The sequence below is a fragment of the Mesorhizobium sp. WSM4307 genome, from assembly GCF_007003945.1.
Lineage (GTDB): Bacteria > Pseudomonadota > Alphaproteobacteria > Rhizobiales > Rhizobiaceae > Mesorhizobium.
The window spans coordinates 502834-558523 of the sequence record NZ_VFTB01000002.1 but is presented as its reverse complement, the minus strand read 5'-3'; the positions used below and the strand labels follow the sequence as shown (position 1 = coordinate 558523).

Below are 55690 nucleotides of genomic sequence, written 5' to 3'. Positions count from 1 at the left end.
CACCGGCGGCATTGGCGGCGTGCACAAGGGCGCGGAGAAGAGTTTTGACATCTCCGCCGATCTCGACGAATTGGCACGCACGCCGGTGATCGTCGTCTCGGCCGGCGCCAAGGCCATCCTCGACATCGAAAAGACGCTGGAAGTGCTGGAGACGCGCGGCGTGCCTGTCGTCGGCCATGGCTGCGAGACGATGCCCGCCTTCTGGTCGCGGCAGTCGCCATTCCGCGCGCCGCTGACCTTGCACGGACCGGAAGAGATCGCGCATTTCTACCAGACCAGGGTTGCGCTGGGGCTCTGCGGCGGCATGCTGGTCGCCAATCCGGTGCCGGAAAACCAGGAAATCCCGGCCGAGGAGATGGCCGGCTACATCGAAGCCGCGCAAAAGGCCGCCGAGGCGCTCAACGTGACCGGCAAGGCGGTGACGCCGTTCCTGCTGGGAAAAATCCTGGAGTTGACCGGCGGCCGCAGCCTCAAGACCAACATCGCGCTGGTCGAAAACAATGCGCGGCTGGCGGCAGGGATTGCGAAGGCCCTGTAGGTTCAAGCGGCAAATGCCCCCTCACCCGGATTGCCAAGACCGAATTGCAAAAGAGCAATTCGGGGCAATCCGACCTCTCCCCGAGGGGAGAGGAGCTTGCAGCGCCGGCGCTTTCCTCTTCTCCCCAGCGGGAGAACGTGGCCGCGCAGCGGCCGGATGAGGGGCCTCGCGCTTGCGGGGATCTACTTGCCTGCGCGCCGCCCTGCCTCATAGGCGCGGCGTGCCCACACCGCCATCTCGTCGGGATCGTCAAAGGCGCTGTCGGGAATGCTCCAATAGGGCATGGCGACCAGCTTGCCGTGGCGCTTGCCGGTATAGGTCCATTGCTTGCAGCCCGCGGCTTCGAAATCGGGCGCGCTTTGCTCGTCGGCCTTGAGCAGCAATTCGCCGCGCAGCACGATGGCGACGATGACGCCGTCGAAATAGATGCCCTTGCCGCCGAACAGCCGGCGGATGCTGACCGGGCCTAGCCCTGAGAACAGTTCGGCGATGCGTTCATTGTCCATGCCGCGATCATGTCACCGGCATTTGACATTGTCATCGCGCAACCAGAACCATGCTGACAAGTTAAGCCCATTCCATCGGAGTTCTTGTCATGCCGCTTCTGCTCAAGGGGTCCTGCCGCTGCAACGCCGTGCGTTTCGAGGTGGAGAGCCACACGCCCGTGCCGTTCATGCTGTGCTACTGCTCGATCTGCCGCAAGCAGCAGGGTGGTGGCGGCTTCGCCATCAATCTCGGCGCCGATTACCAAACGCTGAACATCCGGGGCAAGAGAAGCCTTGGCGTCTACCGCGCCGAGATCGAGGACGACGAGCATCCCAATTGCGAGGTCTCGACCGGCGAGCGCAATTTCTGCCGCAAATGCGGCTCGGCGCTCTGGCTTTACGACCCGACCTGGCCGGACCTTGTGCATCCCTTCGCCTCGGCGATCGACAGCGACCTGCCGAAGCCGCCTGAAAAGGTGCATCTGATGCTGAAATACAAGGCGAACTGGGTCGAGCCCGATATCGGCAAGGGCGACAAGACGTTCGATGTCTATCCCGAGGAATCAATCGCCGACTGGCACAAGCGGACGGGGATGTGGGTGGAGTAAGGTCCTTCTCCCGTTTACGGGGAGAAGATGCCGGCAGGCAGATGAGGGGCGGCGCAGACTTTGGAAAGTGTGGTGCGAACCCGGATACGCTGGCGCTGCCCCTCATCCGTCACTTCGTGACACCTTCTCCCCGTGAACGGGGCGAAGGAGAGATCAGGCCGAGGCGCGTGCTTCCGCCAATGCCTTGAGATCGGCCGGCTTCAGTTCGACGGATTCGCCGCAGCCGCAGGCCGAACTCTGGTTCGGGTTGTGGAAGGTGAAACCGGTGCGCAGCGTCGTCTGCTCGAAATCCATCTCGGTGCCGAACAGGAAAAGCGCGGCCTCAGGCGCCACATAGACATGGGCGCCATCGCGCTCGATGTGGTCGTCCTTGGTGTTGGGCTCGGTCACCAGGTCGACCGTGTATTCCATGCCGGCGCAGCCGCCCTTCTTGATGCCCAAGCGAATGCCGTGCGCGTTGTCGCGCGTGGCGACGATCTCGCGCACCCGGTCGGCGGCCTTTTCGGTCATCGTGATGACGGCAAAGCGTCCCATTGTCTTTCCTTCTCCATTCCATGCAGGTTCAAGGCCTGCCGAATGATTCCTCACCTAAAATGGTGAAGTTTTACCCCTGGCGCAAGTGTACCAAGCTCGACGCTAGTACCAGCCCACCGCCACCTGCGCCTCTTCCGACATGCGGTCGGGCGACCAGGGCGGGTCGAAGGTCATGTTGACCTCGACGCCGGAGACGCCTTCGACGGCGCCGACGGCGTTTTCGACCCAGCCGGGCATTTCGCCGGCCACCGGGCAGCCCGGCGCGGTCAGCGTCATGTCGATCTTGACCGAGCGGTCGTCCTCGATGTCGATCTTGTAGACGAGGCCGAGCTCGTAGATGTCGGCCGGGATTTCCGGATCGTAGACGGTCTTCAGCGCCGAGACGATGTCGTCGGTCAGCCGCGCCAGTTCGTCGGCGGGAATGGCCGTGGCGGAAACGACGCTGTTGGCGGCGGGTTCCGGAGTGGTCTCGGCAGTGATGCTCGCATCATCCATGATCGTCACCCAAAGAATTTGCGCGCTTTTTCAAGCGCCTCGGCCAAGGCGTCGACTTCGGCCCTGGTATTATACATGCCGAACGATGCCCTGCATGTGGAGGTTACGCCAAAGCGTTTCAACAGCGGCTGGGCGCAATGAGTGCCCGCACGGACTGCCACGCCCTGCCTGTCTATCACCATCGACACGTCATGGGCATGAATGCCCTGCAGTTCGAAGGAGATGATCGCGCCCTTGCCGGGCGCATCGCCGAAGATGCGCAGCGAATTGATGGCGCGCAGCCGCTCATGCGCGTAGGTCTTGAGGTCTTCCTCATGCGCCGCGATGCGCTCGCGGCCGATCTTTTCCATGTAGTCGAGGGCCGCACCCAGCCCGATTGCCTGGACGATCGGCGGCGTGCCGGCCTCGAAGCGATGCGGCGGCTCGTTGTAGGTGACGATGTCTTCCGTCACCTCCTCGATCATCTCGCCACCGCCCATGAAGGGCCGCATGCCCTGGAGAATGTCCTTCTTGCCGTAGAGCACGCCGATGCCGGAGGGCCCGTAGACCTTGTGGCCGGTGAAGACGAAGAAGTCGCAGTCAAGATCCTGCACGTCGATCGGCATGTGCACGGCGCTCTGGCTGCCGTCGACCAGCACGGGAATTCCACGCGCATGCGCGATGCGCACGATCTCCTTGATCGGCGTCACCGTGCCCAGCGCATTCGACATCTGCGTGATGGCGACGAGCTTGGTGCGATCGGTCAGCCGCTTCTCGAATTCCTCGATGTGGAAGGCGCCGAGATCGTCGACCGGCACCCAGACCAGTTTGGCGCCCTGCCGCTCGCGGATGAAATGCCAGGGAACGATGTTGGAGTGGTGCTCCATGATCGACAGCACGATCTCGTCGCCCTCGCCGATATTGGGCATGCCATAGCCATAGGCGACGGTGTTGATCGCGGAGGTGGTGTTCGAGGTGAAGACGATGTTGTCGGTGCTTGGCGCATTGAGGAAGCGGCGCACTGTCTCTCGCGCCTTTTCATAGGCGTCGGTCGCCGCGTTGGACAGGAAATGCAGGCCGCGATGGACGTTGGCGTATTCCTGGGAATAGGCATGCTGGATCGTGTCCAGCACCACCTGCGGCTTCTGCGCCGAGGCGCCGTTGTCGAGATAGACCAGCTTCTTGCCGTAGACTTCACGCGACAGGATCGGGAAGTCGCGGCGGATCGCCTCGACGTCGTAGAAATCTCCGATCTTGCCTGGAGCGTTCATCATCTCACCCGTGCGTTACGAACCATTCGTCGAGCCTGGCTTCCAGCGCCTCGACGATCGTCTCGTCGTCCAGTTCCTCGATCACCTCAGCGACGAAGGCCTTGACCAGCAGGCCACGGGCGCTCTTCTCGTCAACGCCGCGCGCCATCAGGTAGAACAGATGGTCGTGGTCGATCTCGGTCACCGTCGCGCCATGGCCGCAGACGACGTCGTCAGCGAAGATTTCGAGCTCAGGCTTGGTCGAGAACTCGCCATCATCCGACAACAGCAGCGTGTTGCAGGCCATCTTGGCGTTGGTCTTCTGCGCATATTGATGGACATTGATGCGGCCCTGGAAGACGCCGCGCGCCTTGCCCGTCACCACGTTGCGGATGATCTCGGTCGAGGTCGTGTGCGGCACGGTGTGGTCTAGCACCATTGTCACGTCGCTATGGGTATCGCCGGCCAGAAGGTTGATGCCGCGCAGTTTGAAATCGCCGCCTTCGCCAGTCGTCTTGACCATGACCTCCTGGCGCACGAGCTTGCCGCCGGCGTTCATGACGAAAAGCGTCAGCTTCGCGTTCTTGCCAATATGGGCCTTGAACTGCGCCAGATGGGTCGCCGTCTCTGGCTGCTCCTGGACGATCAGCCATGTCACCTCGGCGCCCTCGCCGAGCACGAGTTGGCTGACCGAACTGACCAGCGCCGCGCCATCACCCGCCTGACGCTCGACGATGACGGCCTTGGCGCCGGCGCCGACGCGAACGGCCAAGCGCACATGGGTCTGGCCGCCGGCCTGCACATTCTGCAGTTCGATCGGCTTTTCAAGTTCCGTGCCATCGGCGATGTCGACAAAATAACCGTCGGCGACGAAAGCGGTGTTCAGCGCGCCTATGGCATCGTCGCTGCCATAGGGATCGAGCCCCGGCGCGATGCTGCCATCAACCAGCTTTTCCGACAGGCTTTGCACGGTGACACCGTCAAGGACCGGTACCTTCACATGGGATTTGCCGTTCAGGACCGGCAGGACGGCGGAGCCTTCGACGATCGGCGCGAAAACCTTGGCCATGGCGGTCGGGTCGAAATCCGGCACCACGCTCAACAGTCGGCGCAGATCGGTATAGTGCCAGGATTCGATGCGCCGCGTCGGCAGGCCGTGCTTGATCGCCTCGATCGCGTCGTCGCGCTTCAGCATCACCGCGCCGTCGCCCGGCAGCAGCGACAGCCGGTCGCCGAACGCGTCGATCAACGCTGTCTCGGCCGGTGTCCGCTGCGGTTGTGTGTGGATATTCATCAGTTTGACCTTGCCTTCTGGCATCTCACGCGGCTTCGCCGATCACGCCGGCATAGCCATTGGCCTCGAGGTCGAGCGCCAGCGACTTGTCGCCGGATTTGATGACCTGGCCCTTGTAGAGCACATGCACGCTATCGGGCACGATGTGTTCAAGCAGCCGCTGGTAATGGGTGATGACCAGGAACGCCCGGTCGGGCGCGCGCAGCGCGTTGACGCCGTCGGAAACGATCTTCAGCGCATCGATGTCGAGGCCGGAATCGGTCTCGTCGAGCACGCAAAGTTTCGGCTCCAATAGCTTCATCTGCAGGATCTCGGCGCGCTTCTTCTCGCCGCCGGAGAAGCCGACATTGAGCGGCCGCTTCAGCATCGCCATGTCCATGCTGAGCGAGGCGGCGGCTTCCTTCACCCGCTTCAGGAATTCCGGGATCTTCAGCGGCTCCTCGCCGCGCGCCTTGCGCTGCTCGTTCATCGCCACCTTCAGGAATTCCATGGTCGCCACGCCCGGTATCTCCATCGGATACTGGAAGGCGAGGAAAATGCCCGACGTGGCGCGCTCGGCCGGATCCATCTCCAGGATCGACTGGCCGTTGTAGAGGATGTCGCCCTCGGTCACCTCGTAGTCCTCGCGGCCGGCGAGGATATAGGACAGCGTCGACTTGCCCGAGCCGTTCGGGCCCATTATCGCGGCGACCTCGCCGGCCTTCACCGTCAGGTTCAGGCCGCGGATGATTTCGGTGCCGTCATCGACGATGCGGGCGTGCAGGTTCTTGATCTCAAGCATTCTTTTGTTTCCTGAATATCTGTCCGGTCAGCCGACCGAGCCCTCAAGCGAGATACCGATCAGCTTCTGCGCCTCGACGGCAAACTCCATCGGCAGCTGCTGGATGACGTCCTTGACGAAGCCGTTGACGATCAGCGCGATGGCTTCCTCCTCGGGAATGCCGCGCTGCATGACGTAGAACTTCTGGTCCTCGGAAATCTTGGACGTCGTCGCCTCATGCTCGAACTGCGCCGTCGAGTTCTTGGCTTCCATGTAAGGCACGGTGTGGGCGCCGCACTGGTCGCCGATCAGCAAACTGTCGCAATTGGTGAAGTTGCGGGCGTTGGTCGCCTTGCGGTGCGCCGAGACCTGGCCGCGATAGGTGTTCTGCGAGAAGCCGGCGGCGATGCCCTTGGAGATGATGCGGCTCGACGTGTTCTTGCCGAGATGGATCATCTTGGTGCCGCTATCGACCTGCTGATAGCCGTTGGACACGGCGATCGAATAGAATTCGCCTGAGGAATCGTCGCCGCGCAGGATGCAGCTCGGATATTTCCAGGTAATCGCCGAGCCGGTCTCGACCTGCGTCCACGAGATCTTCGAACGGTCGCCACGGCAGTCGCCGCGCTTGGTGACGAAATTGTAGATGCCGCCCTTGCCCTCGGCGTCGCCGGGGTACCAGTTCTGCACCGTCGAATATTTGATCTCGGCATCGTCGAGCGCCACCAGTTCGACGACCGCCGCATGCAGCTGGTTCTCGTCACGCTGCGGCGCCGTGCAGCCCTCGAGATAGGAGACGTAAGCCCCCTCCTCGGCGATGATCAGCGTGCGCTCGAACTGGCCGGTGTTCTTCTCGTTCATGCGGAAATAGGTCGACAGCTCCATCGGGCAGCGCACGCCTTTGGGCACGAAGACGAAGGAGCCGTCGGTGAACACGGCCGAATTCAGCGTGGCGTAGAAATTATCCGATGTCGGCACGACCGAGCCGAGATATTTCCGCACCAGTTCCGGATGCTCGCGGATGGCTTCCGAGATCGAGCAGAAGATGACGCCGGCCTGCGCCAACTCCTTCTTGAAGGTGGTGACGACGGATACGGAATCGAACACCGCGTCGACGGCGACGCGGCCGGATTTGTAGACGTTGTCGCTGGGCTCCTCGAGATCGGAAGCATCGGTCTTCTGGACGCCGGCCAGGATTTCCTGCTCGCGCAGCGGAATGCCGAGCTTTTCGTAGACCTTCAAGAGTTCGGGATCGACATCGCTGAGCGAGGACGGGCCGGGCGTGCTCTTGGGCGCCGCATAATAGTAGATGTCCTGGAAATCGATCTTCGGATAGTGGACGCGCGCCCAGGTCGGCTCGTCCAGCGTCAGCCAGCGCCGATAGGCTTCCAGACGCCATTCCAGCATCCAGGATGGCTCGTCCTTCTTGGCCGAAATGAAACGGATGATGTCTTCGCTCAGGCCCTTGGGAGCCTTGTCGACAGCGATTTCAGTCTGGAATCCATATTTGTATTGGTCGACGTCGATCTTTCGGACCCGATCGATCGTGTCCTGCACAGCAGGCATATGCGTTCTCCATCCACGCCGGGGTCAAGGCCCGGCAGTTTTCAAACTATGGCACCGCCAACGGCAGCCCCTGGAGGCGCCGGAAGTGGCGTAAGTTCCATATAGTGCGTTTCGACCGGAAATTCACCCGGCCACTTGCAAACGCACGGCTCTACCAGGCTGCGAAGCCTGAATTCCTTTTTCACCGCGTTCAGGCGGCCTGTTCCCTGCCCGCCCGGCGCTGGGCAATTCCCGACAGCGCGGTGCGGAACAATTCAATGTCCTCGGCGCCCGTCGCAGCACCGATCGACACGCGCAAGGCGCCAAGACTGTCGCCATAGCCCATGGCCTTCAGCACGTGGCTCGGCCCGACCTTGCCCGACGAACAGGCGGAGCCGGCCGACAGCGCCACACCGGCGAGATCAAAGGCGATCTGCGCGGTTTCGGCCTTGATGCCCGCAATAGCGAAGAATGTCGTGTTGGCAAGCCTTGGCGCGTCGGTTCCAAAGATTTCCGCCTCCGGCACCAGCATTTTCACGATCGCTTCGATCTCGTCGCGTCGCTGGCGCACCGCATCGATCGCCGGCAGTCCGGCCAGCGCTTCGCGCGCGGCGGCACCAAAGCCTGATATGGCGGCGAGATTTTCGGTTCCGCCGCGATGGCCCTTTTCCTGGCCGCCGCCATTGATCAGGGGCTTCGGCATCATCAGATCGGCGGCGGCGGCGATGGCACCAACACCCTTGGGACCGCCGATCTTGTGCGAAGACAGAATCAAATAATCGGCGTAACCCGCTGACATGTCGATGGAAACGCGGCCGGCGGCCTGAACGGCGTCGACGACAAGAATGCCGCCCGCGGCCTTGACGATTTCGGCGATGCGAGCGATCGGCTGGATCACGCCGGTCTCGTTGTTGGCGGCGTGGATCGCGACCAGCGGCAGACCATCGGCCTTGTCATGACCTGCAAGTGCGGCGGCCAAGGCGGCAAGGTCGGCAATGCCGTTGGCATCGACGCCGATGCGCGTCACTTGGCCCGCCGGGAAGCGTCCGCCATTCAGCAGGCAGGGATGATCGGCCTCGCAGACGTAGAGCCGGCTCATGCGCACGCTGCCGCGCCCCATCTGCCAATCGGGGGTCAGCAGCGTCGAGGCAGCTTCGGTCGCACCGGAGGTGAACACGACATGTTCGGGCCTCGCATTCACCAGAGCCGCGACCTCGCGCCTTGCCGTCTCGATCAGGCGCCGCGCGGCGCGGCCTTCGGTATGGACCGATGACGGGTTGGCCGCCACGTCAAGCGCCGCGACCATAGCCTCGCGCGCCGCTGGGAGCAGCGGCGCACTGGCATTGTAGTCGAGATAGGCGCGTTTTGCGGCCATTTTCGTCCAGTTGATCCCGTCAGAAGCCATTCGGTCGTCGTATGGCGTTATTTCCTTGAAATTCCAAGGCGAGCCGTCCTATTTACGCGGCTTGCGGCGCGGGTGGCCGGGCTCGACGTCTGGCCACCCAGTTTTGAATAGTTCTAAACTAGCTTCTAAGAAGACGCTCGCCCTGCGTCAAGGCCAGAGGAAGGTCCGTTCCGGGCGCCGCGCATTCGTATTACCCAAGTGGAGTATTTTATGCCTGAGGTCATTTTCACCGGTCCGGCCGGCCGTCTGGAGGGACGCTACCAGCCCTCCAAGGAAAAGAGCGCGCCGATCGCCATCGTCTTGCATCCGCATCCGCAATTCGGCGGCACGATGAACAACAAGATCGTCTACGACCTCTTCTATATGTTCCAGAAGCGCGATTTCACCACGCTGCGCTTCAATTTCCGCGGCATCGGCCGCAGCCAGGGCGAATTCGACCACGGCACCGGCGAGTTGTCGGATGCCGCCGCCGCACTCGACTGGGTCCAGTCGCTGCACCCGGATTCCAAGAGCTGCTGGGTCGCCGGCTATTCGTTCGGCTCGTGGATCGGCATGCAGCTCTTGATGCGCCGGCCCGAGATCGAGGGCTTCATCTCGATCGCGCCGCAACCCAACACCTATGACTTCTCGTTCCTGGCGCCCTGCCCGTCGTCGGGCCTGATCATCCATGGCGATGCCGACAAGGTGGCGCCGCCGAAGGACGTGCAAGGCCTGGTCGACAAGCTGCACACGCAGAAGGGCATCACCATCACGCAGAAGACCCTGCCCGGCGCCAACCACTTCTTCGCCAACCACGCCGATCTTTTGATCGAGGAATGCGCCGACTATCTCGATCGCCGGCTGGCGGGCGAATTGTCCGATCCACGGCCCAAGCGGCTGAGATAAGCAGGAAAGGCGCCAGCGCCGATGTACGAGCCTCCCCATTTCCAGGAAACGCGGCCCGACGTGCTGCATGGACTGATCAGGGCGCATCCGCTCGGCATGCTGATCTCGAACGGGCCTGACGGCCCGGTCGCCAACGCCATTCCCTTCCTGCTCGACGCCGCAGCGGCGCCGAACGGCAGAATGCGGGCTCACCTGGCCAAGGCAAACCCACACTGGCGCCTCATTGCCGACAATCCGGCATCGCCCGTGCTGATCGTCTTCCAGGGCGCCGACGCCTATGTGACGCCCTCCTGGTACGAGACCAAGCGCGAGACCGGCAAGGTGGTGCCGACCTGGAATTATGCCATCGTGCAGGTGCGCGGCACCGCAAAGGTGATCGACGACCAGGCGTGGCTGGCGCAGCAGATTGGCGATCTGACCAATTCCCAGGAAGGTGCCCGCGAGGCACCCTGGGCAGTGACCGATGCGCCGCCGCCCTTCATCCAGTCGCAGATCAAGGGCATTATCGGGCTGGAGATCGAGATCAGCGAGATCCACGGCAAGTGGAAGGTCAGCCAGAACCGCCCCGTCGCCGATCGCACCGGCGTGGCGCAGGGACTGGAAAGCGAAGTCGCCGACGCATCCGACATGGTTCGCCTGGTAAGATCCTACGGCGGCCTGGACAACATTTAATCCGGCAAAGACTTATCTGTCCGGTGCAATCAGCCGGAAGGATGCCTTGCGGACCGGCAACCCTGACGGCGTCGGACGGAAGATGAAGCCGAGCCGGGCAAAGACCAGCCCGCAAGCCAACGCGAAGGCGCAGCCAAGGCCGAAGCCGGCCACCGTGTCGCTCGGATAGTGCGCGCCGACGAAAACCCTGGTCGAGGCGAGACAGGCGGTGATCACCAGCGCGATGTACCAACGCCGCGGAAACAAAAGCAGGAGAACGCCGAACACCGCCCCCATTGTCGTGGCATGGCCGGATGGAAAACCGGCGAAGCGCGCGTCAAAGGCGAAGGGGTGCAGGGCGAGCACGCCAAAATCCTGGAAGTAGAGCGGGCGGGCCCGGCCGATCGCATATTTCAGGACATTGACCAGCAGGCCCGACAGGCCGACAGCGCTCAGCACCAGAAAAGCTAGGCAAGTCCAGTTGTAGACGAGCATCAGCGATCGCCGTGAAAGGCTGCGCCAATCGGTCAGATTGGCCCCAACGAGCAGAAGCGCCGACGGGATCAGGTACCAGCCACCGAGAGCGAACTGGGTGAGGAATTCAGCCACCCCGGCTCCCGGCCATTGGCCATGGACCAACCCTGCCGGTGTATCGAGGCGAACAAAGGCCGCCGCCGTCAGCAACACCCAAACGACGACGCAGACCGGCCATGCGATGTTGGGGTAACGCGCGGGACGAGTGGCAAAGCGCCCTCTCACGATCCGCATGGTGTCGCGAAAATTGCTCAGGGACCGTCGCCCTACCCCAAGGAGCCGACCGGAAACTGAAGGGCGCGATTCTACGAGCATTGGGAATTCGACCCCATTGTTGCCGTCATGGGCATCGACGAGCCGTCATGGGACCACACGGTAGAGGCCGAGCGACAATTTGTCTCCCGACGAATAGTTGAGGCCGTCGATCTCCGCGACCCGTTTCACCGATTTGCCTGGCACCGACAGCATGCCATTCAGTTTCTGCTCGTCCTCGATCGGCGCCAGCCCTAGCGCGCAGGCAGGATCGGCAAGCAGATGCTGCGCCACGCCGCCGACATCGGTCAGCACCGTTTTCGTGCCGACCAGGAACACCAGGCTCGGCTCCTGATACCGCGCCGAGGCCAGCACCGTCGTGTCGCAAGGCTTGTTGGCAAGCACCGCCTGCTTGATCGCCGGGCTCAGCCAGATCGGTTTCAGCGATGGGGCGATGACGCCGAACAGCAAGGCATAGGTGATGCCGGCACAGGCCGCGGTGGCTCCGATGCGGGGCAACGGCACCTGCAGCTGCCGCGAAAACGCGAAATAGCCCGTACCCAATGCGGCGGCCGCCGCCGGTATGCTCCACCAGGAGAAGCTGTGGGTGAGATAGATCGGCGCCCCGATGCAAACCGCCGCCAGTCCAAGGCTGACCACGACCAAGCCGAAGGCGGTCGACCACCACAGCCACTGCTGCCAGCGCTTCAGCGGCGCATTGGCGTCCTCGGGCTGCAATGTCAGCAGCCAGCCGATCAGCAGCGCCATGCCGGGATAGGCCGGGAGCACATAATGCGGCAGCTTGGTCGGGATCAGCTCGAACACCAGCCAGAACGGGATGTACCAGGCGAGGCAGAAGCGCAGCCTGACATCGTCGCGCAGGCGGTTGAGGGCCTGGAGGCCGGCGCCGACCGCGATCAGCCCGAACGGCCACATGAACAGCGAATAGGTCAGCATGTAGAAGCCCGGCGGCAGGCCGTGTGATTCCTCGCCCGACGCGACCTTGCCGAGCATGTCCTTGCCGACGGCTTGCTGCAGGAAAGCGCCATGGCTTTTCCAGGTGATCGCGGCAAGCCAGGGCAGCGCGACCACCACGACGAGCAACAGGCCGCGTCCGATCCTGAGCTTCGACAGCCAGCGCCCGTCACGTTCGAAGGCGAACAGCACCGCGATGGTCAGCGCCGACAGCAGCGGCGCGATCGGCCCCTTGATGAGGATCGCCGCGCCTTGCGCGATCCAGAAAATCCACCAGAGATGGCCGGCGACCGGTTCTTTGCGGCGCGATGCGAGATAGATCTGCGCCAGCGCACCTTGCGCCGCCACGCAGCAGGCCAGCAGCATCGCATCGGTCTTGGCGTCGCGCCCTTCGAAGGCCGTGGCGAAGATCGCGGCCATCACCAGGCCGGCGGCAATACCGGCATTGGCGCCGAAAAGATTGGTCCCCGTCCAAACGATCGCCAGCACCGCAATGGCAATGCCCAGTGCCGAGATCGTGCGATAGACCCAGATCGGCGCCTCGGCGCCTTTGCCGCTCAGCGTCACCGCCGCCGACTGCAGCCAGTAGATGCCGATCGGCTTCTGGTAGCGCGAGGCCTCCTGGAAGCGGATGTCGACATAGTCGCCGCTCTCGGCCATCTGCTTGGTCGCCTGGACGAAGCGCGACTCGTCCCGGTCGATCGGCGGCAGCGATGCCAGCCCCGAAAGCGTCATCACCAGGCTGAACAGGAAAAGGAGAAGGTAGTTCCTGTTCAACGCCATGCATCAGCCTCTCTAACCATTTTTCGACGTGACGGGCCGCTCAATCGACCTTGGTCATCGCCGCCTTGCGCTCATTGGCGATCAGCCAGAGATTTCTGATGTAGATAAACATGCCCATGGCCTGGCCAGCGATGAACACCGGATCCTGGCGCTGGATGGCATAGATCAGAAGCAGACCGCCGCCAAACAGGGAGAAGAACCAGAAGGCCACCGGCACGACGCTGCGCTTGGCCTTTTCCGAGGCGAGCCATTGCACGACGAAGCGCATGGTGAAGAAGAACTGCGCAACGAAGCCGAGCAGGATCCACGCATCGAATTGCTTGATGAAAACCTGGTGAAGCCAGGTCCCCAGTTCCTGAAGCACGTTAAACACGCTTGATTTCCTCTACTTTTGGCATCCTGCGGCGTCGGCGGCGCAGCCACCAGACACCGCCGAGATCGAGCGCGCCCTGCAGGCCACGGTCGAAAATGCCGTAGTTCGACTTGCCGTGACGGCGCGAGCGGTCGACGACATCGCAATGCACGACGCGATAGCCTTCCTGGATGACCAGGGCTGGGACGAAGCGGTGCGTGCCGTCGAAGAAGGGCAGTTTGCGCAGGATATCGGTGTGGACAGCCTTCAGGCCGCAGCCCGTATCACGCGTCTCGTCATGCAGGATGGCGTTTCTCAGCCAGTTGGCGAAGCGCGACGCCAGCTGCTTGACCTTGCTGTCGCGGCGCTTGAGGCGCTGCCCCTGGGCGGCGCCGAAATCAGGACCGGCCTGCCGCAAGGCATCGACCAGCACCGGAATGTATTGCGGATCGTTCTGGCCGTCGCCGTCGATGGTGGCGACGATGCCGCCGCGCGCCGCCCAGGCGCCCGAACGCACCGAAAGGCTCTGGCCGGCGGATTTCTGATGCCGCAACTCCCGCACCGGAAAAGAGCGAAGCGCCGCCTGTTCGGCAAGCACGGCAGCCGTCTCGTCGGTCGAGCCGTCATTGACGATGATCAGTTCGAAGTCGCGCCCGGCCATCGCCGCCTCGATCTCGTCGATCAAGAGCGGCAGGTTTGCCGCCTCGTTCCTGCAAGGAATGACAATGGATATCAATGCGTCCGGCATGTCGCGTCGGGCTCTGTCGTCGAATGTGGCATTGATGGATGCCGTGCGGTGCCGCTCGAGGTCGTGGGCTGCAAGAACCTTTGGCGCGGCGCCTCATTACGCCAGCCGAAACGATGAAGCAAGCATGACGGCATTATCCGCGCGGGCCGCAAAACCGGATTCCACTTTTGCTGATCGCGACCTCATGGTTGGCGCGCGATCTGACGCAAAACCGGATTCCACTTTTGCTGATCGCGCTTGGATGCTAAACGCGCCCGTTCACATATGCCCGGGCCGGACCGGGCGGACCCTTTCGGGAAAGAAAACATGCCTGCCTTCAAATCCGATTTCCTGCGCACGATGAGCGAGCGCGGCTTCATCCACCAGATTTCGGATGAGACCGGCCTCGACCAGCTTTTCGCCAAGGAAACGGTCACCGCCTATGTCGGCTATGACGCCACCGCCACCAGCCTGCATATCGGCAATCTGATCTCGGCGACCATGCTTTACTGGCTGCAGGAAACCGGACACCGGCCGATCGCCCTGATGGGCGGCGGCACGTCGATGATCGGCGACCCGTCCTTCCGCGACGACCAGCGCAGCCTTCTGACGCCGGAAGCGATCGCCACCAACATCGAGGGCATCAAGCGCATCTTCGGCCGCATCCTGCGCTTCGGCGACGGCCCGAACGACGCCATCATGGTCAACAATGCCGACTGGCTGATGAAGCTCAATTATGTCGAGTTCCTGCGCGATGTCGGCCGGCATTTCTCCGTCAACCGCATGCTGACCTTCGACAGCGTCAAGCTCAGGCTCGACCGCGAGCAATCGCTGTCGTTCCTCGAATTCAACTACATGATCCTGCAGGGCTATGATTTCGTCGAGCTCGCCCGGCGCCAGAACTGCCGCCTGCAGATGGGCGGATCGGACCAGTGGGGCAACATCATCAACGGTGTCGATCTCGGCCATCGCATGGGCACGCCGCAGCTTTACGCGCTGACCACGCCGCTGCTGACGACATCGTCGGGCGCCAAGATGGGCAAGTCGGCGAAGGGTGCGGTATGGCTCAACGGCGACCTCTTCTCGCCCTATGATTTCTGGCAGTACTGGCGCAACACCGAGGACGCCGATGTCGAGCGCTTCCTGAAGATATTCACCCGCCTGCCGCTCGACGAAATCGCGCGCCTGGCCGCCCTCGGCGGCTCCGAGATCAACGAGGCCAAGAAGATCCTGGCCACCGAGACGACGGCAATCGTCCACGGCCGCGAAGCGGCGAACCAGGCCGAGGAAACCGCGCGCAAGACCTTCGAGGAGGGGGCGCTCGCCGAGACATTGCCGACCGTCGGGGCCGACAAGGCGGCACTCGAAGCCGGCGTCGGCATCCTGTCGCTGCTGGTCACGGCCGGGCTGGCATCGTCCAATGGCGAGGCGCGGCGCCACATACAGGGCGGCGCGGTTCGCATCAACGACCAGTCGGTCAATGACGACCGCCGCATGGTCACGCTTCAGGATCTGAGTCCGGAAAACGTCGTAAAGCTTTCACTCGGCAAGAAAAAACACGTTCTGGTGCGGCCGGCCTGAGGCCGTTCACCGGTACTCGAAAATCGACCGGAAGATGCCCGGCGCGATCACCGAGAGCGGGTTGACGTCAAGCACCGGCTTGTTGGCATTGCCCCTGAGCCGATAAGTGACACCGATCAGGCCGCGGTCGCGGCCGTTGCCCAGCAGCGCGCCGACGATGGGCAATTCGCCGAAGATGCGGTTGAGGCCATAGACCGGCATGAAGGTGCCGGTCATGTCCATATTGTTGTTCTGGTCGTAGAGGATGCCCTGGAACGTCGTGCCGATGCGCGGACCGCGCAGCACGCCATTGGCCAGCTTCAGATAGCCGCTGCCTTTCTCGATCTCGGCATAGCCGCGTTCGAACTTGACCCGCGATGTGTCGAGATTGCCCTTGACCGCCTGGTTGAGACTGCGGTTGTCGCCGGCCGGCGTGGTCGAGACAATGGAGGCGAGCTTCGGTTCGTTGACGATGAAGAAGTTGCTGGTGTCGACCTTGCCCGTCATCGGCCCGTCGCCGGCTCCCGTCAGCGCCAGCATGATCGAGCCGCCTTCCATGTGCTCGTAGACGTTCAGGAACCTCAATATCGCGCCGGCGTCCGCCGACTTCACGTTGAGCGAGCGCCGGCCGTCGCCGGTAGTGTTGCTGATGGTGATAGCCGCGCCCGAACTTGCCGTGGCGCTGACCTTCAGCCCGTTCACCCTTGAGCCGGCCGCGCTGTAGTCGAGCTTCAAATTGGACAGTTGCTCGTCATGGAAGCCGGTGAGTTGGTCGACGTCGGCGCTGACGGAAATGTTGTCCGTTCCGGTCGTCTTGGTCGCGGTGTCCACATCGGAGGTGAACTGCTTGATGAGCGAACGGGCGTCGAGCGCGTTGCCGTTTATGTCGACGGCGTAGCCCTTGCCCGAGCGCTTCACCGAAATCGCGACGTCATCACCCCGGTTCAAGGTGACCTTGCCGAACTTGGCCAACGACAGGGCGCCGTTGACCAGCACGATGCTGCCGTCGATGGAGAATGTTTTGCCGTCGAGGTTGAAATCGGACAGTGTCGTGGTGTCGCCGGCCTTGGTCATGACGAAGGTGACGTTGGCGGGAACCCCTGCCCCCTTGCTCCAGCCGGCCCAGGGAATGTCCAGCCTGGCATTGGTCAGGTCGGCCGAGACGTTCTGGTTGCCGCTGCCGCTCTTGTCGATCGCGACCTTCACCGTTCCGCCAAGCAGCGGCGTCAGGCCGGGCATGGCCGCGGCACGGACCTTGTCGTCGAGCACCAGGGCCACCTTGCGGCTGCGCGCCGGCCCGTTGTCCGCCAACGGCTCGATAAGGTCGAGTTCGGCCGGAATGCCGTTGAGCGCTGCCTTGGCGGAGATCACCGCCTTTTCCGGGTCGACGGTGATCGAGCCGTCGGCATCCGTCACGGTCTGTCCCTCGAACGGCTTGGCTAGCGACAGGCCGGTGTAGTCGAGCGACACCAGCCAGTCGAGCTTCGACGTATCGACGCCGGACTGCAGGGGAATATCCGCCCGGACATGGCCAGTGACGCTGCCGGACAGATCCTCCGGCAGGAAGCCGACATGGCGCATGGCGTTGATCGGCTCGTAGGAGGCGAGTTCGGCGACAGCCGGCGCCTCGCCTTCCACATCGATGTCGAGTGCACCGATGACCGGCGGGCGGTTCGCCGCCTTGACCGCCAGCGTACCGTTGCTGGCCGCCACGGTGCGGCCGCTGGGCATGAAGACGGTGCCCGAGGAGAGCGAAATGTCGACGTCATTGCCATGGAAGGCGACGACGCCGACCGCGTCGCGTATCGGCGGGATGCGGCCGGCCGTGTCAAAACGCGAGCCTTCGATCTGGAAGCGGCCGAACACCTCGTCGGCCGAAAGCGGCACGCCGTTGCCGAGGCGATCCGGCACGACCTGGAACTGGAGGTTGGCATCGACGACGCGGCCGCCGAATAGATTGTCCAGCACCCAGAGCCGCGCATTGCGCGCCGAAAACCACGGCCACAGCTGCTTGACGTGCGAGACCGGCATGTCATGCACGTTGAGCGCCAGATTGATCCCGGGGGCCTTGCCGTCAACGAAAGCCACGGCCGCGGTGCCGAGTACCTCGCCGGCAGCGGCGGACCGAACCGCGATCTGCTCGGCCACCAATTTATGGCTCCTGGTCTGATAGACGCCGGCGATGCGGGCGAGGAAGGTCAGCGCTGGCTCGGGCGATTCCGATGGCGCCAGGGTCGAACCGTCGCTGGTCAGGTCATAGCGGTAGGACGGTTCCTCGCCCGCCGCCCCTGTCGCCGGCTTTGGCCCTATCGAGCCGCCGAAATTGAAAGAGGACCGGCCGGATTTCAGCAACAGCCTGTCGACTTGGATCTTGTTGCTGCCATGGACAAGCGTCGCATCGACATCGACATCGGCAGGCAGCAAGCCGCGCGTGCCAAAATCGAGCACCGACCCGGCGGACGACAGAGAGGCCGTCAGCCGTGATTCATTGGTGCCGGATCCTTCCGCTCCCGTCAGCTTCAACGCGATCGCGCCCAGCTTCCCGGCGCCGGTGGCGTCGGCAGATGACAGATCGACGCTCGCAGTCAGCGCCGTGACGCGATGGGCGGCGACATCTCGGGTGGCGGAGGCGGCAACCGTGACCTTCCTGCCGTCGACATCCGCCTCTGAGGAAAACTCCACGGCGCCCGGCCCCGATTGTACGACGGTGGCGTCGGCGATCTTGACCAGCTTGATCGCCCCTGCGTCTGGCAGCACGAATTCGACATTGCTGAGATCGATCCGGCGCATCGAATCTTCCCGCACGGCGTCGAGCGCGCGATGTATGTTGCCGAACAGCGCGTCGGACAGTCTCTCCGGATCGACGAGGCCGTCCTCATTGCGCAATTGCGCTGTCCAGTCGCCGCCGGACGGCATCGCCGCCACAACGATGTGAGCATCCGATATCCTGGCGCTGGTCAGCCGCACCTCTCCCCAAAGAAGCGGGATTAGGCGCATGCCGAAGCGGACGCGGCCAGCATCCGCCATCGGTTTGTCGTCTGATGTCTTCAGGCTGACGTCGCTGACCTGAAGCGCGACGAAGCTCGAACTGTCGAGCGTGACGCGCGCCGGCCCGACCGCCACGTTGACATCGACACCGGCGAGTTTCTCGATCGCGGTCTCCGCTTCCGCCCGAAGCCGCTCGGAGCCGATCCCGGAAGCTCCGACCAGATAGACAACGACCGCGGCCAGCAACACGAACGCGACCATGCCGGCGAACACGCGCGAAAGGATGCGGAAGCCGCGGCCGATCGACGCCTGGCCGAGTGGTGGAACGCGGCACGCGGATGGCAAAGCCCCCAGGTCGGTGATCTCGTCACGCCTGAACCGGATCTTCTCGTGCTGCGGTTGCTCCTGATCCACGCAATCTTCCGTTGTACAAATTCGCTCGTGGACGAATCCCCGGTCGACACTATATCGGTGTTGCGTCGCGCGTAACCTCAAACAAGGGCATCGATATGGCTGACCTCGACGTGGGCGATCTTGCGCCGCAATTCGATTTGCCGCGGGATGGCGGCGGCTCGCTCAGCCTGGCCGCATCTGCCGGCAAACCCGTGGTGCTCTACTTCTATCCACAGGACGACACAACAAGCTGCACCCAGGAAGCGATCAGCTTTTCACAGTTGAAACCGCAATTCGAGAAGGCAGGCGCTGTGGTGATCGGTCTGTCGCCAGACAACGTCAAGAAGCACGACAAGTTCAAATCGAAATACAACCTCACCGTCGACCTCGCCGCCGACGAGGAGCGCAAGGTGATCGAGGCCTACCATCTGTGGGTCGAGAAATCGATGTATGGCCGCAAATATATGGGCGTCGAGCGAGCGACGTTCCTGATCGGCCGTGACGGTCGGATCGCCAGGATTTGGCGCAAGGTCCGGGTCAAGGGCCATGCCGAGGAAGTGCTGGAAGCCGTTCGCGCGCTTTGAGCGTGGCCAAGGCCCATACGAGCCGTCCTTACTCGTCGGGCGTTTGCGCCCTCGGCTGCCGCTGTGCCCGCCAGGATTTCGTGACATGGACCGCACGATCGGCCAGCGCGGCGAGATGGCCGCGCAGACCGCGCGCGCCGATCATCGACGACAGCCTGACTGATTGCGTGGCGAAGCGCCGCTTGAAATCCTCGCCGCCGCAGAGAAAATCGACTTTGGCAAGGCCACGGTCGAGCGACCACTGGATATAATCCATCATCAGCACCATGCCCGGCGAGGCTCGCTCATATTCGGGATCATAGGTGGTGACGAAAGCCATCATCGTGCCGTGCTGCTCGAAATTGATCGAGACGGCGATGATCGTGTTGTCGAGTTCCAGCACGAAGATGCGCAACAGCCCGAGTTCGGCCAGCACCGAAACCAGCGCGGCGAGAACGGGCGAGCCCTCGTCGAACAGGTCCGAGGCGCGGCCATGCCGGGCGAGCCAGAGGCGCTTCAGCACCGCGACGCGTGCGAGCACCGGCTCGCGTGGGTCATCCGCATCGAGCAGGCGCAAACGCAGTGCACCGGCTTCTTCCATGAACTTGCGGCCACGACGGTAGTTCTGTCGGGCTTTCTTGGACAGCGCCTCGAACCATTCCGCCCCACTTTGCCAGGGGCCGACGACACGGTAGCTGATTTCACTGCGGTGGTTGGGCCGAAGCGCCTTGCCATGGCGCGAGGCCGGATCCAGCAGCGCCCGGACACTGGCATTCGGCAGCAGGCGGTTGAGATAGACGAGGTCGAAGCCGCCCTGGTCAAAAACATGCTGCCAGAGGCGGGAGATCACCTGCGGATCGCTTTCGGGCGCAACCAGCGCGTCGCCATAGTCGCTGTGATCCTTCGCCGCCCATTCGAGCATGCGGATGCCGGAGCGCTTGAACGTGGCGAGCGCGATCACGCCGTCGAGCCGCTCGCCATTCCAGGCAAGCCCGATCCTGAGCGTGCGCCGCTCCTGATGCGGGGTGGTGCGCCACCAGGCTGCGATCCAGTCCGGGTGCTGGAAGACAAGCCCGCCGGCTCGCTGCCAGAGCGCGGTCCAGGCCGGTGCGATCTCGGCCAGCCGCGCCGCCGATGTCACGACTTCGAAGGTGCGTGTCCGCGGGATCGCCAGCACGAAGGGACCGTTCATGGCCGTGTCCCTTCCGATGATCGCGAGGTCCTTGGCTTTGCGGGCCGGATGCGCCTGGCAATATGCCCCCACATCCGCTTCAACGGCATCACATAAAGGCCGGCGAGGGACTGGTAGTCGCGCACATTGCGGTCAACCAGTCCGAACTTGAAGTCCTCATCGGGTTTCGGCACGCACAATGTTCCGAAGAGTCGGTCCCAGAACGAGAAGAGCAGCCCGAAATTCTTGTCGTAGTGGCGCGGATCGGTGCTGTGATGCAGCTGGTGCCAATGCGGACACAGGACCACATTGTTGAGCGGGCCGAACGAAATCTTGAAATGCGTGTGCCTGACGAAATCCATCATCAGGATGTTGCGCATGACATAGACGTTGACGCCAAAGACGGTCAGTTCGGCAAGGTTCAGTGAAATCAGCGACCAGATGCCGAAGCAGATACCGACGACGAGGCCATCCCAGGCACGATTCATCAACTCGTCGAGCGGGTGGACCCGGTCCTTCGTGATCCCGACCATCACCTCGGCCGAGTGATGCACCTTGTGCAATTCCCAGAGCACCGGATAGCGGTGCTGGGCGACGTGATAGAGATAATAGGAAATATCGTAGGCGAGCAGCATGGTGATGGTGAAGATCAGCACCGTCACCGGGCCTGCCGGTCCCTCGACCAGCGGCGGCTGGAACTGGAAGAGTGTCGAAAACAGCCAGTTGGTTGCGTAGCCCACCGCCGAGACGAAGACTATTCCAGCGGGTAGCATCAGGAAGGGCATCAGGGCCTTCTTCGTGACCCAGAACAGCAGGTCGGCCCTCGCCGAGGGATGGGTAATGACCTCGTGCGGGATGACGAATTCGAAGAACTCCTTCCAGCTCTTCTCCTCGACCGTGCGCCAATAGGCGACGAGCGCACTGACAAAAGCAGTCAGCAGCAAAAGCCCGGTCGCCAGCAAACTGGTGCCCGAGATCTTGTCGAGGATCTTGCCAGCCAGATCGCCCAGCATTCCTGCCGCCATAGTGTGTCCCAAACCCCGGTACCGCTTCTAGTCGAAAACCGTCAATTAAAAGCAATCGAAGACAGTTAAGGAAACCTAGACCTTGATCGCGACCGACAGGCCGCTCGGCTGGCAGCGAATTGGCGCTCATCGCCAATGATTTCACGGCATTACGCGCGCTTCCTTGGCCATTTTCATACAACCCTGTGCGCGCGCCGCGTGCTTTCGGCGTCGGGCGATCGATCCGGCAAGCCTTTGTTAACCCTAATAATGTGTAATCCAAGTTGTCGTGGTGTCGTAAACGAAAGCTTGGTCCCGTGAACGCAACCGGTCAGTCCGCAGTCTTCGGCAGGCGCAAGGAACCCCACACGGTCATCATCGCCCGCGGCAACGAGATCAGGCATTTCACGATCCGGCCTTGGCTCGCGGCATTCATCGGCTCAGCACTCGCCGCCATTGCCATCGGCTACCTCCTGGCCACCTCCTATCTCGTGCTGCGCGACGACCTGATCGGCGCCACCACCGCGCGCCAGGCGCGCATGCAGCAGGCCTACGAAGATCGCATCTCGGCGCTCCGCGCCCAGGTCGACCGCATCACCAGCCGCCAGTTGCTCGACCAGCAGTTGATGGAAAACAAGGTCAGCGAACTGATTGAACGCCAGACACAGCTCAGCCAGCGCCATGGCCGTCTCGGACCATTGCTCGAGCGCGCCGAGAACGAGGTGGGAGCAGCGCCCGCCGAGGATCCCGCGGCCGCCAAACCGGACAAGCACGCCGAGGTGACTGGCAGCATCAGCCAGCCCGCGCGGAATTACGCGGTCGCGAGCCTTGGCGCCGACCTGGGTGCTGCCGATACCAGGCCGTTCTCCTTGTGGTCGACCCGCACCGATCCGCTGCCCAGCGATACAGCCGCCGATCGTGCCGACAAGCTGTTCGTCTCGATCAACCAGTCGCTGAAATCCATCGAGAACGAGCAACTCACCCGCATCAGCACGCTTGCCGACAATGCCTACAAGAGCGCCGATGCCATCCAGCAGGCGCTGCAGGCGGCCGGACTGCCGGTCGACAGCGATTTCGGCAAGAACGAAAGCGATGTCGGCGGCCCGCTGATCCCACTCGACAGTTCGATGATCTTCGACAGCAAGGTCAAGGAACTGGACGAAGCCCTGGACACGCTCGACCAGTTGAAGAAGGAAGCGCGCCAGCTGCCGCTTGCCAACCCCGCCCCCGGCCACTCCGTCACCAGCCCGTTCGGTGTGCGCACCGATCCCATCCTCGGCACCGCAGCATTGCATTCGGGCATGGATTTCAGGGCGCCCATCGGCACGTCGGCCAAGGTCACGGCGCCCGGCATCGTCACCAAGGCCGGCTGGAACGGTGGCTATGGCCGCATGGTGGAGGTCGACCACGGCAATGGCTTTGCGACCCGCTACGGGCATCTCAGCGAAATCGACGTGACCGTGGGCGAGAAGCTGGACGCCGGCGCCATCATCGGCAAGACCGGCAGCAGCGGCCGCTCGACGGGTCCGCATCTGCACTATGAAGTGCGCCACAATGGCGAAGCGATCGATCCCTTGCGCTTCCTCACCGTCGGCAAGAAGGTGGCCCAGTACCTCTGAGGCGCGCCAGTCCTGACCTGATTGATTGGCACCCAATAGCTCTCGAATAGATCTTCCTGCTTTGATTTCGAGGTGAGCGATCGCCATCCGTGCGGGGCTTTCGGACGCCTGTTTCGCCTTTTTTGCCTCCCAGCAGACGCATCATCCCCACGCGCCGGTAAGGCGACTGGTCCACGGCCTTAGGCCAGTCTAAGCCCGGTGCAGCTTGCAGCCTTCCCGGGCGTGATGTTGTTCTCGAATTATTTTTGAATTCCATTTGACTGAATAAATCTTTGGTGCGAACCTTGCGTCAATCGGGAGCGCAAGGCATGGCATTGCGGGGGACCAATCAGGAGTTCGGGCGGCCATACAACCGGCGCATCGTGCTCGAATCCATCCGCCTGCATGGGCCGATCGCCCGCGGCGAAATCGCCAGCCGCGTCGGGCTGACCGTCCAGACCGTATCGACCATCGTTCGCGAACTGGAAGAACAGGGCTACATCCTCTCCCTGCGCGAGGAGCCCAGGGGGCGCGGCCTGCCGCCGGCGACGCTGCGCATCAATCCCGAGGGCGGCTATGCCGTCGGCATCCATATCACCCCACTCGGTATCGATGCCGCTTTGATCAATCTGAGCGGCGACGTGATCGAGAGCATTTACCGCAAGGCCCCGAGCGCGACGCCCGACCATGCCTTCGAGCTGATCGGTGCGATGGTGATTGAATTGACCGGATTACGGGCCGGCGGACGGGTGCTTGGGGTCGGCCTGGCCCTGCCGGGACCGTTCGGCGTCGAATCCATGAGCTTCGTAGGCCCGACGACCATGACCGGCTGGAAGGATGTAGCGCTGCGCGAGCGGCTGGCAGCCTCGACCGGACTGCCGGCCTTCTTCGAAACCGATATGGTTGCGGCGGCCATGGGCGAGCGGCTCTACGGCCTCGGCGCTCAATTCTCCGACTATTACTATCTCTATTTCGGTGTTGGCCTCGGCGGCGTGATGGTTCATGACGGTTCCGTGCAGCGCGGCGCCTGGGGCAATGCCGGCGAGGTCGGACACATCCCTGTCGTTCCGGGCGGCGAGGCATGTCCCTGCGGCAACCGGGGTTGCCTCGAAAGATACCTCTCGCTCGAGGCGCTTCGGCGCTGGAACGGCACGGAGACCGACTGGGTCGCGGAAGTCGCGCCGATCTTTCACAATGCCGTCGCCGTCATCGAGAACCTCTTCGACCCCGAAACGGTCATCCTCGGCGGGCTGGCGTCCACCGACCTGCTCGAACGGCTGGCCGGTTCGACCGGCGGCCTGCACAACTCCGTCTCGGCGCGCAAGGACCGCATCGCGCCCCGGTTGATGGTCGCACGCGGCGGGCAGCATTCGGTGTTGCGCGGCGCCGCCGCGCTTGCGGTCTCGGGAGTGCTGTCGCCACGCTTCGGCCAGATGTTCGCCGCCGAGCGCGAGCGCGGCCGCGATCCTCTGACGGCCAAGGAGGTTGCCTGATGAGCGAACCGCTGCTGGTGCTCGACAACGTCACCAAGAACTATGGCGCGATCGAAGCGCTGAAGGGGATCAGCTTCTCCATCGGCAAGGGCGAGGTCGTGGCGTTGCTGGGTGACAACGGCGCCGGCAAATCCACGCTGGTCAAGATCATATCAGGCGGACTGGACCCGACCTCGGGCCGCATGCTGTTCGAAGGCAAGGAGTTTCTCGCGAGGTCGCCGGCCGAGGCCAAGGCAGCGGGCATCGAAACCGTCTACCAGGACCTGTCGCTCTGCACCAATGTCGACGTGGTGGCGAATTTCTTCATGGGCCGCGAGATCACCAGGAAGGTGCTCGGCATTCCTGTGCTCGACGAGCGCGCCATGGAGGCAGTCGTCTCCAAGGCGCTGGCCAGTGCCGGCACCCGCATTCCGTCGCTGCGCACCAATGTCGAGCATCTCTCGGGCGGCCAGCGGCAAGCCATCGAACTCAACCGTTTTGTCCACTGGGGCGGCAAGCTGGTGCTGCTCGACGAGCCGTTCGCGGCGCTGGGCGTCGAGCAGACGCGGCGAGGTCTCGACATGATCCGCCAGGTGGCGAGCCAGGGCATCGGCGTCGTCATCATCACCCACATCATGCAGCAGGCTTTTCAGGTCGCCGACCGGATCGTGGTGATCCGGCAAGGCGTCGTGGCGGGCGATGTCGCCAGAAACAAAACAAGTCCCGATGCGGTGATCAACATGATCACCGGGGAGACGCTTGCCGGTGCCGGACCGGCGAGCTGAGGGACACAAAGAGGGGTCCGGCTCAACAGGAGCGAACGACATGAAGCGAATACTTCTTGCTGTCTTCGGTATCCTGGCACTGGCCGTTGCCACGCTCACGCCGGCATTCGCCCAGTCCAAGGGGACCGTCTACTATCTGGTGCCGACATTGCTCGATGAATTCCAGACCGGCTCGGTCACCGCGCTGGAGCTGTTCCTGAAGCAGGTCGGCTACGACATAAAGACGCTGAACGCCGACAACAAGACCGACGCGCAGCAGTCGCAGATGAACGACGTCATCGCGCTGAAGCCGGCGGCGATCATCCTGGCGGCGGTCGATTTCAATGCGTTGAAGCCGTCGATAGAGGCCGCGCGCGCCGCCGGCATCCCGGTGGTCGAGTTCGACCGCCAGATCACCTCGACGCCTTCCGACTTCACCTCGGTGGCGGGTACGGTCGAGATCGGCCATATCGCCGCGGACCAGGCCGAAAAACTGCTGAAAGCCAAGAACGGCTCCGTGAAGGGCAAGGTGCTGCAGGTGCTCGGCGATCCCGGCGATCCCTATACGCTCGACATCCAGAAGGGTTTCGAGGAGAAGATGAAGGCGTTCCCGGACGTCAAGATCATGTCGCTGCCGGCCATGCAGTGGGAGGCCAGCAATGCCGGCACCATCGTCGCCGACCAGATGCTGGCAAACCCCGACATCGACCTGATCTTCAGCCATGCCGCGCATCTCTCGGTCGCCGCCGTCGCCTCGCTCGAGGCCGCCGGCAAGAAGCCGGGCGACGTCATGCTGATGAGCTCGAACGGCGCTCCGGTCGGCCTCGACCTGATCCGAAAGGGCTGGCTCAATGTCGAAGTCGAACAGCCGCTCTACGCACAGGCCGCGGCCGTCGCCATGTTCATGGACAAGGTCGTCAAGAAGCAGGAGATCAAGCCCGGCGACTATGACGTGCTTGGCCTGAAGTCGGTCGTGACCAAGGAAGCCTGGGGTCCGAACATCAAGATCCCGGGTGCGGCCATCACCAAGGAAAACGTCGACAATCCGGCCTTCTGGGGCAACCAGAAGCCGCCGACGGACACCGTCAAATCGGTAGAATAGACCGTCGCGCAAGCCGCTCCGGGCCACTCAGGCCCGGAGCCACTCCGCCGCAATTCCAATCCGCGCAAGATCGTCACCGAAAATCGAATTTTCGGGGTCATGCGCCAGCCGGATCAGTCCATGACCCTCCGCACCCGCCAAGCCCTGGAGTTCGCCCTCGACAACCTCGTCTGGTTCATGCTGGTCTTCGTGCTGGTGGTCTTTTCCATCTTCATCCCGAACTATTTCCAGCTCGGCATCTTCGCCAACATCATCGAGGCATCGAGCGTACTCGGCGTCATGTCGATCGGCCTGGCGCTGGTCATCATCGCCGGCCACATGGATCTGTCGGTCGAATCCGTCGCCGCACTCAGCGCCATGGCGGTCGGCATCCTGTTCTGCTCGTCGGGCATCGGCCTTGGCGTTCAACTGCATCCCGAATGGCTGATGGTCCCGGTGTCGCTGCTGCTGGCGCTGACGGTGGGCGGCCTGATCGGCGCCTTCAACGGGTTTCTGGTCGTCAGGGTCAAGATGAGCGCCTTCATCATCACGCTGGCGTCCTACATCTGGGTGCGCGGCCTGGTGCTGGTGATTTCGGGCGGCCGCTCGGCGCAGGATCTTGCACCGGCGATCCGCTGGTTCGGCATCCAGCGGCTGATCGGCCTGCCGCTCACCGCCTGGATCGCCATCGCCTGCTTCGTCGTCTTCTCGCTGATCATGGCCAAGACACCGTTTGGCAGGCACCTGGTGATGATCGGCGGCAACGAGACGGCGACCTTCCGGGCCGGCATCCGGGTGAACCGCAACCTCATCATCGCCTTCGTGCTTGCCGGCGCCATTGCCGGCCTTGCCGGCTGGCTGCTGGCCATCCGCACCTCGGGCGCCACCGCAAATCTCGGCGTCGGCCTTCTGTTCAACGCCTTTGCCGCGGTCGTCATCGGCGGCGTCAGCCTGAAGGGCGGTGTCGGCACCCTGCCCGGCGTCTACGCCGGCGTGCTTCTGCTCTCGGCCATCAACACGGCGATCAATCTCATGGGGCTGCCGGCCAATTTCACCCAGGTCATCCACGGACTGCTGGTGCTGGCGGCCGTGCTGCTCGACGCATTCAAGCAAACCATTCGCCAGAGACTGGCATGACAGGACCGCTCGCATGGCTGGACGATTGAAAGACAAGGTGGCGCTGATCATCGGCGGCGCGCGCGGCATCGGCAAGGGCATCGCACTGCGCTTTGCCGAAGAAGGCGCAAGGCTGGTGCTGGCCGACAGCGAGGCTGAGGCCGGGCAAGCGACCGCGGATGAACTCGGTGTCCCCTTCATCGGCACTGACATTTCGCAAATGCGCGACGCCGAGGCCGCGGTGGCATTGGCACTGAAGCAATACGGCCGCCTCGACATCATCGTGCAGAATGCCGGGATCTATCCCTGGCAATTGATCGAGAACACCAGCACCGACGACTGGGATCGCGTGATGGCCGTCAATCTGCGCGGCACCTTCAATGCCACCCGCGCGGCCCTGGTGCCGATGAAGGCGCAGCGCTGCGGACGCATGCTCTACACCTCCTCCATCACCGGGCCGCATGTCACCAGCCCCGGCCACGGCCATTATTCGGCGACAAAGGCAGGCATCAACGGCTTCATCCGGGCAGCGGCGCTGGAATTCTCCGGCTACGGCATCACCGTCAACGGTGTCGAACCCGGCAACATCCTGACCGAAGCCATCCAGCAGCATCGCGGCGCCGCCTATATCAAGAACATGGAGGATTCGATCCCGCTCGGCCGGCTCGGCAGTCCGCGCGATGTCGCCAATGCCTTCCTGTTCCTTGCCTCGGACGACGCCAGCTACATCACCGGCACGACCATTGTCGTCGACGGCGGGCAATTGCTGCCCGAGGGCAAGGATTTCCGGATGGTGCCGCCTTGAGAACTCGGTCTTTCGGGCGACGCGGGAGAGATCAACTCAGAGGAGGCGTCAGGACGCTCGCCCGTTGTGGCCTGCATCCTCGGATCCATGAAAAACCCGCCACGGGGGCGACCCGCGACGGGCTTTTGGAGTGGCTACATCCCGGGGGGAATCGACCGCTGCTGGTTGTATTGTGTACCGCGTGACCATTTCAGCCTATGGTGTGATCGCGGAAGACGGGGCCAGCCATCACCTGTTATTGCGCCGAAAAGCCCTCGCACCCTTGCCGAGCGACCTGGCAGCCTCCTCGGCGTCCTGCCAGCCTTTCAGCTTGATCGTCTTGCCCGTGCCCAGCACGGAGGACAAAAAGAACTGCTCGATCTCCCGGCGCAAATCCTGCGGCAAATGGTCGGCAGCGACGGGCTTGTCCGGCGCATCCTCCTTGCGCGGGCAGAAAATATAACGATCGTTGCGGACGACCGCCCCATCAGGGTCTTTCTGCTTCACCCGCAATGCACCGAGCAGATCGCACTTGATGACCACGCCGGGTGCTGTCGCGGCCTGGTGGATCACCATCCCGTCGAGCGGATCACCATCCTCCCCGACGGTGGAAGGTACGAACCCCCAATCATAAGGGTATGTGTTGCCGATCGGCAGCGGCCTTGAATATTGAAAGACGCCCGTCTTGGGGTCGTAGGCGAGCTTGGCGGCTGCTCCGCGCGGCGTTTCGACGACAACGCGAAACAGCTTCCGCGACTTCGCAGGGAGTTTCAGGAAGTTTGTCATGGCTTGTGCATCCAGTGCCCAGATCGCAGTAGCACGCGCGAACAGGCAAAAGGTTCCCGCGTGGCCAACCGACGAACGGAACCTGGCGCCGATACAGATGTTCAACATAGGCGTGGAAGGGGAGAGTGCGATGGCTAAGGTTTCGCCGCATACGCTGAAAGGTATCGGCTATGTGGTCTCGATGGTAAGCGTCATTTTGCTGGCGGTGGTCAGCTGGAAAAGTGCCTCGCAAGACCCGCTGCTTGCGGCATGCCTGTTTGGCGGCGCCGCCACATCGATCGCGGGCATGTGCTGCCGCTGGACATCCTATGCTATCGAAAAGCGGCGGAACAAAATGTAGCGCGCCGGCCTTGTTCAGTCGATCTCGCGGGCAGCCTTGCCCCTGGTGGCACGCCGCACAAAACAAGGCCCCTGAAATGGCTGATCGCAGGCGCGCCGATACGCAAACAGCATTCTGCCCAAGCTGCGCAGCCGAGCTTGGCCTTCACTCCATAACGATATCAAGCAAAGCCGCCTTCTTCGTGACGAGGGCTTTCAGATCCGCGTCAGAACGGTCGGTTCTCGTTCTCTGACGAAGCACTTCGATAAATTCGGCCATCGATAGAAAGGCACGGGCGTCATGCTCCGTGAGCATCGTATCGACCGCCTTGGCCACGTCGACGGTATCCGGTCCAACTGTCGTCTTCATTTGCCACCTCCGCGCAAGGTCGCCTTAGCGGTCAAGAAACTTCGAAGCCCCTGCTAACGTTCCCATCGGCGAAATCGCAACCTGCGAAAAGCCTGTTTACGTGAAGACGGCAGGGTCGGGAGGACGGGCGGAAGACCGCATGCATGGGAATTGAAAACGCACCTGGAAGGGCCAAATCGCATTTTCAAGACGACGTGGGATGGTGGGCGATGACGGGCTCGAACCGCCGACATCTTCGGTGTAAACGAAGCGCTCTACCAACTGAGCTAATCGCCCGCTCCGGCGCGGACCTTTAAGCGGTCGGGACCGGCTTCGCAAGGCCAAATGAACAGGTGACGCCCTGTCCGCAGGCCCGATTTGCGAACAAAACGCCGGCTGTCAAAAAACCTTCTCCAGTTTGTTGTTATGATGGTTTGGTGCGCTTGACACCCGATGGCGAACCCCTTATCCAGCGCCCCAACGACGAACACGGCTGACACGTGCTCGTCAATGCGCGGGTGTAGCTCAGTTGGTTAGAGTGCCGGCCTGTCACGCCGGAGGTCGCGGGTTCGAGCCCCGTCACTCGCGCCATTTCCCTCAAGGATCGCAATCCTTGGCACAGGGAAATGCCGACATGAATTGTCAGAATCCACTTTCAGAAATGAAGTGCCAAGGCGCGGGCTTTTGCGCCCTGCCGCTGTCGATGATCATTCGCCGCCGCCGCGCGAATCGTTGGCGGCAGACTGTTTCGCAGCCGGCTTCAAAAATTCAGCCACGCCCGCGCGGCAATCTGGCAAACGCGACGCCACTCCAATAGGCTGAAAAGCAGCTCCTGGAACGACTCGGGCTTGAGCCGCGTTTGACGTTGTGAATCCCACTTGCGGATTTGCCCACAAAGCGCTGGATTCATTTCGCAGGTAGCGGAGTTGCACTAGTAGGCTGCCTGAACGGCATGGAGGACTTATCGTGTCAATCGCACCAAACATTCCTATGCGCACATTATTCACGCTCATGTACCTGGGCGGCGCGGCGACGGTCGCTACCGCCCTTTTCCCGGCGACCGCGTCGGCCGACCGGTTGCAGCAATGCGCGCGCGAGGGCGGGCTCTGCCGTCTGCCGTATCCCGCCGAAGTGGTCTACGGCGCCCGGGGCCGCACGACCTCGCGCTATTTCGAGCGAGACGCGGTGCCGTGTTCAAATCGCGTTTTTGGCGACCCGGCGCCGGGCATCCCAAAGTCGTGTTTCATCGTGATGCGCGGCCGGGACCAGTCGGATGACAATTACGACGAACCCCGCCGCGAGAGATGGGCAGCCTGTGCCGATGAAGGCGATTACTGCGATTTCTATGGCCGCAAGGTGGTCAGGTACGGGGCACGCGGCCAATTCACGCAGGACGTGTTCCGCAACGGCGTCCAATGCGACAATGATACGTTCGGCGATCCGGCTCCCGGTCGCGAAAAGCGCTGCTACGTCAGGCAATAGCTGATCGGGCCATCGCTGGATGGACGTCCAGGGCAGTTTGTCGTTTCACGGACGCGGCGAACTGCCCTGACTCTTTGTTTTGGCGCAATTCCCAGGGGAAAGCGCCACGCACTTTTCATGGGAATGCCCGGGGATTGGAACAGCCTGATGGTCCGGCTGGCCCGCGTGCCTCACCCCTTCGCCAGCAGTGCCTCGACCTCTTGCAGCGTCGGCATCGACGGCGCGGTGCCGGGTCGCGTCACCGAGATGCCGGCGACAGCGCAGGCGAAGCGCACCGCCTGCAGCGGGTCCACGCCTCGCGACAGCGCCGCGGCGAAGCCGCCGTTGAAGGCGTCGCCCGCGCCGGTGGTTTCGACCACCGGCCCGGCGCTGATGGCGGGGACATGCTCGGAGCGTCCCTTCGAGTGCAGAAGCGCGCCCTTGTCGCCGAGCGTGACGATGACCGTGCCGACGCCCTTTTCGAGCAGCTTGCCGGCAGCGGCCCGCGCCTCATCGACCGAAGAAACCTTCAGTCCGGTCAATTCCTCCGTCTCGGTCTCGTTCGGCGTGAGATAGTCGCAGAGCGCGTAGATTCGGTCGGGAAGCTTTGCCGCGGGAGCAGGGTTCAGGATGGTCGTCACCCCTGCCCCGCGCGCGATCTCCAGCGCCCGCATCGCGGCATCGATCGGCTGTTCGAGCTGGGTTACGAAGACGCCGGCACCACGAATCAAGGCGGCATTGGCCTCGATATCGGCCGGCGAGATCAGCATGGCCGCACCCGGGCTGACGATGATGGCGTTGTTGCCGCTGCCCTCCTCGACGAAGATGTAGGCAGCGCCCGTATAGCTGTCCGGCGTGTCGATGACGGCGCTTTTCACGCCGCCATCCTGCCAGGTCCGCTTGGCCATGTCGGCAAAGGCATCCACGCCAAGGCGGGTCAGGAAAGTGGTGTCGGCGCCGAGCTTGCCTGCGGCCACCGCCTGATTCGATCCCTTGCCGCCCGGGCCCAGCTTGAACGAATTGCCGAGGATAGTCTCGCCCATGCGCGGCTGGCGATCGGCGCGATAGGCGGTATCGGCGACGAAGACGCCCAATATGACGACAGGCTTTACGGCTGCCATATCACTACTCCGCATCCGGCGGTATGACGCCCTTGCGGAAGGCGAAGCAACCGTAAAAACGGCGTTCGCCGGTCTGGATGACGCAATAGGCCTGCTTGGCACGCTCGTAGAAGGCGTAGCGCTCGACCGGCAGCATCGGCCAGGACTTGCCCTCGGCGGCGTCGATTTCCTTTTGCACTTCCTTCTGCACGGACGGAATCTCGTCCGGCTTGCCGACGATTTCCATGCGCGCGGCCGCGTCGTCGACGAACGTATCCAGCGGATAAAGCGACAGCACTGCCTTCACCACTTCCGCGGCCGACGCATCGATGCGCAGCAGCCGGCCGAGTGCCGTCTGGCGCGCCACCGAATCGGAGGGGAAGTTGGTGTCGGCGATGATCAGGTCATCGCCATGGCCCATCGCCCGCAATGCCTGGAGCACGTCGGCATTGAGCAGCGGATTGATGCCTTTGAGCATGATGGTCCTCGTGAAGTCCGTTTGAGATCAGAGACGCTTGCCGGTCTCGGCATCGAAAAGATGAATCTGGTCGAGCCTGGGCTTCAGGGTCAGCGTGTCGCCGGGCTTGAAGTCGTGGCGCTCGCGAAACAGCGCCACCATCTCGCGGTCGCCAAAGCGCAGGAACACAAGCGTTTCCGAGCCGGTCGGTTCGACCACCGAAATCTTCGCCGGCACGCCATCGGGATGAATTTCCAGATGCTCCGGGCGCACGCCATAGACGACGGCCTGCCCGTCCTGCGCGGCATTGTCGGCAATCGGAAACAATGTGCCTGATATGTCGACGCCGGGCTTGCCGCCCTTGCGCACAACACCCTTGAGCAGGTTCATCGACGGCGAGCCGATGAAGCCGGCGACGAAGAGATTGGCCGGCCGGTCGAACAGCTCCAGCGGCGCGCCGACCTGCTCGATGCGGCCGTCGCGCATGACGACGATCTTGTCGGCCATGGTCATGGCCTCGATCTGGTCGTGGGTGACGTAGATCGTGGTGGTCTTCAGCCGCTGGTGCAATTCCTTGATCTCGGTGCGCATCTGCACGCGCAGCTTGGCGTCGAGGTTCGAGAGCGGCTCATCGAACAGGAACACCTGCGGATTGCGGACGATGGCGCGGCCCATCGCGACGCGCTGGCGCTGGCCGCCGGAGAGCTGCCGGGGATAGCGCTTCAGATAGGGGTTGAGGTCGAGGATGTCGGCGGCGCGCTTGACCCGCTCGGCGACCACGGCCGGATCGGTTTTCCGCAGCTTGAGGGCAAAGGCCATGTTCTGCTCGACCGTCTTGTGCGGGTAGAGTGCGTAGTTCTGGAACACCATGGCGATGTCGCGCTTTGCCGGCGGCAGATGGTTGACGACGCGGTCGCCGATGGCGATCGTGCCGCCGGAAACGGTCTCCAGCCCGGCCACCATCCTGAGCAGCGTGGACTTGCCGCAACCCGAGGGGCCGACCAGCACCACGAACTGTCCGTCAGCGATGTCGACGCTGACTTCGTGCAGAACCTTGACGGTTCCAAACGCCTTGGCCACCTTGCTGATCGCGACTTGAGCCATCTCTCCCCCATCGGCTCCAACTGGCCGTAGGCGCAGAAGCTAACCAACACGCCCTGTCAGGGCAAGTCGGTCTCTTGTAGACAAAACCGTTCTCGTTGACACGGCGTTTGGTTGCGAGAATAGTGGCAGGCGCTGGTCTAAATGTCGTTACCTGATCCGCAATCGGAACCTAAAATCGACGCAGGGTGGGGTCCTGCCTAATTCGTTTCCGAGCCGGGAGAATCGTTGGCGCTCCAACGTCCGACAGGTTGGCCACATCCATCACACTGATGTTTTGGGAGGAATTGCGATGAGAACAGATCTTTACGAGAAACTGGTTCGTGCCGGCGCCACCAGGCGCGATATATTGAAGGGTGCGGCCAGCATGGCCGCGATCGCGGCGGCATCCGGCGCCGGGCTCGGCGCCTTGACGCGTCCGGCGTCCGCCGCAAGCGAACTGCGGTCGAAGATCCTGCAGATTCCTGGCGTTGGCAAAGGTCAGCCGACCGATGCCGATTTCCAGAAGGTCGGCGAACTCTGCCTCGAGGCGACCAAGGCCAATGTCAAGGAAGGCGAATTCGCCGGCGTCGAGCTGACCTTCATGGGCCTCAACAACCAGAACCTGCACAATGTGCTGTTCCGCGGCTTCCTGAAGCCGTGGGAGGCCTATACCGGCGCCAAGATCAGCTGGATCGACCTGGCGCAGGCCGACTACAACGCCCGGCTGCAGCAATCGATCGCCACCGGCACCGTCGACTTCGACATCATCGAAATGGGCGCGCCCTTCGAAGGCGATGTCTGCGGCAAGGGCCTGACCTCGGAGATGCCCGACTGGGTCAAGAAGCAGATCGATTTCGACGATCTGGTCAACTATCTGAAGCCGCCGGTTGGCACCTGGGACGGCAAGCAGTATCGCGTCACCATCGACGGCGACACGCACAATTTCAACTACCGCACCGACGTGTTCGCCGATGCCGACCTCGCCAAGCAGTGGAAGGATGGCGGCGGTGAAGGCGAATGGGGCGTACCGAAGACCTGGCAGCAGGTGCAGGCCGTCACCAAGTTCCTCAAGGGCAAGAAATTCAAGGGCCAGGACGTTTACGGCTATCTGGACGCGCCCAAGCCATGGGGCGGTTTCGGCTTCTACTTCCTCGGCAGCCGCGCCACCGCCTACGCCAAGCATCCCGACGACAAGGCATGGCTGTTCGACGCCGACACGATGAAGCCGCGCATCAACAATCCGGCCTGGGTGCGCGCCATCCAGGACGTGATCGACGCGCTGCCGTCGGAACCGGCGGACCAGATCAACGCCGACCCGAACACCACAGGCTTCCAGCAGTTCCTGGCCGGCACCGGTTCGATGATCCCCTGGTGGGGCGACATCGGCTCCAACGTCAAGACCAACGATTCGTCGGTCATCGGCGACGTCACCGGCTTCTCGATCCTGCCGGGCTCGGACGATGTGTACAATTCCAAGACCGGCAAATGGGAGAAGCTCGCCAGCGGGCCGAACTATTCGCCGAACTGCGCCTATCTGGGCTGGGGCGTCTATGTCATGGCCCGCGTCGACAAGGACGAGAAGAAGAAAAAGGCGGCATGGTCCGCCGCCGCCCATCTCGGCGGCAAGGACCTGTCGATCTGGACGGCGATGTATCCGTCCGGCTTCCAGCCCTACCGCAATTCGCATTTCGACATTCCCGAATGGGTGGCGGCCGGCTACGACGAGGCCTTCATCACCTCGTATCTGAAGTCGGAAGGCGACAGCTACAACCATCCGAACGCGGCGATCGAGCCACGCATCCCCGGCATCTTCCAGTATTACAGCGCCGCCGAGGACATTCTCGCCAACACTTTCGCCGGCAAGATGAAGGCACAGGAAGGCGCCGATGCCATCGCCGCCGCCTGGGAAAAGCTCACCGACCAGATCGGTCGCGAAAAGCAGGTCAAGCTCTACAAGGCCTCGCTCGGCCTGGCCTGATCGCAGCGTGAACCCGGGGTCCGGCGACGAAAGCCGCCGGACCCTGTCTTGACCGGCACCGCCGGTCGCGAAGTGCCTACTGCAACTGGATGAGACGCTTGGCTGACCAGATTTTGCCCACCAATGATTGGCCGGCAAACGCCGTCCCATCCGACCTGATACCGCCAGGCCGCAAACGCTTGGGCTGGGCGGTGATGGCCGCTGCAACGCTCGGCCTGCTGGCAACGATCCTTGTCCAGATCCTCTACAAGAGCGAGGTCGATACGATCGGCTTCGACACATGGCGTCCCGTGGTCTACGCCTATGTGCTTTGGGGCGTGGCACTCGGCATCGGCCAGGTGCTGACGCGCGGCGAGGACGGCCAGCGCGCGCTGTTCCTGCTGCCGGCGCTGCTGTTCACCATCGCCATGGTGATCTTCCCGACACTGTTCGGCTTCTACATCGCGCTCACCGACTGGAACCTCTCCTCCTTCAGCGGCCGCAGGTTCAACGGGCTCGACAATTTCTGGCAGATGCTGGGCGATCCCTACTATCGCAACGCGCTGTTCAACATGGTGCTCTACGTGCTCGCCGTGCTGGTCGAATATGTCATAGCCTTCGGGCTGGCGCTGCTGCTCAACGCGCAGATCCGGGCGCGCAAATTCTTCCGCGTCGTCTTCCTGATGCCGCTGATGCTGTCGCCGGTCGCTGTGTCCTGGATGATCGGCAAATCGCTGATGGAGTATCGCTTCGGACCCGCGGCAACACTGGCGCGCCATCTCGGCTGGGACAATCCCGCCTTCTTCTCCGATCCCATCATCGCCCGCATATCGATCATGATACTGGATGCCTGGACCTTCATCCCGTTCATGATGATCATGCTGCTCGCCGGCCTGCAGGCGATGTCGCGCGAGGTGCTGGAGGCCGCGCGCGTCGACGGCGCGACCACCTGGCAGACCTTCTGGCAGGTCACCTTCCCGCTGATGTTGCCGGTTTCGGTGACGGCGGTGATCCTGCGCATCATCTTCAAGCTGAAGCTGGCCGACATCATCATCACGGTGACTTCGGGCGGCCCCGGCGGCGCCACCGATTCCGTCTCCAGCTTCATCTATCGCGAATACCGCGACCGCTCCAATGTCGGCTACGGCACCATGCTGGCGATGGCCTATCTGGTCATCATCGTCGTGTTCGTGACCTGGCTGTTGAAACTCGCCAACCGCTTCGTGCGCAACGTCAATTGAGTGGCCGGATCATGAGCGTTCAGACCACCGAATACACCGTCTCCGAAATCCGTTCTCCGGCGAGCTTCATCACCAGCCGCGTCTTCATCTATGGCGCGCTGGTGTTCTGGGCCTTGATCTGCCTGTTTCCGATCTACTGGACGATAACGACCTCGTTCAAATCGGCGGTCGATGTCACGCAAGGCCATCTGATCCCGTTCGTCGACTTCCAGCCGGACTGGAAAGGCTGGCGTTCGCTCGGGCTGTCGCCGGATTCGATCTTCCAGACCTCCACGGTGCGCGATGAGTTCTTCAAGCGCTTCATGAACTCGGTCATCACCTCGGTCGGCGCATCGAGCCTCGCCATCGTCATCGGCAGCCTCGCCGCCTACGGCCTCACGCGCTACCGCTACAAGTTCGCCTGGTTCAAGAACGAGGACATCTCCTTCTTCTTCCTGTCGCAGTTGATCCTGCCGCCGGTGGTGCTCGCCCTGCCCTTCCTGGTGCTGTACCGCGAAGTCGGCCTGCTCGACACGCGCATCGGGCTGGTCCTGCTGTACACGCTGATGGTGCTGCCGATCGTCATCTGGATCATGCGCGACCAGTTCAACTCCATCCCGGTCGAGCTGGAAGAAGCAGCGCTCGTCGACGGCCTGTCGATCTGGGGGGCGTTCTTCCGCATCGTCATGCCGATCGCGCTGCCGGGCATGGTCGCCGCCTTCATCCTGGCGATGGTGCTGTGCTGGAACGAATATTTCTTCGCTGCCCTTCTGACCTCGACCGATGCCAAGACCATTCCTGTCATGGTGGCGAGCCAGACCGGCTCGCAAGGCATCAACTGGTGGTCGATGGCAGCCCTTGCCACCGCCGCGATCGCGCCGCTGGCGGTCATCGGCATCGCGCTGGAACGCTATCTCATCATGGGCATGACGGCGGGAGCCGTGAAGTAGGCCGCCCTGTCTTCCCTTCTCCCCTTGTGGGAGAAGGTGGCCGAGCGAAGCTCGGTCGGATGAGGGGTGTTGGCAGGATCGCAACACTGAAGATATAAGCGCTTAAAATCACTCTATATTTTGACGCCGCATTTCGTCCAGCACCCCTCATCCGGCTCGGCGCTGCGCGCCGATCCACCTTCTCCCACAACAAGGGGGAGAAGGTCGAACCGCGCTAGGCCTTCAGGATAGCGCGCAGGTGATCCATGATCATCGCGACGCCCTTGTTCCCAAGTTCCGCCGATGCATCCTTGGCGCTCGCCGTGTACCAGCCGGTATTGTCGGCGAAGCGGGCGGCGTCGACCGCCTCCGGACACAGCGCCAGCATCAGTGACGTCTCGCCGATGCCGGCATGGTCGAACGGATATTTGCCATTCATGGCGGCCGGCATCAGCGGATGGACCTGCACCCAGTTGAAGAAATTTTCACCGGCGGCATGTCCGGCATAATAGTCGGCCATGTCCTTCGAGCCCCACCAGCCCTCGCCGCGCTGCTTCTCGAGGAAACGGAAGATCGCCTGGCGGCCGGCGGTCTTGAAGGCGAGATCGGTCGGCATGCCGGCGGCGAAATTCTCGGTCTGGTGGTGGATGATGGCGTGGATGTTGCGAAAACCGATCCGCAGCAGGCTGTAGAACAGTTCCTCGCCGAACGGCGCCAGCTGGTTGCCGCCGACCTGCACCGAGCCCGAACCTTCCGGCGGCGCCACTGCGTAGCTCGCGGCACCGTAGTAGAAGGGCGGCAGGATGACGACATCCCTCTCCTTCTCGAACAGTTCCAGCGTCTTGATGACGGCCAGCGTATCCATGCCGACGGCCATGTGCTCGCCATGGTACTCGAGCACGCCGAGCGGCAGGGCGACCGGCCAATTCTCGGCAATCGCCTTGCGGATCTGGTGCGGTAGCATCAGTTCATAGTGCATGATCTATTCCATATTGGTATGGCGGGCACGCATGGCCTGGGGCGAAGCACCGATCAGGGATTTGAGCTTCAGCACCATCACCTCGAACAGCAGGAACAGCGCGCCTTCGAACACCGAGCCCATCGGCAGGACCGAAGTCCTTTGCGGCCCCTGGTCATTGGCCATGGTCTGGGCCGGAATGAGCAGCGTGGCATCGGCCAACCCCGCCGCGCTGCCGCCGGCCTGGGCGGTGAGCAGCAGATTGGTCGCGCCGGCATCGCGCGCGACGCGCATCAAGGTCAGTACCGTCGAGGTTTCTCCCGGTCCCGAACTGGCCAGGAAGACGCCACCAGGCCCCAAGGGCGGCGTGGTCATGTCGCCGACCACCGAGACCGGCAGGCCGAGATGATAGAGCCGCATGGCGAAACCCTTGACCTGCAACGCCTCGCGGCCGCAGCCATAGACGACGATCTGTCTGGCTTCGGCCAGCAGCTTGCAGGCCGCGCCGATCTGGCTGTCATCCACGCGCGCCAGCACGCCGCCGAGTTCGTCGAGCGCGGTCTTGAACAGATTTTCGTCCCGGTCGCTCACGACAAACCCACCCTCGAAATCCTCCTCGGACTTTTTCACGAACAGCTTGATTTCATTCATGCTAGCAACCGCGAAAATGCGTGTCCAACGCCGCGCAGCGCTTTTGCCTGGTCGCAGGCATGATAGTGTCATGTCAGATAAATCAGCTCACACAGATCAACCCCGGGAAAATTGCAGGACATGAAGACACGGCATTTCGACCGCATTGGCAATGGCGGCCTCACCTTTACGGAGCTCGGCTTCGGCACGGCGCCGCTCGGCAATCTCTACCGCGCCGTTTCGGACGAGGATGCCAAGGCCACGCTCGACGCCGCCTGGGCGACAGGCTGCCGCTACTACGACACCGCGCCGCTGTACGGGCTTGGCCTGTCGGAAACACGCCTCAACCCCTTCCTGCGCGGCAAGAAGCGCGACGACTATGTGCTGTCGAGCAAGGTCGGCCGCCTCATGCGCGCCTGCCCGCCGGAGCAGCGCACGGCCATCGGCAAGTTCTTCGACACGCCATCACGCCAGGAGGTCTACGACTACAGCTATGACGGGGTCATGCGTTCGTTCGAAGCCTCGCTCGAGCGGCTCGGCGTCGACAGGATCGACATACTGTTCGTGCACGATGTCGACATCTTCACCCATGGCAGCAAGGAGGCGTCCGACCGGCGCATCGAAGAATTCATGCGCTCGGGCTACTATGGACTCCTGTCGCTGCGCGACCAGGGCGCGATCAAGGCGTTCGGCGGCGGCATCAACGAATGGCAGGTTGCCCAGACATTGGCCGAGCGCGGCGATTTCGACCTGTTCCTGCTGGCCGGGCGCTACACGCTGCTGGAACAGGAGGCGCTGACATCCTTCCTGCCCCTCTGCCAGAAGCGCGGCATCGGTATCGTCCTTGGCGGCCCTTACAATTCCGGCATACTGGCGACAGGACCGAAGCCCGGCGCCTACTACAACTATTCCGAGGCGCCGAAGGACATTCTCGAGCGGGTCGCCGGGATCGAGGCTGTCTGCAAACGCCATGGCGTCAGGCTGATCGAGGCGGCGCTGCAGTTTCCGCTGCTGCATCCCTCGGTCGTCTCGGTGATCCCCGGAGGCCAGCGGCCGAGCGAAGTCGAAAGCAACCGGGAACTGCTCGACGCGAAACTGCCGGCAGCGCTGTGGGCCGACCTCAAGAAGGAGGGCTTGATGCGCGACGACGCGCCGACCGCATAGGAGCGTTGCCGCCTCTAATTCGGGCCAAAAAAGAAAAGCCTGGCAAGCGCGGCTTTTCTGGTCGCGTGTACCGGCGTCGGGCACAAAAAATGAAAAGCCGGGCAAGCCCGGCTTTTCTGGTCGCGTGTACCGGCATTGGGCACAAAAATGAAAAGCCGGGCAAGCCCGGCTTTTCTGTCTCTGAAAAGAAAAAACGCTTAGTTGACTGCGTCCTTCAGGCCTTTGCCGGCCGAGAACTTCGGCACGGTGCGTGCCGGGATCTTCACTTCGGCGCCGGTCTGCGGGTTGCGGCCGGTCGAGGCGGCACGCTTTGACACGGTGAAATTGCCAAAGCCGACAAGCCGGACATCGCCGCCCTTCTTCAGTTCGCCGGTGATGACGGAAAATACCGCATCGACCGCCGACTGCGCGTCACCCTTCGAAATGCTCGCGGCGTCGGCGACAGCGGACACCAGTTCGTTCTTGTTCATAAAAATTCCCTTCCATGAGAACACCGGAACTAACGACTCATCCGGCAGGAAACGGACTTTAGAAAGAAGCGTTGCCGCAACCAAGTCGAAAAGCCTGGAAAAAATGGAAAAAAGCCCGGAAATCCGGGGTTTTTCACATGAAAAAGCCGGGCACGGGGCCCGGCTTTCCGTTTGTGCACTGCAACCTTAGAAGGAATCTAATGTGCAAGCGACTTTCCAGCATCGTCGGCACTGTCGGTCGTGGCCGGCGGATTGACCGGTTCGACCCATTCGATCGGCTCCGGCATACGCACCAGTGCGTGGCGCAACACCTCGCCGACGCGCGAGACCGGAATGATCTCCATGCCGTTCTTCACATTGTCCGGAATCTCCGCCAGATCCTTGGCATTGTCTTCCGGGATCAGCACCTTCTTGATGCCGCCGCGCAGAGCGGCGAGCAGCTTCTCCTTGAGGCCGCCGATCGGCAAGATGCGGCCGCGAAGCGTTATCTCGCCAGTCATCGCCACATCGGCCCGGACCGGAATGCCCGTCAGCACCGACACAATGGCTGTAGCCATGGCAGCACCGGCGGACGGACCATCCTTCGGCGTGGCGCCTTCCGGCAAGTGCACGTGGATGTCGCGCTTGTCGAACAGCGGCGGCTCGATGCCGAAATCGAGAGCTCTTGAGCGGACATAGGAGGCCGCCGCCGAGATCGATTCCTTCATCACGTCGCGCAGATTGCCGGTCACCGTCATGCGGCCCTTGCCGGGCATCATGACACCTTCGACCGTCAGCAATTCGCCGCCGACTTCCGTCCAGGCAAGACCGGTGACGACACCGACCTGATCGTCGGCCTCGACCTGACCGAAGCGATAGCGCTGGACACCGAGGTAGTCGGCGAGGTTCGCCGCCGTGATGCTCACCGTCTTCTTCTTCGTCTTCAGGATCTCGGTCACGGCCTTGCGCCCGAGCTTCATCAGCTCGCGCTCCAGGCTTCTGACACCCGCTTCACGCGTGTAGGTCTGGATGATGGCACGGATCGCATCCTCGCCGACGGAGAACTCCTTCGGCTGCAGCGCGTGATCGCGGATCACCTTCGGCATCAGGTGCCGCTTGGCGATCTCGATCTTTTCGTCCTCGGTGTAGCCGGCGATACGGATGATCTCCATGCGGTCCATCAAGGGCGCAGGGATGTTCAGCGTATTGGCCGTCGTCACGAACATCACGCTCGACAGGTCGTATTCGACCTCGAGGTAATGGTCCATGAACGTCGAGTTCTGTTCGGGATCGAGCACCTCGAGCAGCGCCGACGACGGATCACCACGGAAGTCCTGGCCCATCTTGTCGATCTCGTCGAGCAGGAAGAGCGGGTTGGACTTCTTCGCCTTCTTCATCGACTGGATGACCTTGCCGGGCATCGAACCGATATAGGTGCGCCGATGGCCACGGATCTCGGCTTCGTCACGCACGCCGCCGAGCGCCATGCGGATGAACTCGCGACCGGTCGCCTTGGCGATCGACTTGCCGAGCGAGGTCTTGCCGACGCCGGGAGGGCCGACGAGGCACAGGATCGGCCCCTTCAGCTTCTTCTGGCGGCTCTGCACGGCCAGATACTCGACGATGCGGTCCTTGACCTTGTCGAGACCGAAGTGATCGGTGTCGAGCACGTTCTGCGCGTAGGCCAGGTCCTGCTTGACCTTGGAGTTCTTACCCCACGGGATCGACAGCAGCCAATCGAGGTAGTTGCGCACGACGGTCGATTCCGCCGACATCGGCGACATCGTCCGCAGCTTCTTCAACTCGGCTTCCGCTTTTTCGCGGGCCTCCTTGGAGAGCTTGGTCTTCTTGATGCGCGCCTCGATCTCGGCGGCCTCGTCGCGGCCGTCCTCGCCCTCGCCGAGCTCCTTCTGGATCGCCTTCATCTGCTCGTTGAGGTAGTATTCGCGCTGCGTCTTCTCCATCTGGCGCTTGACGCGCGAACGGATGCGCTTCTCCACCTGCAGGACGGAGATTTCGGCTTCCATGAAGCCCATCGCCTTTTCCAGCCGCTCCTTGACCGAGAGCGTGGCCAGCATTTCCTGCTTTTCAGGGATCTTGATGGCGAGATGCGAGGCAACCGTATCGGCGAGCTTGGAATAGTCGTCGATCTGGCTGGCGGCACCCACCACTTCAGGCGAGATCTTCTTGTTCAGCTTGACGTAGTTCTCGAAGTCAGTGACGACCGAGCGGGCCAGCGCCTCAACCTCGACCTCCTCCTCTTCCGGCTCGACCAACGCGGTGGCGCGGGCCTCGTGGAAATCGGGACGGTCGGTGAACGAAACGATCTTGGCACGCGAAGCACCTTCGACCAGGACCTTGACGGTGCCGTCGGGCAGCTTCAGCAATTGCAGCACATTGGCGAGCGTGCCGATGTCGAAGATCGCATCGGGCTCGGGATCGTCATCGGCAGCATTCATCTGGGTGGCAAGCAGGATCTGCTTTTCCTGACCCATCACCTCTTCCAGCGCCTTGATCGACTTTTCGCGCCCGACAAAGAGCGGAACGATCATGTGCGGGAACACCACGATGTCGCGCAGTGGGAGGACTGCGAAGACGCCGTCGCTGGGAGCCTTGGATATTTTGGCCATTGTCCAACCTTTCATGTCGCGGTCGCCATCAGGCCAACCGCGAATCTTATATTAACGACCGGGGATCGTTCCGCCTACCACCGTTTGTGACGGGAGTTTTACAGCACAGAAATCGGGCACCTCGGCCTTCTCGTGTTAGGTGGATGCAAGCAGGGCAAAGATCAAGAGTTAACATCGCCTGCAATCCACTCCGTCACTGAGGTCGCGTGCCCTACACAGCAAAACGGCGCCGCGACGGCGCCGTTCCACAAAAATATGCGGTGACGTGCCATGTCAGGCACTGACGTTGCCCTTCTTTTCCTTCTGTTCGGAATAGATGTAGAGCGGCCGGGCGCTGCCGGTCACCACTTCTTCCGAAATCACCACTTCGCGCACGCCTTCGAGCGCCGGCAGTTCGAACATGGTGTCGAGCAGGATCGCTTCCATGATCGAGCGCAGGCCGCGCGCGCCGGTCTTGCGCTCGATGGCGCGCTTGGCGATCGCCGACAGGGCGTTCTCGTGGAAGGTCAGGTCGACATTTTCCATCTCGAACAGCCGCTGGTACTGCTTGACCAGCGCGTTCTTCGGCTCGGTCAGGATCTGGATCAGCGCCGGCTCGTCGAGGTCCTCCAGCGTCGCCAGGACGGGCAGACGGCCGACGAACTCCGGAATGAGGCCGAACTTCAGCAGATCCTCGGGCTCGACCTGGCGGAAGATGTCACCGGTGCGGCGGTCCTCCGGCGAGGCGACCGTGGCGCCGAAACCGATCGAGGTCTTGCGGCCGCGATCCGAGATGATCTTGTCCAGGCCGGCAAAGGCGCCACCGCAGATGAACAGGATGTTGGCGGTGTCGACCTGCAGGAATTCCTGCTGCGGATGCTTGCGGCCGCCCTGCGGCGGCACGGAAGCGACGGTGCCTTCCATGATCTTCAGCAGCGCCTGCTGCACGCCCTCGCCCGACACGTCGCGGGTTATCGAGGGATTGTCGGACTTGCGCGAAATCTTGTCGATCTCGTCGATGTAGACGATGCCGCGCTGGGCCCGCTCGACATTGTAGTCGGCCGACTGCAGGAGCTTCAGGATGATGTTCTCGACGTCCTCGCCGACATAACCGGCTTCGGTCAGCGTCGTGGCGTCGGCCATGGTGAAGGGCACGTCGATGATGCGGGCCAGCGTCTGCGCGAGCAGCGTCTTGCCGCAACCGGTCGGGCCGATCAGCAGGATGTTGGATTTGGCCAGCTCGACATCGTTGTTCTTGCCGGCATGCGCGAGGCGCTTGTAGTGGTTGTGGACGGCCACCGACAGCACGCGCTTGGCGTAGGGCTGGCCGATGACATAGTCGTCGAGAACCTTGAGGATCTCCTGCGGTGTCGGCACGCCCTCGCGCGACTTCACCATCGAGGTCTTGTTCTCCTCGCGGATGATGTCCATGCAGAGCTCGACGCATTCGTCGCAGATGAAGACCGTCGGGCCGGCGATCAGCTTGCGCACCTCATGCTGGCTTTTGCCGCAAAACGAGCAATAAAGCGTGTTCTTCGAGTCACCGCTGTTGTTGCCGACCTTGCTCATTTTCCTGTCCTTTCATCGCCGCCCGCCGATGGTCTGGCTGAAAGGGCGCATACTCTATTTATCGCGGGAATCCGCCGCCGCCAGTGTCCCGGCTCCCGCAACGTATTCCGTACGAAACACAAATCAGAAAACGTGGCAATGATTCGCAGCAACCCCACACAAAGCTAAGCCGTCGAAAATCAACATAGCCTTAACGTAGGCAATCCCGACCGTCGAGGGAACAGCCAATTGTGGCCGAAATGCCGCAAGACGCGCCAAAAGCGCGTGATGGTGTCATCCAACTGCCACCAAGCCCTTATGCCACGGCGCTTTCAACCGGCTCGCGCGACGAAATGACCTTGTCGATGAGGCCGAAATCCTTGGCTTCGTCGGCGGTCATGAAATGGTCGCGGTCGAGCGTGCGTTCGATCTCCTCGTAGCTCTTACCGGTGTGCTTGACATAGACCTCGTTGAGACGGCGCTTCAGCTTGACGATATCCATGGCATGGCGCTCGATGTCGGAGGCCTGGCCCTGGAAGCCGCCGGACGGCTGATGAACCATGATGCGGGCGTTCGGCGTGGCGAAGCGCATGTCCTTATGGCCGGCGGTCAAAAGCAGCGAGCCCATCGAGGCCGCCTGGCCGATGCAGAGCGTCGACACGGCCGGCTTGATGAACTGCATGGTGTCGTAGATCGCCATGCCCGAAGTGACCACGCCACCCGGCGAATTGATGTAGAGGTTGATTTCCTTCTTCGGATTTTCGGCTTCGAGGAACAGGAGCTGCGCGCAGACCAGCGTCGCCATGCCGTCCTCGACCGGACCGGTGATGAAAATGATGCGCTCCTTGAGGAGGCGCGAGAAGATGTCGTAGGCCCGCTCGCCGCGATTGGTCTGTTCGACCACCATCGGAACGAGGTTCATGTAGGTTTCGACGGGGTTTTTCATCAGTTATCTCTTATCTCGCGGTGGGATTCCGGCGCCGGGAATGCTGGCAGATCGGGCAGAATCGGTTCTGGATCGTTGTTCCGTAGATAGGATGCCGGCTCATCCTTGTGCAAGGCCGACCCGTCCTAGCCATCTGGGTAAGTCGAATCAAGCTTTACGGCCAAGGATTCGCATCGCTGACGCTTGCGCCGGTCCAGGGCAGACGGTACCGGCCCGCAACGTAGCAGTTTCTTAACCGCGTCACTTAACGAAATGCGCCAAAACCGCTTTTCTGGGCGGCGTCTTTCCCTACAATTCAACGTTGAACTTGTGCCTGCGGTTCAAACAGGGGGAGTGTCATGTTCAGGAGAAGCGCATCCTTCGCCATTGCCGGGCTGGCCATGCTCGGCACGACTTCGCAGACGGCGGCCGGCGGCCGCGCGGTGGAATGCTACGAACCGGTCCGCACGCCTGACCTCTACGACACCGTCTATGAAGACGTGATGGTCAGCCCGCCGGGCCAGCAGGTCGACTACACCCCGCCCATCTACGGCACACGCGAACGCGTGGTGATGACCGTTCCGGCGCAGGTGACCTACGAAATCGTGCCCGCCGTCACCCGCACCGTCTACCACACGGTGAGGGTCGACGACGGCGGCTATTCCTGGGAATGGCGCGTCATCCATGGCCGCAAGGTGCTGTGCAAGGTCTGGCACAAGGCGCGCTACGGGCGCGTCGCCGAGACGGTGGTGATCCAGCCTGAACGTACGCGGCGGGTCGTCATCCCGGCGCAATATGACAGGATCGCCGAGGAAGTCCTGGTGCAGCCGGAGCAAAGGCGCGTCATCGACGTCCCTGCCTCCTACCAGACCGTCGCGCGGCGCGTGCTGGTCCGCGAAGAGTCGTCGGGCTGGCGGCGCGTGCATATTCCGAGGCACTGCCAGGATTAGGCCACCTCCGCCCGGAGCCACGCCTTCAGGCCGGCGATGTCGCCATCGCCAACGGCGACGGCTACGCGCCTGCCGACCGCGGCACCGAACTTGTAGCCATGGCCAGAGCAGGCCGAGACAACAAGGCACTTGCCTCTCTCATGCGCCATGAATTTCTCATCGGCGGTGAAGGTGTAGGCGCAGGTGACCACCTCGGTCACCTCATATTCCTGGATGCGGGCGATCGGCGGCGAAAACAGGTTGCGGATCGCCTCGCCCTCGCCCGGCACAGGCTGACGGTTCCAGTCGGCGTCGCTCGTCGGCACCTTGTGCAGACCTGAGCCGAATTTCATGCCGGCACCGCCGGAGGGCGGAATGACGTAGCCATCGACAGCGCCGCCGACGTCGAGGACGACCGGTGCCGCCTCCCAGGTCGCCTTCAGCTCGGCCGGCGGTTCGACATAGGCAAGGGCTGTTCGATAGGTCTTCAGTTCGCCGCCCAGTTCCGGAAGCAGCTTCAGCACCCAGGCGCCAGCGGCGACGACGACGCGGTCGGCCTGCATGGCTTCGCCGCTTTCGAGCACGATGCGGCCAGTGTCGGAGTCGATCGCGGTCACCTTGCTGTGTTCGTAGACATTGGCGCCGTTGGTACGCAGCCAGGCGGCAAGGCCGGAAGCGATCTTGCGGCAGTGGAGCGCGCCGCCCTCCGGCGAATAATAGGCATAGCGGAACGTGCCCGGCTCGAGGAAAGGCCAGCGCTTGACCGCGGCGTCGGGTTCGAACAGTTCGAACGGAAAATTCCCCTCCTCCAGGCCCTCGCGGTATTCCTCGGCCTCGTCGCCCGGTTCGCGCGAAATGCAGACGAATCCGCGCGCATCGAGGTGGCTTTCGCCGAGATCGGTCCACATCTCGTCCCAGGCCTCATAGGCTTCGGTGATCAGCTGGCCGTAGCCGGTTCCGGCGCGGTAGGCGCGGCGGATGATGCGATGATGGTCGCCGGACGCGGCCAGCGGGTTGGGGATCGGCCCCTGCTCGACGATCGACACGCTGTGGCCGGCCTTGACCAGCGACCATGCCGTGGAGAGACCTGCAATCCCCGCGCCGACAACGATCACGTTCATCCGCTCAGACCTTCCGCGCGCATTGGCTGGCTCAATTCATTGGAGTGCGGGCGCCAACATACGGTCTGGAATGCGGCTGGCAAGCCGCGCTATGGGTCTGGCATGACCAATTCGACACTCCCCTATCTTGCCTTCGATCCAGCCACTCGCCGGCTGCTTCTCGACCCGCACGAGCCGGCTTTCTTCCTGAACCCGTATGTGGCTTACGCCGTCCTGCACGGCGTCTCGAACGCCTTTTTCTGGGAGGAATTCGGCTTCTGGTGCTTTGGCGGCTTCGACGATGTCAACCGGCTGCTGCGCGACCGCCGCTTCGGCCGCCAGAACCCGGCCGGCATTCCCGACAGCCGGGGTGTCGGCCAGGACCGCAGCCATCTCAAGGCGTTCGACGGCATTGAAGCCAACTCCATGCTCGAATTGGAACCGCCCGTGCACACGCGTCTGAGAACCTTGGTCAACCGGGCCTTCGTCTCGCGCCAGGTCGAGCGGCTGCGGCCACGGGTCGAGGCGCTCACCAACGAGCTGATCAACCGCTTTGACCCGGCCGGACCGGTCGACCTTTTGCCTGCCTTCGCTTCTCCCCTGCCGATCACCATCATCGCCGAAATGCTCGGCGTGCCGGTCAAGATGGGCCCGCAACTTCTCGACTGGTCCCATGAAATGGTCGCCATGTACATTCATGGCCGCACGCGCGAGACCGAGGAGACGGCCAACCGCGCCGCGGGTGAATTTGCCGATTTCCTGCGCGGCTACGTCACCGAGCGGCGCAACAATCCCGGCGACGACCTCCTGTCGCTGCTGATTTCGGCACAGGAGGACGGCCAGAGGCTGTCCGAGGACGAAATGGTGTCCTCGGCAATCCTGCTGCTCAATGCCGGCCATGAAGCGACCGTGCATCAGACCGGCAACGCGGTGCGCTCGATCCTGGCGCAAGGCGGCGATCCCAGCCGCTTCTTCACCTCGGCGGAAGCGACCGCCGCAACCGTCGAGGAATGCCTGCGCTTCGACGCGCCGCTGCATATGTTCACGCGCTACGCCTACCAGGAAATCGAGATTGCACCCGGCATCATCGTGCAGCCGGGCCAGACCATCGGGCTTTTGCTCGGCATGGCCAATCATGATCCGCACGCTTTTGCCGAACCGCAGGCCTTCCGGCCGGACCGGAGCGACCAGAAGAACGTGTCCTTCGGCGCCGGCATCCATTTCTGCATCGGCGCGCCGCTGGCCCGGCTCGAACTGCAGGTGTCGTTGAGGACTTTGTTCGAGCGGCACCCGCGGTTGCATCTTGCCGAAACCCCGCGCTTCCGCGACACTTACCACTTCCATGGGCTGGAAACGCTCGCCGTCGGCTTCTGAACGATCGCGGGCGAGACTGTTTTGGAGACCGGCGACGGCGTTCGCATTGGCGTAGCTGTGCGCCTGGCTGGGGACCACAGCACTCGCCCACGCCGATATCGAAGTCCAGGACGCCGATCTGCTGACGGCGCATGACAAAGCGTCGGAAGCCTGCCCCAGCCAGTTTCCGGCGAAGTGATCACAGCTTGATTACATACTCCTTGCGAGTCGTTTCAAGCACTTCCCAGCTGCCCTTGAAGCCCGGCCTCAGCACGAAACTGTCACCGGCCTTGACGGTGCGCGCTTCGCCCCCGTCTTCCGAGATCACCGAAACGCCGGACAGGATGTGGCAGAACTCCCATTCGTCATAGACGATACGCCATTTGCCGGGGGTCGCTTCCCAGATGCCCGCATAGAGGCCGCCGTCCCGCTCCTCGACGTTCCAGGTGCGGAATTTTGGATCGCCCGAGATCAGGCGATCCGGCGCGGGCGCGCCGGATTCGGGTTCGACGCTCTTGGTGTCGACCGAAAGGAAAGCGGCCATCAGCAATCAGACCTTGGCGAGTGCCTGTTCGAGGTCGGCGACGATATCAGTGACATCCTCGATGCCGATCGAAAGCCGCACGGTGTCCGGGCCGGCGCCGGCCTTGACCTTCTGCTCGTCGGAAAGCTGGCGGTGCGTGGTCGACGCCGGATGGATGACCAGCGACTTGGTGTCGCCGACATTGGCCAGGTGCGAGAACAGTTCCAGCGCCTCGACGAATTTGACCCCAGCCTCGTAGCCGCCCTTGAGGCCGAAGGTGAACACGGCGCCTGCGCCGAGCGGCGAGTATTTCTTCTGCAGCGCATTGTTCTTGTCGCTGGGCAGGCCGGGATAATTCACCCAGGCGACCTTGGGGTGGTTGGACAGCCAGCCGGCAACCGTGACCGCATTGTCGCAATGACGCTGCATGCGCAGCGGCAAGGTTTCCAGGCCGGTCAGGATAAGGAAGGCGTTGAAGGGCGAGATCGCCGGGCCGAGGTCGCGCAGGCCAAGCACGCGCGCGGCGATGGCGAAGGCGAAATTGCCGAAAGTTTCGTGCAGGACGAGGCCGCCATATTCGGGGCGCGGTTCCGACAGCATCGGATATTTGCCCGACTTCGACCAGTCGAAGGTGCCACCATCGACAATGACGCCGCCGATCGAATTGCCATGGCCGCCGATGAACTTGGTCAGCGAATGCACGACGATATCGGCGCCGTGCTCGATCGGACGGATCAGATAGGGCGAGGCCAGCGTGTTGTCGACGATCAGCGGCAGACCGTGCCTGCGGGCGATGTCGCCGATCTTCTCGATGTCGACGAAAGTGCCGCCCGGATTGGCCAGGCTCTCGATGAAGATCGCCTTGGTCCTGTCGTCGATCTGGCTTTCGAAGGTCGAGATGTCGTTGGTGTCGGCCCAACGGACTTCCCAGCCGTAATTCTTGAAGGCATGGCCGAACTGGTTGATCGAACCGCCATAGAGCCTTGTTGCGGCGACGAAATTGTCGCCCGGCTGCATCAGATTGTGGAACACGATGACCTGCGCGGCGTGGCCGGATGCGACTGCAAGGGCAGCAGTGCCACCCTCGAGTGCCGCAACGCGCTCTTCAAGCACGGCCTGCGTCGGGTTCATGATACGGGTATAGATGTTGCCAAACGCCTTCAGGCCGAACAGGGACGCGGCGTGGTCGGCATCATCGAAGACGAAGGAGGTCGTCTGGTAGATCGGCGTGGCGCGCGCGCCGGTGGCCGGATCGGGCTTGGCGCCGGCATGGACGGCGAGCGTGTTGAAACCGGGCGTACGGGTCACTTAAAACCTCCCTCAAGAACTTCTCAGAATTCGCCGGGCATTCTTGGCGAAGCCCGGCTCGGAATGCAAAGAAGAAAATACCCTTCGGCGTGGGACCTTCGACCAAGCCGCAGGAAAATACGACGCCAGCCGGAATAATTTTGCGCTTCTCGCCCGCGGCCTATTTCTGGCGCACGCCGAAACTCTGAAACCCCTGGCGCATCAGTGGTTTTTTGGACGACAGCACGCCGGAATTGACGCCGGTCCAGCCGATCTCGCCGGAGAGCTTGCCGTATTCGATCTTGGGGCAGCGGTTCATCACCACCTTGATGCCGGCGGCTTCGGCGCGCGTGGCAGCCTCGTCATGGCGCACACCGAACTGCATCCAGACGACTTTCGGCAAGGGATCGAGCCGCAATACCTCGTCTACGATGCCCGGCACCGCGGTCGCGGCGCGGAAGATGTCGACCATATCGATCGGCTCCGGAATATCGGCCAGACTGGCATAGGTCATCCGGCCGAGGATTTCCTTGCCGGCCTGGCCCGGATTGACCGGAAACACCGAAAAGCCCTTGGCCAGCAGGTATTTCAGCACGAAATAGCTCGGCCTTACGTCATTGGCCGACGCGCCGACCATGGCGATGGTCTTCACCGAATTGAGGATGCCGGCGATGTAGGTGTTGTCGTAGCTATCGTGATTCATGCCTCGTCCTCATACAACGCCTCGGCGAGAAAACCATCCGGGTCGTTGCTGAAATCGCGCAACATGCGGAAGTGGTCCGTATCACGAAAGTCGGCGGGCTCGAGCCCGAACCGGCTGATGCGGAACAGCCGCGCGCCGGGACAGGCCATCAACAATGGCGAGTGCGTCGCCATGATCACCTGCGCGGTGCCGGACTGGTCCATGCGCCGCAGCATTTTCAGCAGTTCGATCTGGCGCGACGGCGAAAGCGCGCTCTCCGGCTCGTCGAGAATGTAGATGCCTTGCCTGCGGCAGCGTTCCTCGAAGAAACGGATAAAACCCTCGCCATGCGACCAGGACAGGAAATCCGGCGGCGGCGGCTTGGACGGATCTTCCAGCGCCGCCTGGTCGAGGTACCGGGCCACCGAATAGAAGGATTCGGCGCGAAAGAACCAGCCGGCGGTTACCTTCGGCAGCCAGTGGCCGCGCAAAGTGTCTGCCAATGCCGCGCCGCTCTTGTCGATGGCACCGGAATGGTCAACAGGCCTGTACCCCTTGCCGCCGCCGGCCTCGTCATAGCCGGCCAAAGCACCAATCGCTTCCAGCAGCGTCGATTTGCCTGTGCCGTTCTCGCCGACGATGATGGTGATCGGCGTGGTGAATTCGAGTTCGAATTCGCGGCCGCGAAACAGCGGCAGGTTCCAGGGGTACTTGTCCCAGTCGGACACTCGCTGTTTATCGAGCAGGACACGCTTGAGGTATGGCGCCTTGAGCCGCGTCAGCTGTTTGCGGTAGGCCATCAAGCAGGCAGCGAAATCGTGCCGTCCGCCGCGATCGGAAAGGCCGGATTGTGTGCGACTTCCCAGACATGCCCGTCCGCATCGGCGAAATAGCCGTACCAGCCACCCCAGAAGGCGCGGCCTGCCGGCTTGACGATGCGGCCGCCGGCCTTTTCCGCCGTGGCGAGCAACTCGTCGACTTCGACGTCGGAGCGGGTGTTGTAGGCGAGGTAGACGGCGGACGGCGCCTTGGCGAATGCGATGCCGGAATCCGCCTCGGCGCTGGCGCGCGGGAACAGGCCGAGAATGACGCCACCCATCTGGAAGAAGGCGACACCGTCGGTGATGCCGGCATGCCGTTTCAGCCCCATGGTTTCGTAGAAGCGCACGGCGCGGTCGAGGTCATCCGTTGCAATCGTGACGATGGAGATGCGCGGCTCCACGGCTACTCGTCCGTCCATTCCGGCTTGCGCTTGCCGATGAAGGCGCCGATGCCTTCTTCCGCGTCGCGCGCCAGCATGTTCTCGACCATGACGCGGCCGGTATAGGCATAGGCGTCCGCCAGGCCCATTTCGGCCTGCGCGTAAAAGGCCTCCTTGCCGGTCTTGACCACCAAAGATGATTTGGAAGCAATGGTTTGCGCGTATTTACTGACGATCTGATTCAGGTATTCGCGCGGCACGACACGGTTGACCAGGCCGAATTCCTTGGCGGTTGCCGCGTCGATCGTCTCGCCGGTCAACAGCATCTCCATCGCCTGCTTGCGCGAGACGTTGCGCGACAGAGCCACCATAGGCGTCGAGCAGAACAGGCCGATATTGACGCCCGGTGTGCAGAAGGTCGCCTCATTCGAGGCGATCGCCAGGTCGCAACTGGCGACAAGCTGCAGGCCGGCGGCGGTCGCCAGGCCGTCGACTTCGGCGATGACCGGCACGGGATGGCGCACGATAGCCTGCATCAGTTGGGCGCAAGCGGCGAATGTCTCTTCGAAGAAAGCCTTGCCGCGATCGGCATCGACGCGGCGCGCAGTCATTTCCTTGAGATCATGGCCGGCGCAGAACACCTTTCCGGCCGCCGACAAGATGATGACACGAACCGCCTTGTCGGCCTTGGCGCGGTCGAGTTCGGCCGTCAGCGCCGCCATCACCACGAGCGACAAAGCGTTGGCTGGCGGATTGGCGAGCGTGAGGCGCAGCACGCCCTTGTCCAGCCTGGTCGTGACCGGCCCTTCGACAGCGACAGGCTTGATGGCAAGGATTTCGGCCATGGCTAAGGTCTCCGCGATTCCGGTCGGGCTTATGGACTATCTAATATCGGATTGGCCTTCGTCCAACACCCATCGCTTACGCCAGAAGGCCGAAGGTGTTGCCAGCAATGCCTTGCCGCGCTCATACAGGCTTGGCGTAAAAGCGAGAGACCGACATGCCTGCCCAGACCAATCTCAAGCCGGTGCTGACCGCAGCTCAAGTCAATGTGCTGATGGAAACCGTCTATCCTCAGCTCAACGACCAGTTCAAATATTATGAGGCCATCGACGTTTTCCCAGGCGGCTGCACCGTACGGCTCAATGCCGGCGAGCGGCATTTGCGTCCCGGCGGCACGGTATCCGGTCCGTCGCTGTTCACGCTGGCCGACATTGGCGGCTATGTCTGCGTGCTTTCCCATGCCGGGCCGGATGCGCTGTCGGTTACGATCAACCTCGACATCAACTTCGTGCGCAAGGCCGAGGCCGGGCCGATCGATGGCCATTGCCGGATCTTGAAGCTCGGAAAGAGCCTGATGGTGTTCGACATCGACATCGTCGCCGGCCCGGAGGGACAAACAATCGCGCACGCCACGGGCACCTATTCGATCCCGCCGAAGCGCACCGGCGATGTGGTAAAATAATACCTTTTTACTATGCCATTGTTTTTACTGCTGTTTCTTCGCTAGATGGCTTTTTGATCGACTTGACGCGCAATTCCCCCTCACCTATAAGCCGTCACGAAGCAGCGGCCCGCAAAGGCCGCCGTTTTGTTATTGGCGGCGGGCAAGCGCCTCATCGCCAATCCAAGCAACAAGAAACGCCTTCTCTTTGAAGGTCAAAACCGAGAGCAGAAAACATGACAACCTTTTCGCAGAAGCCTGCGGATGTGGTGAAGAAGTGGATCCTGATCGACGCCGAGGGTCTCGTCGTCGGTCGTCTCGCCACTGTCATCGCCAATCATCTTCGCGGCAAGCACAAGCCGACCTTCACCCCGCATGTCGACGACGGCGACAATGTCATCGTCATCAATGCCGACAAGGTGGTGTTCACCGGCAAGAAGTTCACCGACAAGGTCTATTACTGGCACACCGGCCACCCCGGCGGCATCAAGGAGCGCACCGCGCGCCAGCTGCTCGAGGGCCGTTTCCCCGAGCGTGTCGTCGAGAAGGCCGTTGAGCGCATGGTCCCGCGTGGTCCGCTCGGCCGTCGCCAGATGAAGAACCTGCGCGTCTATGCAGGCGCCGAGCATCCGCATGTCGCCCAGCAGCCAGAAGTCCTCGACGTGGCCAAGCTGAATTCCAA

56 protein-coding genes and 2 tRNA genes (2 of these 58 running past the window's edge) are annotated in these 55690 nt (G+C 62.7%); 24 read left to right on the top strand and 34 right to left on the bottom strand.

Going from position 1 to position 55690, the window contains the following annotated elements:
* Positions 1 to 538: the 3' portion of a pseudouridine-5'-phosphate glycosidase gene (locus FJV83_RS06355; RefSeq protein ID WP_142884721.1), read on the top strand. It extends 380 nt beyond the left edge of the window; 538 of the gene's 918 nt are visible here — the last part of the coding sequence; its start codon lies off the left edge, out of view; it ends in the stop codon at positions 536 to 538.
* A gap of 182 nt (positions 539 to 720) precedes the next feature.
* Here the strand turns inward: FJV83_RS06355 and FJV83_RS06350 are convergent, their stop codons facing one another.
* A complete protein-coding gene (locus FJV83_RS06350; RefSeq protein WP_095770372.1) occupies positions 721 to 1044 on the bottom strand; it encodes a TfoX/Sxy family protein in 324 nt (107 codons plus the stop codon).
* A gap of 89 nt (positions 1045 to 1133) precedes the next feature.
* On the opposite strand from FJV83_RS06350, the gene FJV83_RS06345 reads away from it, so the two are divergent.
* The gene (locus FJV83_RS06345) at positions 1134 to 1631 is read left to right on the top strand and encodes a GFA family protein (RefSeq protein WP_095788100.1); all 498 of its coding nucleotides are present in this window, start codon (positions 1134 to 1136) and stop codon (positions 1629 to 1631) included.
* Between the two features lie 153 nt (positions 1632 to 1784).
* On the opposite strand, the gene sufA is transcribed toward FJV83_RS06345, so the two are convergent.
* The 7 genes from sufA to FJV83_RS06310 form a co-directional block, all read right to left on the bottom strand.
* Entirely contained in the window at positions 1785 to 2165 is a 381-nt protein-coding gene (gene sufA / locus FJV83_RS06340; RefSeq protein ID WP_013532156.1) for a Fe-S cluster assembly scaffold SufA, read from the bottom strand.
* Positions 2166 to 2267: 102 nt separating this feature from the next.
* Complete coding sequence (locus tag FJV83_RS06335) at positions 2268 to 2660, bottom strand: SUF system Fe-S cluster assembly protein (protein ID WP_095770883.1); 393 nt, start codon at positions 2658 to 2660, stop codon at positions 2268 to 2270.
* Between the two features lie 5 nt (positions 2661 to 2665).
* On the bottom strand, positions 2666 to 3910 hold the full coding sequence (locus FJV83_RS06330) for a cysteine desulfurase (protein ID WP_095770884.1): 1245 nt from the start codon (positions 3908 to 3910) through the stop codon (positions 2666 to 2668).
* A gap of 4 nt (positions 3911 to 3914) precedes the next feature.
* Complete coding sequence (gene sufD / locus FJV83_RS06325) at positions 3915 to 5183, bottom strand: Fe-S cluster assembly protein SufD (RefSeq protein ID WP_142884722.1); 1269 nt, start codon at positions 5181 to 5183, stop codon at positions 3915 to 3917.
* Between the two features lie 25 nt (positions 5184 to 5208).
* Positions 5209 to 5964, bottom strand: coding sequence for a Fe-S cluster assembly ATPase SufC (gene sufC / locus FJV83_RS06320; RefSeq protein WP_015318168.1), 756 nt, complete (start codon positions 5962 to 5964; stop codon positions 5209 to 5211).
* Positions 5965 to 5991: 27 nt separating this feature from the next.
* Positions 5992 to 7509, bottom strand: a complete 1518-nt coding sequence (gene sufB, locus FJV83_RS06315; RefSeq protein ID WP_095770374.1) for a Fe-S cluster assembly protein SufB — start codon at positions 7507 to 7509, stop codon at positions 5992 to 5994.
* Positions 7510 to 7699: 190 nt separating this feature from the next.
* On the bottom strand, positions 7700 to 8863 hold the full coding sequence (locus tag FJV83_RS06310) for a cysteine desulfurase family protein (protein ID WP_142884839.1): 1164 nt from the start codon (positions 8861 to 8863) through the stop codon (positions 7700 to 7702).
* 240 nt (positions 8864 to 9103) lie between these two features.
* Here FJV83_RS06310 and FJV83_RS06305 point away from each other — a divergent pair, with 240 nt between their 5' ends.
* Together FJV83_RS06305 and FJV83_RS06300 are read left to right on the top strand one after the other, a co-directional pair.
* Positions 9104 to 9778 carry an alpha/beta hydrolase gene (locus FJV83_RS06305; protein ID WP_027046762.1) on the top strand — a complete coding sequence of 225 codons (675 nt, stop codon included), beginning with the start codon at positions 9104 to 9106 and terminating at the stop codon, positions 9776 to 9778.
* A gap of 21 nt (positions 9779 to 9799) precedes the next feature.
* Positions 9800 to 10450 carry an FMN-binding negative transcriptional regulator gene (locus FJV83_RS06300; RefSeq protein WP_095770375.1) on the top strand — a complete coding sequence of 217 codons (651 nt, stop codon included), beginning with the start codon at positions 9800 to 9802 and terminating at the stop codon, positions 10448 to 10450.
* A 12-nt stretch (positions 10451 to 10462) separates the two neighbouring features.
* On the opposite strand, the gene FJV83_RS06295 is transcribed toward FJV83_RS06300, so the two are convergent.
* From FJV83_RS06295 to FJV83_RS06280, 4 genes are all read right to left on the bottom strand, one after another.
* Complete coding sequence (locus tag FJV83_RS06295) at positions 10463 to 11197, bottom strand: phosphatase PAP2 family protein (protein WP_246691808.1); 735 nt, start codon at positions 11195 to 11197, stop codon at positions 10463 to 10465.
* Between the two features lie 126 nt (positions 11198 to 11323).
* The gene (locus tag FJV83_RS06290; protein WP_185973284.1) at positions 11324 to 12973 is read right to left on the bottom strand and encodes a glycosyltransferase family 39 protein; all 1650 of its coding nucleotides are present in this window, start codon (positions 12971 to 12973) and stop codon (positions 11324 to 11326) included.
* Between the two features lie 40 nt (positions 12974 to 13013).
* Positions 13014 to 13346 carry a lipid-A-disaccharide synthase N-terminal domain-containing protein gene (locus FJV83_RS06285; RefSeq protein ID WP_010909058.1) on the bottom strand — a complete coding sequence of 111 codons (333 nt, stop codon included), beginning with the start codon at positions 13344 to 13346 and terminating at the stop codon, positions 13014 to 13016.
* Entirely contained in the window at positions 13339 to 14073 is a 735-nt protein-coding gene (locus tag FJV83_RS06280) for a glycosyltransferase family 2 protein (RefSeq protein WP_095788096.1), read from the bottom strand. The genes FJV83_RS06285 and FJV83_RS06280 overlap by 8 nt, the downstream gene beginning before the upstream one ends.
* A gap of 306 nt (positions 14074 to 14379) precedes the next feature.
* Between FJV83_RS06280 and tyrS the strand changes: the two genes are divergently transcribed.
* A complete protein-coding gene (gene tyrS, locus FJV83_RS06275) occupies positions 14380 to 15633 on the top strand; it encodes a tyrosine--tRNA ligase (protein ID WP_095788095.1) in 1254 nt (417 codons plus the stop codon).
* A gap of 6 nt (positions 15634 to 15639) precedes the next feature.
* Here the strand turns inward: tyrS and FJV83_RS06270 are convergent, their stop codons facing one another.
* Positions 15640 to 19014, bottom strand: a complete 3375-nt coding sequence (locus tag FJV83_RS06270) for a DUF3971 domain-containing protein (protein WP_142884724.1) — start codon at positions 19012 to 19014, stop codon at positions 15640 to 15642.
* Positions 19015 to 19109: 95 nt separating this feature from the next.
* Between FJV83_RS06270 and FJV83_RS06265 the strand changes: the two genes are divergently transcribed.
* The gene (locus FJV83_RS06265; RefSeq protein WP_095770889.1) at positions 19110 to 19577 is read left to right on the top strand and encodes a peroxiredoxin; all 468 of its coding nucleotides are present in this window, start codon (positions 19110 to 19112) and stop codon (positions 19575 to 19577) included.
* 28 nt (positions 19578 to 19605) lie between these two features.
* On the opposite strand, the gene FJV83_RS06260 is transcribed toward FJV83_RS06265, so the two are convergent.
* Positions 19606 to 20748: a GNAT family N-acetyltransferase gene (locus FJV83_RS06260; protein WP_246691807.1), complete on the bottom strand. Its 1143-nt coding sequence runs from the start codon at positions 20746 to 20748 to the stop codon at positions 19606 to 19608.
* Positions 20745 to 21740, bottom strand: coding sequence for a sterol desaturase family protein (locus FJV83_RS06255; RefSeq protein WP_142884841.1), 996 nt, complete (start codon positions 21738 to 21740; stop codon positions 20745 to 20747). The genes FJV83_RS06260 and FJV83_RS06255 overlap by 4 nt, the downstream gene beginning before the upstream one ends.
* Positions 21741 to 22048: 308 nt before the next feature.
* On the opposite strand from FJV83_RS06255, the gene FJV83_RS06250 reads away from it, so the two are divergent.
* The 6 genes from FJV83_RS06250 to FJV83_RS06225 all read left to right on the top strand — a co-directional run bounded on the left by FJV83_RS06250 (position 22049) and on the right by FJV83_RS06225 (position 28567).
* Positions 22049 to 23350 carry a M23 family metallopeptidase gene (locus FJV83_RS06250; RefSeq protein WP_095791570.1) on the top strand — a complete coding sequence of 434 codons (1302 nt, stop codon included), beginning with the start codon at positions 22049 to 22051 and terminating at the stop codon, positions 23348 to 23350.
* Positions 23351 to 23658: 308 nt separating this feature from the next.
* Positions 23659 to 24822 (top strand): ROK family transcriptional regulator, encoded by a 1164-nt coding sequence (locus tag FJV83_RS06245; protein ID WP_095791571.1) that lies wholly within the window; start codon positions 23659 to 23661, stop codon positions 24820 to 24822.
* Positions 24822 to 25586, top strand: coding sequence for an ATP-binding cassette domain-containing protein (locus FJV83_RS06240; RefSeq protein ID WP_142884726.1), 765 nt, complete (start codon positions 24822 to 24824; stop codon positions 25584 to 25586). Before FJV83_RS06245 ends, FJV83_RS06240 begins: the two co-directional genes overlap by 1 nt.
* A gap of 40 nt (positions 25587 to 25626) precedes the next feature.
* Positions 25627 to 26667, top strand: a complete 1041-nt coding sequence (locus tag FJV83_RS06235) for a sugar ABC transporter substrate-binding protein (protein ID WP_142884727.1) — start codon at positions 25627 to 25629, stop codon at positions 26665 to 26667.
* A 120-nt stretch (positions 26668 to 26787) separates the two neighbouring features.
* Entirely contained in the window at positions 26788 to 27783 is a 996-nt protein-coding gene (locus FJV83_RS06230) for an ABC transporter permease (RefSeq protein WP_095770890.1), read from the top strand.
* 13 nt (positions 27784 to 27796) lie between these two features.
* On the top strand, positions 27797 to 28567 hold the full coding sequence (locus FJV83_RS06225) for an SDR family NAD(P)-dependent oxidoreductase (protein ID WP_142884728.1): 771 nt from the start codon (positions 27797 to 27799) through the stop codon (positions 28565 to 28567).
* Positions 28568 to 28795: 228 nt separating this feature from the next.
* Here FJV83_RS06225 and FJV83_RS06220 read toward each other — a convergent pair whose 3' ends face one another.
* Entirely contained in the window at positions 28796 to 29332 is a 537-nt protein-coding gene (locus FJV83_RS06220) for an inorganic diphosphatase (RefSeq protein ID WP_095788087.1), read from the bottom strand.
* Positions 29333 to 29462: 130 nt separating this feature from the next.
* On the opposite strand from FJV83_RS06220, the gene FJV83_RS06215 reads away from it, so the two are divergent.
* Complete coding sequence (locus FJV83_RS06215; protein WP_095770386.1) at positions 29463 to 29672, top strand: hypothetical protein; 210 nt, start codon at positions 29463 to 29465, stop codon at positions 29670 to 29672.
* Positions 29673 to 29816: 144 nt separating this feature from the next.
* On the opposite strand, the gene FJV83_RS06210 is transcribed toward FJV83_RS06215, so the two are convergent.
* Together FJV83_RS06210 and FJV83_RS06205 are read right to left on the bottom strand one after the other, a co-directional pair.
* Positions 29817 to 30020 (bottom strand): hypothetical protein, encoded by a 204-nt coding sequence (locus FJV83_RS06210; protein WP_142884729.1) that lies wholly within the window; start codon positions 30018 to 30020, stop codon positions 29817 to 29819.
* Between the two features lie 200 nt (positions 30021 to 30220).
* Positions 30221 to 30296 (bottom strand) — tRNA-Val (locus FJV83_RS06205).
* Between the two features lie 217 nt (positions 30297 to 30513).
* Here FJV83_RS06205 and FJV83_RS06200 point away from each other — a divergent pair.
* The 3 genes from FJV83_RS06200 to FJV83_RS06190 all read left to right on the top strand — a co-directional run bounded on the left by FJV83_RS06200 (position 30514) and on the right by FJV83_RS06190 (position 31481).
* A tRNA-Asp gene (locus FJV83_RS06200) sits at positions 30514 to 30590 on the top strand.
* Positions 30591 to 30612: 22 nt separating this feature from the next.
* Positions 30613 to 30816: a hypothetical protein gene (locus FJV83_RS06195; protein WP_142884730.1), complete on the top strand. Its 204-nt coding sequence runs from the start codon at positions 30613 to 30615 to the stop codon at positions 30814 to 30816.
* Positions 30817 to 30965: 149 nt separating this feature from the next.
* Positions 30966 to 31481 carry a hypothetical protein gene (locus FJV83_RS06190; RefSeq protein WP_245433476.1) on the top strand — a complete coding sequence of 172 codons (516 nt, stop codon included), beginning with the start codon at positions 30966 to 30968 and terminating at the stop codon, positions 31479 to 31481.
* Between the two features lie 170 nt (positions 31482 to 31651).
* Here the strand turns inward: FJV83_RS06190 and rbsK are convergent, their stop codons facing one another.
* The 3 genes from rbsK to ugpC are packed head-to-tail and all read right to left on the bottom strand — an operon-like array spanning position 31652 to position 34121.
* On the bottom strand, positions 31652 to 32581 hold the full coding sequence (gene rbsK / locus FJV83_RS06185; protein WP_095791574.1) for a ribokinase: 930 nt from the start codon (positions 32579 to 32581) through the stop codon (positions 31652 to 31654).
* Between the two features lie 4 nt (positions 32582 to 32585).
* Positions 32586 to 33038, bottom strand: coding sequence for an RbsD/FucU family protein (locus FJV83_RS06180; protein ID WP_010915661.1), 453 nt, complete (start codon positions 33036 to 33038; stop codon positions 32586 to 32588).
* A gap of 27 nt (positions 33039 to 33065) precedes the next feature.
* Positions 33066 to 34121: a sn-glycerol-3-phosphate ABC transporter ATP-binding protein UgpC gene (gene ugpC / locus FJV83_RS06175; protein ID WP_095770391.1), complete on the bottom strand. Its 1056-nt coding sequence runs from the start codon at positions 34119 to 34121 to the stop codon at positions 33066 to 33068.
* A 289-nt stretch (positions 34122 to 34410) separates the two neighbouring features.
* Between ugpC and FJV83_RS06170 the strand changes: the two genes are divergently transcribed.
* The 3 genes from FJV83_RS06170 to FJV83_RS06160 all read left to right on the top strand — a co-directional run bounded on the left by FJV83_RS06170 (position 34411) and on the right by FJV83_RS06160 (position 38227).
* Entirely contained in the window at positions 34411 to 36078 is a 1668-nt protein-coding gene (locus tag FJV83_RS06170) for a sugar ABC transporter substrate-binding protein (protein ID WP_142884731.1), read from the top strand.
* A gap of 89 nt (positions 36079 to 36167) precedes the next feature.
* On the top strand, positions 36168 to 37298 hold the full coding sequence (locus FJV83_RS06165) for a sugar ABC transporter permease (protein WP_095770393.1): 1131 nt from the start codon (positions 36168 to 36170) through the stop codon (positions 37296 to 37298).
* Between the two features lie 11 nt (positions 37299 to 37309).
* The gene (locus FJV83_RS06160; protein ID WP_010915657.1) at positions 37310 to 38227 is read left to right on the top strand and encodes a carbohydrate ABC transporter permease; all 918 of its coding nucleotides are present in this window, start codon (positions 37310 to 37312) and stop codon (positions 38225 to 38227) included.
* Between the two features lie 214 nt (positions 38228 to 38441).
* On the opposite strand, the gene FJV83_RS06155 is transcribed toward FJV83_RS06160, so the two are convergent.
* Entirely contained in the window at positions 38442 to 39185 is a 744-nt protein-coding gene (locus FJV83_RS06155; protein WP_095770395.1) for a creatininase family protein, read from the bottom strand.
* A gap of 3 nt (positions 39186 to 39188) precedes the next feature.
* Entirely contained in the window at positions 39189 to 39815 is a 627-nt protein-coding gene (locus FJV83_RS06150) for an SIS domain-containing protein (protein ID WP_245438016.1), read from the bottom strand.
* 120 nt (positions 39816 to 39935) lie between these two features.
* Between FJV83_RS06150 and FJV83_RS06145 the strand changes: the two genes are divergently transcribed.
* Entirely contained in the window at positions 39936 to 40958 is a 1023-nt protein-coding gene (locus FJV83_RS06145) for an aldo/keto reductase (protein ID WP_142884732.1), read from the top strand.
* A 197-nt stretch (positions 40959 to 41155) separates the two neighbouring features.
* On the opposite strand, the gene FJV83_RS06140 is transcribed toward FJV83_RS06145, so the two are convergent.
* From FJV83_RS06140 to clpP, 4 genes are all read right to left on the bottom strand, one after another.
* Positions 41156 to 41428: an HU family DNA-binding protein gene (locus tag FJV83_RS06140; protein WP_006201846.1), complete on the bottom strand. Its 273-nt coding sequence runs from the start codon at positions 41426 to 41428 to the stop codon at positions 41156 to 41158.
* A gap of 197 nt (positions 41429 to 41625) precedes the next feature.
* Positions 41626 to 44037, bottom strand: coding sequence for an endopeptidase La (lon, locus tag FJV83_RS06135; RefSeq protein ID WP_027046751.1), 2412 nt, complete (start codon positions 44035 to 44037; stop codon positions 41626 to 41628).
* Positions 44038 to 44310: 273 nt separating this feature from the next.
* Positions 44311 to 45585, bottom strand: coding sequence for an ATP-dependent Clp protease ATP-binding subunit ClpX (gene clpX / locus FJV83_RS06130; RefSeq protein WP_010915651.1), 1275 nt, complete (start codon positions 45583 to 45585; stop codon positions 44311 to 44313).
* Between the two features lie 295 nt (positions 45586 to 45880).
* Complete coding sequence (clpP, locus tag FJV83_RS06125) at positions 45881 to 46510, bottom strand: ATP-dependent Clp endopeptidase proteolytic subunit ClpP (RefSeq protein WP_095770397.1); 630 nt, start codon at positions 46508 to 46510, stop codon at positions 45881 to 45883.
* Positions 46511 to 46848: 338 nt separating this feature from the next.
* On the opposite strand from clpP, the gene FJV83_RS06120 reads away from it, so the two are divergent.
* On the top strand, positions 46849 to 47439 hold the full coding sequence (locus FJV83_RS06120; RefSeq protein WP_142884733.1) for a hypothetical protein: 591 nt from the start codon (positions 46849 to 46851) through the stop codon (positions 47437 to 47439).
* On the opposite strand, the gene FJV83_RS06115 is transcribed toward FJV83_RS06120, so the two are convergent.
* Complete coding sequence (locus tag FJV83_RS06115; protein WP_142884734.1) at positions 47436 to 48539, bottom strand: FAD-dependent oxidoreductase; 1104 nt, start codon at positions 48537 to 48539, stop codon at positions 47436 to 47438. The two genes, FJV83_RS06120 and FJV83_RS06115, sit on opposite strands and share 4 nt — an antisense overlap.
* A 102-nt stretch (positions 48540 to 48641) precedes the next feature.
* Between FJV83_RS06115 and FJV83_RS06110 the strand changes: the two genes are divergently transcribed.
* Positions 48642 to 49892 carry a cytochrome P450 gene (locus FJV83_RS06110; protein ID WP_142884735.1) on the top strand — a complete coding sequence of 417 codons (1251 nt, stop codon included), beginning with the start codon at positions 48642 to 48644 and terminating at the stop codon, positions 49890 to 49892.
* 178 nt (positions 49893 to 50070) lie between these two features.
* Here FJV83_RS06110 and FJV83_RS06105 read toward each other — a convergent pair whose 3' ends face one another.
* From FJV83_RS06105 to FJV83_RS06080, 6 genes are all read right to left on the bottom strand, one after another.
* Positions 50071 to 50415: a cupin domain-containing protein gene (locus FJV83_RS06105; protein WP_179295890.1), complete on the bottom strand. Its 345-nt coding sequence runs from the start codon at positions 50413 to 50415 to the stop codon at positions 50071 to 50073.
* A gap of 6 nt (positions 50416 to 50421) precedes the next feature.
* Entirely contained in the window at positions 50422 to 51702 is a 1281-nt protein-coding gene (locus FJV83_RS06100) for an O-acetylhomoserine aminocarboxypropyltransferase (RefSeq protein ID WP_095791579.1), read from the bottom strand.
* Positions 51703 to 51862: 160 nt separating this feature from the next.
* Positions 51863 to 52384: a CoA-binding protein gene (locus tag FJV83_RS06095; RefSeq protein WP_142884736.1), complete on the bottom strand. Its 522-nt coding sequence runs from the start codon at positions 52382 to 52384 to the stop codon at positions 51863 to 51865.
* On the bottom strand, positions 52381 to 53163 hold the full coding sequence (locus tag FJV83_RS06090; RefSeq protein WP_142884737.1) for an AAA family ATPase: 783 nt from the start codon (positions 53161 to 53163) through the stop codon (positions 52381 to 52383). Before FJV83_RS06090 ends, FJV83_RS06095 begins: the two co-directional genes overlap by 4 nt.
* Positions 53163 to 53585 carry a VOC family protein gene (locus tag FJV83_RS06085; RefSeq protein ID WP_095770405.1) on the bottom strand — a complete coding sequence of 141 codons (423 nt, stop codon included), beginning with the start codon at positions 53583 to 53585 and terminating at the stop codon, positions 53163 to 53165. The genes FJV83_RS06090 and FJV83_RS06085 overlap by 1 nt, the downstream gene beginning before the upstream one ends.
* A gap of 2 nt (positions 53586 to 53587) precedes the next feature.
* The gene (locus FJV83_RS06080) at positions 53588 to 54409 is read right to left on the bottom strand and encodes an enoyl-CoA hydratase (protein ID WP_142884738.1); all 822 of its coding nucleotides are present in this window, start codon (positions 54407 to 54409) and stop codon (positions 53588 to 53590) included.
* Positions 54410 to 54564: 155 nt separating this feature from the next.
* On the opposite strand from FJV83_RS06080, the gene FJV83_RS06075 reads away from it, so the two are divergent.
* Both FJV83_RS06075 and rplM read left to right on the top strand, forming a co-directional pair.
* Entirely contained in the window at positions 54565 to 55029 is a 465-nt protein-coding gene (locus FJV83_RS06075) for a PaaI family thioesterase (RefSeq protein ID WP_095770407.1), read from the top strand.
* Positions 55030 to 55244: 215 nt separating this feature from the next.
* A protein-coding gene (gene rplM / locus FJV83_RS06070; RefSeq protein ID WP_010915638.1) for a 50S ribosomal protein L13 crosses the window boundary here: on the top strand, positions 55245 to 55690 show its 5' portion. Its footprint extends 19 nt past the window's final position; the window shows 446 of its 465 coding nt (coding positions 1–446); it begins with the start codon at positions 55245 to 55247; its stop codon lies off the right edge, out of view.

Excerpts from the sequence above, each read along its gene's own strand:
- FJV83_RS06350 (WP_095770372.1), bottom strand. The coding sequence starts at position 1,044 with ATGGACAATGAACGCATCGCCGAACTGTTCTCAGGGCTAGGCCCGGTC.
- FJV83_RS06345 (WP_095788100.1), top strand. The coding sequence starts at position 1,134 with ATGCCGCTTCTGCTCAAGGGGTCCTGCCGCTGCAACGCCGTGCGTTTC.
- sufA (WP_013532156.1), bottom strand. The coding sequence starts at position 2,165 with ATGGGACGCTTTGCCGTCATCACGATGACCGAAAAGGCCGCCGACCGG.
- FJV83_RS06335 (WP_095770883.1), bottom strand. The coding sequence starts at position 2,660 with ATGGATGATGCGAGCATCACTGCCGAGACCACTCCGGAACCCGCCGCC.
- FJV83_RS06330 (WP_095770884.1), bottom strand. The coding sequence starts at position 3,910 with ATGAACGCTCCAGGCAAGATCGGAGATTTCTACGACGTCGAGGCGATC.
- sufD (WP_142884722.1), bottom strand. The coding sequence starts at position 5,183 with ATGAATATCCACACACAACCGCAGCGGACACCGGCCGAGACAGCGTTG.
- sufC (WP_015318168.1), bottom strand. The coding sequence starts at position 5,964 with ATGCTTGAGATCAAGAACCTGCACGCCCGCATCGTCGATGACGGCACC.
- sufB (WP_095770374.1), bottom strand. The coding sequence starts at position 7,509 with ATGCCTGCTGTGCAGGACACGATCGATCGGGTCCGAAAGATCGACGTC.
- FJV83_RS06310 (WP_142884839.1), bottom strand. The coding sequence starts at position 8,863 with ATGGCCGCAAAACGCGCCTATCTCGACTACAATGCCAGTGCGCCGCTG.
- FJV83_RS06305 (WP_027046762.1), top strand. The coding sequence starts at position 9,104 with ATGCCTGAGGTCATTTTCACCGGTCCGGCCGGCCGTCTGGAGGGACGC.
- FJV83_RS06300 (WP_095770375.1), top strand. The coding sequence starts at position 9,800 with ATGTACGAGCCTCCCCATTTCCAGGAAACGCGGCCCGACGTGCTGCAT.
- FJV83_RS06295 (WP_246691808.1), bottom strand. The coding sequence starts at position 11,197 with ATGCGGATCGTGAGAGGGCGCTTTGCCACTCGTCCCGCGCGTTACCCC.
- FJV83_RS06290 (WP_185973284.1), bottom strand. The coding sequence starts at position 12,973 with ATGGCGTTGAACAGGAACTACCTTCTCCTTTTCCTGTTCAGCCTGGTG.
- FJV83_RS06280 (WP_095788096.1), bottom strand. The coding sequence starts at position 14,073 with ATGCCGGACGCATTGATATCCATTGTCATTCCTTGCAGGAACGAGGCG.
- tyrS (WP_095788095.1), top strand. The coding sequence starts at position 14,380 with ATGCCTGCCTTCAAATCCGATTTCCTGCGCACGATGAGCGAGCGCGGC.
- FJV83_RS06265 (WP_095770889.1), top strand. The coding sequence starts at position 19,110 with ATGGCTGACCTCGACGTGGGCGATCTTGCGCCGCAATTCGATTTGCCG.
- FJV83_RS06260 (WP_246691807.1), bottom strand. The coding sequence starts at position 20,748 with ATGAACGGTCCCTTCGTGCTGGCGATCCCGCGGACACGCACCTTCGAA.
- FJV83_RS06255 (WP_142884841.1), bottom strand. The coding sequence starts at position 21,740 with ATGCTGGGCGATCTGGCTGGCAAGATCCTCGACAAGATCTCGGGCACC.
- FJV83_RS06245 (WP_095791571.1), top strand. The coding sequence starts at position 23,659 with ATGGCATTGCGGGGGACCAATCAGGAGTTCGGGCGGCCATACAACCGG.
- FJV83_RS06240 (WP_142884726.1), top strand. The coding sequence starts at position 24,822 with ATGAGCGAACCGCTGCTGGTGCTCGACAACGTCACCAAGAACTATGGC.
- FJV83_RS06235 (WP_142884727.1), top strand. The coding sequence starts at position 25,627 with ATGAAGCGAATACTTCTTGCTGTCTTCGGTATCCTGGCACTGGCCGTT.
- FJV83_RS06230 (WP_095770890.1), top strand. The coding sequence starts at position 26,788 with ATGACCCTCCGCACCCGCCAAGCCCTGGAGTTCGCCCTCGACAACCTC.
- FJV83_RS06225 (WP_142884728.1), top strand. The coding sequence starts at position 27,797 with ATGGCTGGACGATTGAAAGACAAGGTGGCGCTGATCATCGGCGGCGCG.
- FJV83_RS06220 (WP_095788087.1), bottom strand. The coding sequence starts at position 29,332 with ATGACAAACTTCCTGAAACTCCCTGCGAAGTCGCGGAAGCTGTTTCGC.
- FJV83_RS06215 (WP_095770386.1), top strand. The coding sequence starts at position 29,463 with ATGGCTAAGGTTTCGCCGCATACGCTGAAAGGTATCGGCTATGTGGTC.
- FJV83_RS06210 (WP_142884729.1), bottom strand. The coding sequence starts at position 30,020 with ATGAAGACGACAGTTGGACCGGATACCGTCGACGTGGCCAAGGCGGTC.
- rbsK (WP_095791574.1), bottom strand. The coding sequence starts at position 32,581 with ATGGCAGCCGTAAAGCCTGTCGTCATATTGGGCGTCTTCGTCGCCGAT.
- FJV83_RS06180 (WP_010915661.1), bottom strand. The coding sequence starts at position 33,038 with ATGCTCAAAGGCATCAATCCGCTGCTCAATGCCGACGTGCTCCAGGCA.
- ugpC (WP_095770391.1), bottom strand. The coding sequence starts at position 34,121 with ATGGCTCAAGTCGCGATCAGCAAGGTGGCCAAGGCGTTTGGAACCGTC.
- FJV83_RS06170 (WP_142884731.1), top strand. The coding sequence starts at position 34,411 with ATGAGAACAGATCTTTACGAGAAACTGGTTCGTGCCGGCGCCACCAGG.
- FJV83_RS06165 (WP_095770393.1), top strand. The coding sequence starts at position 36,168 with ATGAGACGCTTGGCTGACCAGATTTTGCCCACCAATGATTGGCCGGCA.
- FJV83_RS06160 (WP_010915657.1), top strand. The coding sequence starts at position 37,310 with ATGAGCGTTCAGACCACCGAATACACCGTCTCCGAAATCCGTTCTCCG.
- FJV83_RS06155 (WP_095770395.1), bottom strand. The coding sequence starts at position 39,185 with ATGCACTATGAACTGATGCTACCGCACCAGATCCGCAAGGCGATTGCC.
- FJV83_RS06150 (WP_245438016.1), bottom strand. The coding sequence starts at position 39,815 with ATGAATGAAATCAAGCTGTTCGTGAAAAAGTCCGAGGAGGATTTCGAG.
- FJV83_RS06145 (WP_142884732.1), top strand. The coding sequence starts at position 39,936 with ATGAAGACACGGCATTTCGACCGCATTGGCAATGGCGGCCTCACCTTT.
- FJV83_RS06140 (WP_006201846.1), bottom strand. The coding sequence starts at position 41,428 with ATGAACAAGAACGAACTGGTGTCCGCTGTCGCCGACGCCGCGAGCATT.
- lon (WP_027046751.1), bottom strand. The coding sequence starts at position 44,037 with ATGGCCAAAATATCCAAGGCTCCCAGCGACGGCGTCTTCGCAGTCCTC.
- clpX (WP_010915651.1), bottom strand. The coding sequence starts at position 45,585 with ATGAGCAAGGTCGGCAACAACAGCGGTGACTCGAAGAACACGCTTTAT.
- clpP (WP_095770397.1), bottom strand. The coding sequence starts at position 46,510 with ATGAAAAACCCCGTCGAAACCTACATGAACCTCGTTCCGATGGTGGTC.
- FJV83_RS06120 (WP_142884733.1), top strand. The coding sequence starts at position 46,849 with ATGTTCAGGAGAAGCGCATCCTTCGCCATTGCCGGGCTGGCCATGCTC.
- FJV83_RS06115 (WP_142884734.1), bottom strand. The coding sequence starts at position 48,539 with ATGAACGTGATCGTTGTCGGCGCGGGGATTGCAGGTCTCTCCACGGCA.
- FJV83_RS06110 (WP_142884735.1), top strand. The coding sequence starts at position 48,642 with ATGACCAATTCGACACTCCCCTATCTTGCCTTCGATCCAGCCACTCGC.
- FJV83_RS06105 (WP_179295890.1), bottom strand. The coding sequence starts at position 50,415 with ATGGCCGCTTTCCTTTCGGTCGACACCAAGAGCGTCGAACCCGAATCC.
- FJV83_RS06095 (WP_142884736.1), bottom strand. The coding sequence starts at position 52,384 with ATGAATCACGATAGCTACGACAACACCTACATCGCCGGCATCCTCAAT.
- FJV83_RS06090 (WP_142884737.1), bottom strand. The coding sequence starts at position 53,163 with ATGGCCTACCGCAAACAGCTGACGCGGCTCAAGGCGCCATACCTCAAG.
- FJV83_RS06080 (WP_142884738.1), bottom strand. The coding sequence starts at position 54,409 with ATGGCCGAAATCCTTGCCATCAAGCCTGTCGCTGTCGAAGGGCCGGTC.
- FJV83_RS06075 (WP_095770407.1), top strand. The coding sequence starts at position 54,565 with ATGCCTGCCCAGACCAATCTCAAGCCGGTGCTGACCGCAGCTCAAGTC.